A 57,238-nucleotide genomic window follows, 5' to 3' on the forward strand; every position below is an offset into this window, starting at 1 on the left:
CGGTCGCCCCGCGTAGCAATCGGGCACCCCGGGTACGCGGTACCCGATCGCGAGACGGGACAGCGCCGCGATCACGAAGATCCCCGCCACTCCTAGCCGACGGCACCGGCGTCGACGCGGCGCCCCTCGAGCGCCGGTGGTGGACCAGGACCGCACCGGGAGTGCCCGGTAACGCCCGAACCCCACCGCCGATCGGCACCGCGTATCCAGCCGGATCACGATGCCGCACCGCATGTCACCTCACTTGCGGGCCGCCGCACTGTGCTCACCATGGCCCGGCCGCCGCGTCGGAACCCCGAATCGACGGAAGGACCGCCTCGCGCAACAGAACTCATGACGCCGCACCGTGGGCCTCGACGGTCGCTTCATCGACCGCGGTGACCGCTTCCAGCGATACCCATTCCACTCGACTCGCGCTGGGACGCAGTTCGATTCGGCCGTGGCAGGGCGGACCCGCCTTGCCACGGATCGCGACCTCCAAGCGCACCGAGCGCAGGCGACCGCGACCCGCGCCGAGCCCGCCGTACCCGGCGACGCGGGTGTCCAGGCGCAGGGACGGATTGGGCCAGCGACCGTCGGTGACCACCAGGGTGGCGCCCTTACTGCGGGCGCGGGCGGCGATGACGCGGGTGCGAGACGCAGCGACAGCGGCGCCGCCGAGGCCGAGCACCACCAGATCGAGACCGTCGAGCAACACCGCGGCCACCTCTACTGGATCCGGACCGGGGTCGGCGACGACGGCGAGGCGTTGCAGTTGCGCGCCCATCTCGACCGCGGCGAGCAGCCCGAGCCGGGGCACCCCGACCACCGCGGCATGTCCGCCGCCCTCGGTCACCGCGGCCAGCAGCCCGGCCAATAGCGAACTCGCACCCGAGTAGGCCACCACCGAGCCCTTGACCAGGCCGCCATCGGGCAACAGCTCGGCAAGGGCGGGCGGTACGGCCATCGCTTCCCGGCGCAATTCGGCGGCGCGCGGTATCCGCTCGGCCGCCGCTTCCCCGCGCCCGGGTATCGCCGCCATCCGTCGGCGCAGCTCATCCAATGTCGGTTTATCCCTCGGCGGCATCCCATGCCGCCGTCTCCCCGCCCCTGAATCCTCATCCGAACCCATCACAACCACCTACTTCCACGATGGACCCGAGGCGAAGCACGCGGAGCGAACCCACACGATCAAGGTTCAGCACCGACTCAGCTATCGATCGCTATCGAATATACGTTCGATACCCGCCCAGTAGAAACCCGCCCCCGACTTCCGTCAAGCGCGCGCACCTACCTCGACCACTTCGCAACGATGCCGTTGTTTTTGAGTTGAACTCAACTTAATATCGAGGACATGAGCGAGCGAGAATGGTCCGGTCGCGGCGCGACGGCACGCAGGCGACTGCTGGAGGCGGCGCATGCGGAGTTGAGCGAAACCGGAGAGCTCGAGGTCGCGGCCGTCGCCCGCCGCGCCGGGGTCAGCGTCGGGCTGCCCTACCGATACTTCGGCTCGCGCAGCGGACTGCTCACCGCCGTCATCACCGATTTCTACGACCGCCTCGGCGAGACCGTCACCTATGCGGAGTTCGCCGGAAAGGATTGGCGCGAACGCGAACACGCGCGCGTCGTGGCCTGGGTGAACTTCCTCTACGACGATCCGCTCGCCCCCGTCGCGCTCGGGCGATTCGGTGACGCCGAAGCGGCGGGCGTGGAACGCCAGCGACTGCAGCAGGCGATCGAGGTCGGCATCCGAAATATGGCGCAGGGCCAGCGCCAGGGCATGGTGCCAGCGGATCGCGATCCGGAACTGCTCGTCGCGGCCGTCCTCGGCGGTGTGCACATGGCCGTCGCGGTGGCGCTCACCCGCAGCCCGCGGCCGGATCGCGCCGTCGTCGCCGACCAGGTGTGGGAATTCGTGGCCGGAGCAACCGGCTCGGGGAAGGAAGAACAATGAGCAACACCCAACCAGCGGTCGAACGGCTCGAGGACCTCGCAGGCGACCTGTCCCGAACCCACCCCACGGTGAGGGTGACGCGCGACGTCCCCGCCGCACAGGTGGACGCCGATCTCGCCGCCCTCGACCGCGACGGCTACGTCATCCTCGAGGGCCTGCTCGATGCGGCGCAATGCGCGGCCCTGCGGACCGAACTCCTCCCCCTGCTCGGCCCGAACGGGCGAAATGCGTTCGAGGGACACCAGACTCAGCGGCTCTACAGCGTGCTCGGCAAGACGCGCATGGTCGATCGGCTGGTCGACCATCCCCGCGTGCTCGCCCTTTTGGATCGGCTCCTGCTACCCGGCTACCTGCTGTCCCAGTTGCAGATCATCAATATCGCCCCCGGTGAGAATGCCCAACTCCTGCATCCCGACGACGGCTTCTACCCGGTGCCGCGACCGCGAAAGGCGTTGTCGGCGGCCACCATCTGGGCGATCGATGAATTCACCGCCGAGAACGGCGCGACGACGCTGATACCGGGCAGCCACCGTTGGCCGGAGGGGCGGACGCCGCAGACGGACGACGTGCGCGTACCCGGCGTCATGCCCGCCGGATCGTGCGTCTTCTTCCTCGGCACTCTGTGGCACGGCGGCGGCGCGAACCGTTCCGCGGGCTCGCGGTTGGCCGCCACCGCGCAGTACTGCGAGCCGTGGTTGCGCACCCAGGAGGCGTTCACCCTCTCGACCAGTCGCGATACCGTGCGCGCGGTATCGCCGGAAATCCGGCGCATGCTCGGCTACAGCATTTATCCGCCCTTCATCGGCATGGTGGACGGCATGCACCCGGATCGGCTATTGACGCACTAGGTGTCGGCCTCGAATCAGGCCAGCTAGCCCCATTTTCCGCTACCCTGCACCCGTGACCGAACGCGCTCGTCCCATTGTCGGCCCGGACTATCTGGTTGCTGGCCGCTACCGTCTGCAGTCGAAGCTGGGTGGCGGCGGCATGGGTGCGGTCTGGCTCGCACACGATCGCCTACTCAACCGGGATGTCGCGATCAAACAGGTGCTCTCCACCGCCGGGCTCCCCGAGGCGGAGGCCAATGAGATCCGCAACCGGATCATGCACGAGGGCCGGGTCGCGGCCAAGCTCTCGCATGAGCACGCCATCGCGGTCTACGACGTGGTGCTGGAGGCGGGCGAGCCCTGGCTGGTGATGGAGCATCTGCCATCACGCAGTGTCGCAAGGGCTTTGGCGCTGGTGGACACCCTGCCGCCGATCGAGGTGGCGCAGATCGGGGCGCAGGTCGCCGACGCGTTGGCGGCCGCGCACGCCGCTGGCATCGTGCACCGCGATATCAAACCGGGCAATATTCTCGTCGCCGACCGCGGACCCGGCGTCGGCATGGCCAAGCTCAGCGACTTCGGCATCTCACGCGGTGCGACCGACAACTCCGACGAACCCGACGGCGTGATCACCGGAACCCCCGCCTACCTTCCTCCCGAGGTAGCGCGCGGCGCGCAGCCGACCACCGCCAGCGATGTGTTCTCCCTCGGCGCGACGCTGTACACCGCGATCGAGGGGCAACCGCCGTTCGGCATGGACGATGACACCGATGCCGTGGTCCATCGCGCGGCCATGGCCCAGATCATCCCGCCCAGCCGCAGCGGCATGCTCACCAACGCCCTGCTGCACATGATGGAACCCGCCCCGCAGCGCAGGCCGACAATGGCCGAGGCGCGCGACGAAATCCTCACCGCCGCTTTCGGCCCCGGTACCGGTCCGTATATCCTCGGCGCCCCGGTGCGCACCGAGGACGGCACCATTCCGGCCTGGGCCGCCCGCAATTCGGCCTCGGGCCTGCGCAGCCCGCATTCGACCCCACTCCCCCGCCCACACCGCAATACCGCGGTCCCCACCGCGGCCGCACCCCAACGCGCCAAGCCGAAAGAGGCGAGCATGGCCCCACTGGCCATCGCCGTCGGCCTCCTGATCGGCTTGATCCTCATCATCGCCGTCATCATCGCGCTGATGTAACCCGCCGCCCCTTCCCACGACAATCACCATCACCGTCGGCACGAACCTGCTGCGCCGCAGCCCTTAGACGCCGCGCGGTTTCACGCCCCGCACCGCGGCTTCACGCCCCGCACCGCGGCTTCACGCCCCGCACCGCGGCTTCACGGCCCCGCACCGCAGCTTCACGGCCCCGCACCGCAGCTTCACGGCCCCGCACCGCAGCTTCACGGCCCCGCACCGCAGCTTCACGGCCCCGCACCGCGGCTTCACGGCCCCGCACCGCAGCTTCACGGCCCCGCACCGCAGCTTCACGGCCCCGCACCGCGGCTTCACGGGCGCGCAGAATCGGCCCGGCGCGCACAAATTGGCCCGGCGCGCACAAATTGGCCCGGCGCGCACGAATTGATCCGGCGCGCACGAATTGATCCGGCGCGCACGAATTGATCCGACGAAACGTGCGCGGCAGCTAGAACGCGCTGGAGGTTCAGTCGATGCGGCGGCGGTGGGCCCAGCGGGTGAGGGCGTTGCGGTTGGACTGCTGGGTTTTGCGCAGGACGTTGGAGGCGTGTGTCTCAACGGTTTTCACCGAGATGTAGAGGTTTTCGGCGATTTCGCGGTAGGTGTAGCCGCGGGCGAGCAGGCGCAGCACCTCCAGTTCGCGTGGGGTGAGCGAGTCCAGTTCGGGATCCAGAGGTGGCTCGGGCACCGGTGATTTGCCGGTGAACGAGTCCAGCACGAACCCGGCCAGCCGCGGGCTGAACACCGCATCGCCACCGGCGACCCGCCGAATGCCATCGGCCAGTTCGGATCCCGAGATCGTCTTGGTCACATAGCCGCGCGCACCCGCCCGGATCACCGCTATCACATCCTCGGCGGCGTCGGAGACGCTCAATGCCAAGCACACCGGACCGTCGTCGATACCGGATAACACCGCGACCCCGCCACCATCGGGCATGTGCACATCGAGCAAAACCACGTCTGGCCGCGCCGCGTTTATCCCGGCAACCGCCTCGGCCACGCCACCGGCCTCCCCAACCACCTCCATATCGGTCTCCCGGCTCAACTCCGCCCGCACACCGGACCGGAATACGGCGTGATCATCGACGAGAAAGACCCGCACGCTCACCTACTTCTCCTCATCCTCGGTGGCTCGACCACCCTGACGCACGCACCACCCGCAGGCCGCCCGCACTCCATCGGTACCACAACTCCCCTCACACCCGCCGCCCCCACATGCAAACCAAGATCAGGTGGAAACTGTGGCGGCATCGCCCGAGAAGCCCCCGCCACCATGTCCACCTGATCTTGATCACCAGCTGAGGCGCGCTGAGTGCGGCCTGGGGCCTCGCGGCGAGGCACTTCCCGAACCCCCGCCCCGCAGCCGAACGCCGTCAGCCCGGAGCGCACCCGATCATCGACCGTTGCGGACCTTCTGTCGTATCCCATCGACCTGTTCGTCGACAAGCACGTCATCGGCTCGGTCCTGGTCACCGGAATCGGTGCGCGGCATGATGATCCGCACTTCGGTGCCCCGGCCGGGCGTGGACGAGATCTCCACCGAGCCACCGCGCCGCTCGATCCTGGCACGGATGGATTTCGCCACACCCTGCCGATCCTGCGGCACCGCCGCGATATCGAATCCCGCACCGCGATCGCGCACGAAGACGCTCACCTGATGCGGTTCGGCCTCGGCGAATAGATCGATCTCCGGGACGCCCGCGTGTTTGGCGGCATTCACGAGAGCCTCCCGGCTCGCGCCGAGCAATGCAGTGAAATGCTCCTTCGGTAGACCGGATCCACTGTCGTCGATGTCCATCGTCACATCGCCGACGGTCACCGGGGTCACCTTCACCCCGTGCTGGTCCTCCACCTCGCCCGCGATCGTGCGCAGCGCGGCGGCCAGACTCGACTGCGCCGGACCGGAATCCTCGAAGAGCCAGCGGCGCAGTTCCCGCTCCTGACTGCGCGCCAGCCGGACCACCTCTTGCGGATCGTCGGCCTGACGCTGGATGAGCGCCAGCGTCTGCAATACCGAATCATGCAGGTGGGACGCGATTTCCTCGCGTTCCTCATTGCGAATGCGGGCCGAGCGCTCGGCATTCAACGCCCGCATCATGCGCAACCACAGCGGCACCGTCAACAGACCGGCGCCGATCAAGGTGACCGCGACCGCGAGCAGCGCGGAACCGAGCGAGCTCAGATCGATCCTGGCCAGCACCACCACACCGAGGCCGAGCACGATCATCGTGATACCGGCGACAATGCGCGACCAGGTCACCACCGAGGGGCGCGCGGGCAGCCCGAGCAGCGACCGCGGGCCGTCGGTGTCGTACTCGCGCCACACCAGTGCGGCACCGACCGCCACCACGACGATCGGCATGATCACCTGCGCCGCGGTCCCGCTGAACAACCACGACACCCCGACCGCGAGCCCGATCCCGAGCAGGGCCAGCCCGATCGCTTGTCGACGCTCCCGACCGGTCGGTTTCACCGCATCGTGGCCGCCCGGGGTGAAGATCCACAACATCCCGTAGGCGACGATCCCCGCTCCCGCCAGCGCGGATAGCAATACGAACGCCATCCGCACCTTGAACACGTCGAGCCCGAGGTGATCGGCGATACCACCGGCAACACCGCCGACGATCCGGCCACCCGAGCGCCGCACCATCTTGGGATACGGCGGCTCGGTATACAGCAGCGTCGGCGGGGGGCCGAAGCCGCGCCCGGGCCCCGGGGCAAACCCGGACGCGACGCCCGAACCCGGCCCAGCACCCCACGCGGCACTGCGGGGGTCGTCCCCTCGGGCAGCATCGAACGCGGGCATGGACGGGTACATGTCTTCGATACTGGCACGCCCCACCGACGCCCGACCATCAGGAATCACCCTGATCTATCGGTGACAGAGCCCCGCCCGTAGCAGTCGATCAGGCGGAGTAGTCGATAGCGGGGCCGAAGGTGCCGTCACCGTTGCCGTAGCGGAGGGTGATGTTCCCCGAGCCGGTGTTGCCGATGACCGCGTCGATCTTTCCGTCGCCGTTGAAGTCGGCGAGAATCGGCGTGGACAGGGGGACGAGTCCGCCGGAGGGGTATGTGTGCGGCGAACCGAAGGTGCCGTTGCCGGTCCCGAGCAGCACGCTGATGCTGGAGGTGCCGCCATTGGCAACCACCATGTCGAGCATGCCGTCGCCGTTGAGGTCGGCGAGGTCGAAGCACTGCGGGAGCAGACCGCCGGTTTGATATGCCGCGAGCGCGCCGAAGGTGCCGTCACCGTTGTTGGACAGCGTGGAGACGGTGCCCGCGACCAGGTTGGAGAAGAGGATGTCGGGCTTGCCGTCGGCATTGATGTCACGCGCCATGCCATACCAGGCGGTCAGGGCGCCCTCGCCGAACGTCGTCGGTGCGGCGAAGGTGCCATCACCACGGCCGCGGTAGATCTGGATGGTGCTGTTGACGTAGTTGCCGCGTAACAGGTCGAGGTTGCCATCCCCATCGAAGTCCGCGACATCGGCGGACCCGGAGCCGACGCCCAGGTTGCTGGAGACCGTCTCTGCCGAGAAGAAAGTGCCATCGCCCTTGCCCCGGAGCACCGACCATGACGGGGCCTGGTTGGAGGTGGCCAAGTCAGGGTTGCCGTCATGGTCGAAGTCGCCGACGACCACCGCCCCGGGGGCAAGGTCCGTCGCGTAGTTGACGGCCTTGGCGAAGGTGCCGTCGCCGTTGCCCATCAGTATGGAGACGTCGCTCGTGGTGAAGTTGGTTACGGCCATATCGAGTTTGCCGTCGTGGTCGAAGTCCGCGATGGCGACATAGTCCGCCTGACCGCCGGTGGCGTAGCGGACCGCGGGCTCGAAACCTCCGCCGGGCCTGCCCAGGAAAACCGATACTCCGAATCCGAGCACGAAATCGCTGAACACCACGTCGGTGTAGCCGTCGCCGTTGAGGTCGGCGATCGCGGGAACCGCTGGACCCGTCAGGTTGGGGAGCACATCAGCGGATGCTGGAGTGCTGATGAAGCCGGTACCCGCCAATGCCGCAGCGACACAAGCGCTGCCGACGAACCTGGTGCGTGACACTTGTTCTCCCAGTAGAGACCGATATCAGCAGAACGCTACGGCGTTCTCAGACGTGGTGATCTTGTGCAGGCCGCCGATTCCTGTCCGGTCCGGACAAGAAAGCCACGCTGAACTGCCGTTCTTATATCGCGCTCAGGCATCTTGCGACGCCATGAGCGAACAACCGGCGGATCCGCCGTCGACTCGGGCACCGCCGGACCGGATAACTGCCGCCGGGCATGTCTACCAGTGCTTTTCAGATCGAACACCGATCAATGGCTTAGGCAGCTCACAGCCCCGCGCCATACGTTTCTTCCGGGCCGGAAAACGTCCCACTCAATACCGCGGCCGGAGACGGCAGCACTCGCTCCGCAGGGGCGAGGTTTCGGGGAGGAACCATGAACATCAAGTCGGCACTGGTAACCGCCGCCACCATGGTGGCACTCGCCTCGGCGGGCGCACCGTTCGCCAGCGCACAGGGCATGGCGCCACATGAGAAGAACTACTCGGGCCCAGTGGGATTCGAAATCACCGTGGGGCATATGGACGAGCAATTCCGCCCGGTGCCTCCGCTCAATGGGATGCCGACCAACCGAGAAGTGTTCCTGGACGACACCTTCTACGCACAGGTCCCCGCGAACGCGAAGGGCACGCTTAAGGCGGGGTATCTCGTCGCCTGCGCGGTCGATCTCGATCTGAAGATCGGCATCCAGGCCGGGATCGGCTTCGACGCCGGGTTCAGCATCGGCGTCAGCGGCGGCGAAGATTCGGTATCGCCGAACTTCGACGCGAGCATCGGCCCGAAGATCTACGCCGGGGTCAGCCTCGACATGTCGATCGCGCCCGGCGAGATCAAGCCGATCGAAGTGGGTACGAAGGAACTGGCTCCCGGCGGCACCGGCTATCTGGTCAGCCACGACTACCACCTGCTCGTGAAGAATTGCGGCGGACCACTCACCATCCAGTCCTATGTGACCCTGACGGCGGTGTCGCCCGCGGTCACCGCCGCCGACGCGGTGACAGGAGACCGAATCTTCCTGTAACCCGACGAGGCTCGAGCGGCGATGCGGCAGCTCCCGACTCCCCTATCGCCCGCCCTGCGACTGAACAACAGACCGCTTGGTACAAAGAGATCAGAGATTTTCTCAGGGTTCCCCCCGATGCGCCGAAGTGCTGGTCAACCCCACCATGGGATTCATGACGAAAACGAGCTTCGGCGATCAGCTCCACCAGATGTGGCAGACGCGGCCCGTCCGGTTGCCGCGGCAAGGTCCGATCGCGGGCGTCGCGGCCGGGTTCGGGCAGCGATACAGCATCGATCCGGTGCTCATCCGGGTCGCGCTGGTGGTGTCGACGATCTTCGGCGGTGCGGGCATCGTGTTGTACCTGCTCGCCTGGCTGCTGCTGAGCGAGGCGGGTGATCAGTCGTCCGCGGCCGAGTCGCTGTTCGGCAAGGGGAACAGTTCGCAGTCGCAGACCAAGACCATCGTGTTGATCGTGGCGCTCGCCATCGCGGTCAGCACGATGGGACCGGTCGGCGTCGGACTGGCGGGCTCCGGTTTGATCAGCATGGCGCTGATGCTGGCGGGCTGGTGGATGCTGCATATGCGGACTCCGCAGCCGCCGCCCGGTACGAGTTCGCTCGGCGCCTTCGACGGCGGTCTCACCGCGACCGGCTATCCCGGAGCCGTATTCCCGCAGCGCACGGTGCCCGGCGACTTCTACGCGCCGGATGTCCCGCCGACCAGCATGTACACGCCGTACACGAAACTGCCGGACGCATACGTCCCGGACACCCCCGCACAGAGCAGCGCCGCAGCTGCCGACACCGTCCCGTCGAACGGCAGCGACGCCGACACCGAACTGATCGAAAAAGGCACCGCGCCGATCGGTGCAGGCGCTACGCCAGCCGACGCCGAGACCGTCCTGCTACACAAGGCCGATCCCGACACCGCGCTGCTCAGCAAGGGTGACCCCGAAACCAAAGCGCTCGACAACAGCACCGCACCGACCGGAACCGGAGCCCACCCCGCGGCAACGGGCGAACCATCCGACACGGACACGACATCTGCCGCGGACACCCCGACGACGGACGGCGGCCCCTCGACGCGAACCGAATCCGGCTCCGGCACGAGCACTCCCCATCGACCCTCCCGTAACCCGGCCTCCGCCCTCGCGCAGCCAACCACCGCCGCTATAACCCCACCCTCCTGGGATCCGCTCGGCGTCGCCCCGCTCGCCTGGGACCTCCCCGAACCCACTCCGGCCCAGACCATCGTCGCGCCCCCGCCGAAGCGCCCCCGCTCCCGGCTCACCCCGATCGTGCTCGGCCTGGCCATCCTGGCCGCGGCGGGTGCGGGCGCGATGGCCGCCTCGGGCAACGACTGGATGACACCCGGCCGGATCGGCGCGGTGGCGCTGGCGGTAATCGGCCTGGGACTGGTGGTCGGCGCCTTCACGCGCCGCGGCTATGGCCTGCTGGTGCTGACCGCTCCGCTCGCCGGATTCGTGGTGCTGGCCTCGATGATCGGCCCGATCGAATTCGACAGCGCCACCATCGGCGACCGCACCTGGACGCCTACCTCGATGACCGACCTGGCCCCGAAGTACGAGTTGACCGTGGGAACAGGCACTTTGGATCTGCGGTCGCTGAAGCTGACCGAGAACCGCGCCGTCGAGGTCGCGGTCCAGCTCGGCGATGCCGAGATCCTGCTGCCCGAGGGTATGGCGGTGCACACCGACTGCACCGTCAATCTGGGAGATGTCCACTGCCCCACCGGGATCACCGGCCCGCACGCCGACGGCACACCGGTGCTCGACCTGAAAGTCCATGTCCGGACCGGCAATGCGGAGGTGCATCGTGGCTGACCCAACCGATAACGACACCACCAAGCGCGGACCGTCCGTCTCGCTGCTGATCGTCGGTCTGCTCGCCCTCGGCGTCAGCATCTGGGCCTTCATCGGCCCGGCCACCACTGCCAGCGGCGTGGTCTCACTCGGCTGGGTCGTCGTGATCGCCGCCATCGTGGTGGGCATCCTGCTGGTCATCTCGCCACGTAAACCGCACTGATCGACAACAAATGAACCGACACATATGGCCCGCCTCCGCGACGGGCCATTTTCTTTCCGGCGCAGGAGAACGCCAATGCCCATGGAACATTTCGACATCGACGACCAACCAACCGATCACCTGGGAATTCCATTGGGGCGGTTCATGCCACTGACACCGAGCCGCAGTTACCTCGGCGGTGGGATGCTACTCGGGCAACTCATCCTCGGCGGCACAGCCGGCCGACCGGCACCGACCACACCGAACAGCGCCGGTGTTCCGCGGCACGGCGCCACCGACGCCACTACTCCAAATAGGCCGAGCAGCCGAGATGTTCGCTGATCCGGTCCAGCAAACGCTGCACACTCGCTCGCTGCTTGCCCTCGATACCCCGCGCGATCATCTGCACCATCCACCGCCCACTGGTGGCGACGTTGAACACCTGCTGGATCACCCGAGCCCCCTTCGGATGCGGCAATACCCGGCATTCGGCGCGAAACCAGCGCTGCCCCTCGACCACGAGCAGCGCCTGCGCCCGATCCACCTCGACGCGAATCCCATTGGCATCACCCGCGATCGCGGCCCGGAATTCGTTCGGGCCGCCGCGCAGCTCCATCCCGGGATCCGGTCCGTCGGCGAGGAAGAAGGCGTTGTCCGGACCGATCGGACCGGCGCTCACCGTGGTGAGCAGTGCGGCCACGACCCCACACGGCGCCTCGACCACCGCGTTGACGGTGCAGAGCGGCTTCTTCGCTGCCATCCGGACCCCCTGGGAACTGGTCTACCCGCGTACGGTACTCCCGAAAGCCGCTCGATCAGCCCCTATCGCGGAGTCACTCCCATTCGATGGTGCCCGGCGGCTTGCTCGTCACATCGAGGACCACCCGGTTGACCTCGGGCACCTCATTGGTGATGCGGGTGGAGATGCGCTCGAGCACGTCATAGGGCAGCCGAGTCCAGTCCGCGGTCATGGCGTCCTCGCTGGAGACCGGGCGCAGCACGATCGGGTGACCGTAGGTGCGGCCGTCGCCCTGGACGCCGACGCTGCGCACATCCGCGAGCAGCACCACCGGGCACTGCCAGATCTGGCGGTCCAGTCCGGCGGCGGTCAGCTCCTCGCGCGCGATGGCATCGGCCTGCCGCAGCGTGTCGAGGCGGTCCGCGGTGACCTCGCCGACGATGCGGATGGCCAGGCCCGGACCCGGGAACGGCTGGCGGGCAACGATTTCCTCGGGCAGCCCGAGTTCGCGGCCGACCGCGCGCACCTCATCCTTGAACAGCAGCCGCAGCGGCTCGACGAGTTCGAACTCCAGATCGTCGGGCAGACCGCCGACATTGTGGTGGCTCTTGATATTCGCGGTGCCCGCGCCGCCGCCGGACTCGACAACATCCGGGTACAAGGTGCCCTGCACGAGGAACTCGACCGCGGGGCCGGAATCCGATACCGCGCCGTCGGCGGCGACGACCTCGGAGACCGCGTCCTCGAACGAGCGGATGAACTCCCGCCCGATGATCTTTCGCTTCTCCTCCGGATCGGTGACACCCTTCAGCTCACCGAGGAACTTGTCCACCGCGTCGACGGTCACCAGCTTGGCGCCGGTCGCGGCGACGAAATCCTGCTGCACCTGCTCGCGCTCTCCCGCGCGCAACAGGCCGTGGTCGACGAACACACAGGTCAGCCGGTCACCGATGGCACGCTGCACCAGCGCGGCGGCGACCGCACTGTCCACGCCACCCGACAGCCCGCAGATCGCATGACCGTCGCCGATCTGCTCGCGCACCGAGGCGATCAGCGAATCGGCGATATTGGCCGGGGTCCAGGTGGCCGGGATACCGGCGAGTTCGTGCAGGAAACGGCTGAGCACCTGCTGACCGTGCGGCGAGTGCAGCACCTCCGGGTGGTACTGCACGCCGGCCAGCTTGCGGGCCCGATCCTCGAACGCGGCGACCGGGGCGCCCGCGCTGGTGCCGGTGACCTCGAAACCCTCGGGCGCGTCGGTGACGGCGTCGCCGTGGCTCATCCACACCGGCTGTTTGGTGGGCAGGCCGCCGTGCAGCAGACCGCCGTCGATATTGAGGTCGGTGCGGCCGTATTCGCGGGTGCCGGTGTGCGCGACGGTGCCGCCGAGCGCCTGCGCCATGGCCTGGAAGCCGTAGCAGATGCCGAAGACCGGAATGCCGAGATCGAATAGGCGAGCGTCCAACTGCGGCGCGCCCTCGGCGTACACGCTGGACGGTCCGCCGGACAGAATCACCGCGAGCGGCTGCTTCTCGGCGATCTCATCCACCGTGGTGGTATGCGGGATCACCTCCGAGAACACACTCGATTCACGGACCCGCCGGGCGATCAGCTGTGCGTACTGTGCGCCGAAGTCGACGACGAGGACCGGTCTCTGAGTTTCTGCCACCCACCTAGTTTAGTGAGGGGCTGAAATCGTCCCGCGCGCCCCCGCACCGCTGGTTATTCTCATGCCGTGCCCTTCGCCCGCGCGATAGACGCCGACATCCACTACGAAGACTGTGGCGGCGACGGTCCGGTGGTCTTACTCGCACACGAATTCTTCATGGACCGGACAATGTTCGCATCCCAGAAGGCCGCGCTCGCACCGGAATTCCGGATCGTGTCCTGGGATGCGCGCGGACATGGCCGCACCAGGGACTCGGGACTGCCGTTCACCTATTGGACCGCCGCGCGCGACGCACTCACCGTGCTCGACCATCTCGGCGCCGAACGCGCCGTGGTCGGCGGCACCGCACAAGGGGGGTTCACCGCACTGCGCACCGCGCTCATCGCACCCGAGCGGGTTTCCGCGCTGATCTTGATCAGCACCGAGGCACACGGTCCGACACCCGAACAATCCACCGCGACCCAGAAGTTCCTGGACGCGTGGTACGACGACGGCTCCCGACAGGATGCCGTCGAACAACTCGCGCACTGGCTGATCGGCGATGACGAGTGGTACCGGTCGATCTGGACCAAGCGCTGGCTGGCCCGCGACCGCCGCGGCATCGAGGTGGCCGCGGGCTGCCTGCTCGGCCGCGACTCGGTGCTGGACCGCTTATCCGAAATCACCTGTCCCACCTTGGTGATTCACGCCACCGACAGCGGCATTGCCCGCGAGCGCGCCGAACAACTGGCCGCCGGTCTCACCGGATCGACCTACGTCGAGATCCCAGGCGCCCGCCTAGCCGTCACCATGACCCACCCCGCCGCCGTCAACCACGCCATCCAGCAATTCCTCCGCACCCCCACCCGCGTCCGCTGAGATCCCGGGCGGCGAGGGGAGTCAAAGGTGGTCGGACTCGACTCGAAGAGCAACCTGTCGGATTTGGTCAGGCGCGGACGCTCAGGCCCACGCGCTGGAATTCCTTGAGGTCGGAGTAACCGGCCTTGGCCATTGAGCGGCGTAGGCCGCCGACGAGGTTCAGGGAGCCGAAGGGGTCGTCGGAGGGGCCGTACAGGACCCGCTCCAGGCTCGGGCGCACGGTTTCGCCGGTGTCACCGGACAGCTCGCCGCCCAGATCCCACGGATCCTCCACGTGCAGCAGCGAACCGCGCGGCACCGACGGATGCGCGGCCGAGGACGGCCAGTACCAGCCGCGCCCCGGCGCTTCGGCGGCCAGGGCCAGCGGCACGCCGAGCATGGCCGCGTCGGCGCCGCAGGCGATGGCCTTGGCCAGCTGACCAGAGGTCGCGATGTCACCGTCGGCGATCACGTGCACATAGCGCCCACCGGTCTCGTCCAGGTAATCGCGGCGCGCGGCGGCGGCGTCGGCGATCGCGGTCGCCATCGGGACGCCGATGCCCAGCACCTCGCCGGTGGTGGTCGCACCCGGGTAGGAGCCGTAGCCGACGATGACGCCCGCGGCGCCGGTGCGCATCAGGTGCAGCGCGGTCTTGTGATCGCTGACGCCACCGGCGACCACAGGCACGTCGAGTTCGGCGATGAAGGTCTTGAGGTTCAACGGCTCACCGTCGCCGACGTGTTCGGCGGAGATAATGGTGCCGTGCACCACCAGCAGGTCGATACCGGCCTGTAGCAGCGCGGGGGTCAGCGCGCGGGCATTCTGCGGGCTGACCCGCACCGCCACCGTGACACCGGCGGCCCGCACCTGCGCGACCGCGGCGGCCAGCAGATCCGGCTGCATCGGCGCGGCGTGCAGTTCCTGCAGCAGCCCGACGGCACGCTCATAGCCCCCCTTGGCGACCAGCTCGAGCAGCTGATCGATCTTCGCGGCGACATCGCCGTGCCGCGCCCACAGCCCCTCGCCGTTGATGACGCCGAGTCCGCCGAGCCTGCCGAGTTCGATCGCGAACTCCGGCGAGACCAGCGCGTCGGTGGGGTGCGCCAGGAACGGGATCTCGAACCGGTAGGCGTCCATCTGCCACGCCAGCGATACCTGCTTCGACGAACGGGTCCGCCGCGACGGGACGATATCGACATCGTCCAGTTCATAGGTACGCCGGGCGGTCCGGCCCATGCCGATCTCGACCATGTCGCGCACGCGTGTTCTCCTTGCTGTGTTGTATTGCCGCGCTTGGGCACGGCAGTTCGCGGGCAGCTGGCCAGGAGCCACCGCGCACGGCTCACGGGCTCGTGTCGTTCACTTCCTCCGGGCGCTTCCATACGCCCTCGGGTCGGTCCGGACACAGCCGAACCCGCGGCCCGGGCCCATGGCGCAACCACGACCCGAGTGCCCGCGAACAGGGTCAATCATGCACGGACCGTACTGTCCAGTACACAAACGTCAAGCAGGCTAGCCGCGACCAGTGTAGTTCGGCGCCTCGACGGTCATCGTGATGTCGTGCGGGTGGCTCTCCTTGAGACCCGCCGCCGTGATCTGCACGAACTGCGCCTGCTGCAGATCCGCGATGGACTGCGACCCGGTGTAGCCCATGGCCGCGCGCAGCCCGCCGACGAGCTGGTGGATCACCTGGTTGACCGGTCCGCGGAACGGCACCCGACCCTCGATGCCCTCGGGCACCAGCTTGTCCTCGGCGAGCACGTCGTCCTGGAAGTAGCGGTCCTTGGAGTAGGACTTGGCCTGACCGCGTCCCTGCATCGCGCCCAGCGAGCCCATGCCGCGGTAGCTCTTGAACTGCTTGCCGCCCACCAGGATCAGCTCACCGGGCGATTCGGCGGTACCGGCCAGCAGCGAGCCGAGCATCACGGTGGACGCGCCCGCCGCGATGGCCTTGGCGATATCACCGGAGAACTGGATGCCACCGTCGGCGATCACCGGAACACCGTGCGGCTTGCACGCGGCGACGGCCTCGAGGATCGCGGTGATCTGCGGCGCGCCGACACCGGCGACCACGCGGGTGGTGCAGATGGAGCCGGGGCCGACACCGACCTTCACCGCATCCGCGCCGGCCTCGACCAGGGCGAGCGCACCGGCCCGGGTGGCCACATTGCCGCCGACGATCTGGATGCGATCGCCGACCTCGGCCTTGACCTTGGTCACCATCTGCAGCACACCGGCCTGGTGGCCGTGCGCGGTATCGACGACCAGCACATCGACCCCGGCGTCGGACAAACTCATGGCGCGCGACCAGGAGTCCTCGCCGACGCCGATCGCGGCGCCGACGAGCAGGCGGCCGTCGCGGTCCTTGGTGGCGTTCGGGTACTGATCGGTCTTGACGAAGTCCTTGACGGTGATGAGTCCGCGCAGGCGGCCGTTGCCGTCGACGATCGGCAGCTTCTCGATCTTGTGGCGGCGCAGCAGACCGAGCGCGGCCTCGGCGGTGACACCCTCCTGCGCGGTGATCAGCGGCGCCTTGGTCATCACATCGGCGACCCGGCGGTTCTGATCCACCTCGAAGCGCATATCGCGGTTGGTGATAATGCCCACAAGCGCGCCGGTCTCGTCCACCACCGGCAGGCCGGAAATGCGGAAGCGCGCACACATTGCGTCGACCTCGGCCAGGGTGTCGGTGGGGCGACAGGTCACCGGATCGGTGACCATGCCTGCCTCGGACCGCTTGACCGTCTCGACCTGCGCGGCCTGATCGGCGGCGGCGAGGTTTCGGTGCAGGACGCCCATGCCGCCGGCGCGGGCCATGGAGATGGCCATGCGCGCCTCGGTCACGGTGTCCATCGCGGAACTGCAGAGCGGGGTGCGCAGCCGGATCTCGCGGGTCAGCTGGCTGGAGGTCTCGACCGAGCTGGGGATGAGATCCGAAGCGGCCGGTAGCAGCAGCACATCGTCGAACGTAAGGCCGAGCATGGCGATCTTGTTCGGATCGTCACCACCCGTAGGAGGGCGGACCGCGATTCGTTCGCCCGATACGGGATTACTCATTCGGATCGACCCCTCCTGGACGTCGAAAGCAACGAACGCCGGGATGACCGGCGTCGTGGACTGATGGAATGGACGGTGGCGGCTCCGCCAGCGATGTCGGATACTGGTCGGCGCCTGCACCCATGGTATCTGTCCCGCAAACACACCGATGAACTGAGCCCACCGCCGAAACTGGCGCGCCACATAGCTGGCGAAGAGCACCCTGTTCTGCGTACCGTGGGGGTGTGCGTGACCATCTACCACCTGGCTTGCCGCCGGATCCGTTCGCCGGAGACCCCTCCGACCCGTCCGCCGCACTCGACGCAATCGAGCCCGGCGAGCCGCTGGATCCCCACGAGCGCCTTGCGGTCGAGGAGGATCTCGCCGACCTCGCGGTGTATGAGGCACTACTAGCACACCGCGGCATTCGAGGACTCGTGGTCAGCTGCGAGGACTGCAGACAAGACCACTACCACGACTGGGACATGCTGCGCGCCAACCTGCTTCAGCTGCTGGTCGACGGCACGGTGCGCCCGCACGAGCCCGCCTACGACCCGATGCCGGAGGCGTACGTCACCTGGGATTACTGCCGGGGATACGCCGACGCCTCGATGAACGAGGCCTTTCACGGCGACGGGTTCGACGGGTTCGACAGCTGATATCGCGCGCCGCGTATCAGGCGCGCTGACGCGCGGGCGCGATGTGAAATAGCTGACAGACAAGAAGCCGACCGCCGGTCGGCGATCGGTTCACGCACGGTAATTCGGATGTCGACGCACGCGCACGCTGGGGCGTCCGGATATCCGCACACCCCAGCGCTGCTGCGGGGTTTTCAGCGCTTTCTAGAGCCAAAACGCTTGTGTAGTACCAACTCCCGGCTACGTGGCCGGTCCCGAGCCGGGAAACCCGGGCAAAGACGGCAAACCAGTGGGAACCACGAAGGTCGGCGGCTGCTGATGGGTCGGCGGCTGCGCGGGTGTGCCCTTGTCCACGGACGGCTCGACCACCGTGGGCGGGGTCGCCACGGTGGTCGGCGCTGGCGGGCTCGTGTGCACCTGAGTCGGCTGCGCCGGCGGCGCTTCGGTGGTCGTCACCTGCGGCGGTGTCGTCGGCACGGTCGGCTTGCCCGGCGTGGTCGGCTCCGTCGACGGCGCTGTCGTATCGACCGGCGGCACCCCTGAGGTCGACCCGGCATCGGTGGACGGCTTGGTGGACGGCTTGGTCGTGCCCTCGGTCACCTGGTTCTGCGTCGACGTGCTCGGCGCGAGCGACTTCGCGATCTCCGGTGCCCGCTTGCTCAACTCCGCGAGCAATGCGTCGAACTCACTGATCCGCTTGTCCCGCTTGACCGGATCGTCGATCAGCTCCGCATTCGCCTTGGCGCCCTCCAGCTTTGCCCTGGCCTGCTCCGTATTGCCTTGGTCGAGCATCACTTTCGCGCTCGCCAGATCGCTGTCGGCACGCTGCACCACGGTCGACTGCGCCTGTTCGCTGAACACGACCTCCTTGACCCGCCACAGCGGATCACCCGGCGCGGCGCCATAAGAGAAGGCCGACAGACCGCCGATGACCAGAGCCAGCGCGGCCGCTGTCCCGAGGATCGGGCGAACAAGCCGTAGTCGCCCACTGGACTGCGCGCCGATACGAACCTGCCGGGCACCGATCTCCTGGTTGACCGCGGCAACGATCTCATCGAGGTCCGGTCCACCCGGCAGCGGTGGCGAAATCAGCTCCGCTCGCCAGTCCGCCAGCAGCATCGCGAGCTGATACTCCTCCGCGCTGTCGGTCTGCACCGGCCCGTTGCTAGCGATGGCGTCAATAAGCGCATCGTCTCGGCGCACCGCCGCGATGTCCACCGGCCCGGTGTCACCGCCCCCGGCGTAGGGACCGCTGTTCCGCGATCCACGTCGCGCCTTCCAGTCGCCCCGACCGCGCTCGCCATCCCTAGCCATACATTTCACCTGCCCTCGCCACTTGTGACTTCAGTTTCGCGAGCGCCCGGTGTTGGGCGACGCGTATCGCACCCGCCGTACTGCCCACGGCGACTGCGGTCTCTTCTGCTGACAAACCCATGACCAAACGCAGGATCAGAATCTCGCGATGCTTCTCCGGAAGCGTCGCGAGCAGGCTATTCATCTGCCTGCTCGTTTCGGATTCCAGTGCTCGCTGTTCCGGGCCTTGGTCGGTGGATATGACATCTGGTACTTCGGCCATTGCCTCCGCCTTGTTACGGGCGGCATTGCGATGAGCGTCGGCGACCTTGTGCGAAGCGATTCCGTATACGAAGGCCATGAAGGGCCTGCCCTGGTCCTGATACCGGGGCAAGGCTGTCATCACAGCCAGACATACCTCCTGCGCAACGTCGTCCGCGGAGAGCTGTCCACGCTCCGCGGCGCCGATCCGCGCGCGGCAATAGCGCACCACCAACGGGCGGACCAGTTCGAGTACCTGGGCTAAAGCGGATCTGTCGCCCTGCGCTGCGGCAGCGACGGCGAGGTCCAACTCTTCGCCCGTGTTCGTCATCGTCAGAGATTTTCCTGGCGTTACAAGTGGCACCGTCGGTGAAGACCAGTGCTTCCACCGAAGGGGCGGAACGGATCTAACAATAGCGATACAAGCGGTGGATCCGGGCAACACGGTCGCGTCTTGATCATGCCCGGGACTCACTCATGGGACGAAAGCGCCCGCCACGACGGGCGATGGTCGCGGCGCACCACTGCGCGTCGGCTTCGGCCTCGCTCGCGCGTCCCCCGGTCGTCACCCCGGCGCGCAACATCGAACTGGCCCAACGCAATGGCAGTAATCCGTGCTCGCGGCACTGTTCGGCGACCTCGTCGGCGAGCACACTCGCGCGCTCGCCGTCACCGGATGCCGCGGCGGTCGCGGCGACCAGCAGCCGGGACTTCACGCGGTGTCGGACCGAGGGCCCGTCCTCGGCCAGCGCGAGGGCCGTCGCGGCGTGCGGCGCCGCGGTGTCGGCGGCTCCGGAGGCGAGTGCGGTCTCCGCGCAGACCCAATGCCAGCGGATCAGCGGTCGCCAGCCCGCCGCCGCCCCCGCTCGGGTCAGCTCGTCGTGACTGCGCCGCAGCAGCCGGGTGGCCAGCGCCAGACGGCCCGTGCCGAGCGCGTCGGCCGCGAGTCCGGTCAGCGCATCGCATACCGCGTCGGTGCGATCCGGTCCGGGCGCGTCCCGATCTCCGGCTCCGGTCGGCAGGATCAACGCGGCCGCGCGACCGTCGAATGCCGCGGCGCGGGCATGCCAGCCGAGCTGACGCAGCAGCGAACCCTCGGTACTCGCGGCCAGCGACAGCAACACCGGATCGGTGGTGCTGGCGCGTAGCGAGCGCAACTCCTCGCGCGCCGCGGCGTAGCGCCCCTGGCCACCGAGGATCACCGCTCGATACCAGGTATCGAGCGGGTGCGCGGCACCCGGCAACTCGGTAGCGGCATGTCCGGGGCAGGCGCCGAACGCCGCCTCGGCAAGCATGGCGGACTCGATATATATAGGGGAAGCTGGCGCGAACACGGCCGAACTCTATCCCGAGCGACGCGAGTGATCGCGCGGCAGGAAACCGTGCGCGAGGTACATCCGGCTACCATTCAGCATTTCTGGGCCCGGCACCGTGTTTCCATCAAGTAAAAGTGTCCTGGCAATCCCGTAGCGCGTGCGATCGGAATTCACATGCGTTTCGCGCAATTAACCTCAGCGCCCCGTTTCTGCCATCTCCCATCGACCGGTCGCCGCAGCCGCCGATCTACGCTGTGACAGACCACACGCCAGGATGGACCACCTACCGATGGTGATGCAACTACCGAACCCGTTCCCACCTGCGGGAATGCGGAATACTGACGCCATACGAAGGCACGCCGGCCTCTGGCCAACCGATCAGTATCACCGGACAGGCGTTAAAAGTAAACAGCTCGGAGGTTAAATTTCGCAGCTTAAGATTTAGAAAACGGCTGCATCGAACTATTGACGGAATTTCGCGGCTGGACCTAACGTAGCTCATCGCCACGGTCGGCGCCGCGCGAAATTGCAGCGACCGTAATAGGCGAGCCGAGGGCACGCCGCCGACCCAGCGCCGTGGCCACAACTGTTGCAGAACAACTGCTCGACAACGCTGACGAGCTCGCACCACGAGGAGTTCACCATGCCCATGCCTACCCACCTCCCCGGACCGAACGCCGACGTCTGGGATTGGCAGATGCGAGGATCCTGCCGAGGCCAGGACTCCGCGGTGTTTTTCCACCCGGACGGTGAACGCGGCCGCGCCCGCACCGCGCGCGAGATGCGCGCCAAGGAGATCTGCCGGGCCTGCCCGGTGCTCATGCAGTGCCGCAGCCACGCGCTCAAAGTCAGCGAACCCTATGGCATCTGGGGCGGTATGTCCGAGACCGAGCGCGAGATGCACGCCCGGCGCAACCGTCGTCGCATGGCCGTATAAAACGAACTTCTTCCCATCCAAGTGGTGCGGCGCGCCGAATGCCTAGCAAACACCCGGCGATGGCCACAAGCCGAAGTCGGTTGCACATACGGCGTTTCGCGATAAGCGTCGGCGTGTCATGGCGTGTCCCTCTCCACAAACGCCTGGCGTGTCGAGATTTACCGGAGAGTTGCTAGTCGGCGCGCGGTCTGCCGGTACCCCACCGCACGGGGTCCCATAGCGGCCCGCTACGGTAGTGACCGATGACACAGAATGGAGCGTTGTGACAACGCGGCCGCCGGCCGCAGAGGGCGACTCGTTCCGAAGAGAAGCCATCCCATCCGGCACTCGGGTGGAATCTGCGGTTACGGCACGCGCCGCCGAAAGTATCGAGCTCGCCGCACTTCTAGAGCGTTGCGGCCGGTCCGACCAGGAGGCATTCGCTGAGCTGTACGACCGAACGTGCGCGCGCGTCTTCGGTCTGGTGCTACGCGTACTGCACGACCCCGGATACGCGGAGGAGACCACACAGGAGGTCTACCTCCAGATCTGGCGGACCGCAGCAAGTTTCGACGCGGCCAAAGGATCCGCGGTCACGTGGTTGATGACCCTCGCTCACCGGCGAGCCGTCGACCGGGTCCGCGCCGAACAGGCCCATACCATGCGCGAAGTCGCTTACGGGATAAGGGTTCTCGGCAACGAATTCGATGAGGTCACCGAAGAAGTGGAGCGACGACTCGAACAACAGGCCGTCCTGGAAGGTCTGGGGACATTGACCGAGACCCAACGAGAGGCCATTTCGCTCGCCTACTACGGCGGGCGAACCTATGCCGAGGTCGCCACTCATCTCGGCGTAGGGTTACCGACCGTTAAGTCCCGTATACGGGACGGATTGACACGACTGAAGAAAAGTTTGGGGGTGACGTGAGATGAACGAAGCCCGGATCGATCTCGCGCACGCCGTCGCGCTCGGATCGATCGACGACGAAGACCACGATGCGTTACAGGAAGTGCTCGACGGTGAGGACCCCGCGCTACGCGCGGAATTCATGGCCGAAGTACAGGAGACGAAGGAAGTCCTCGCCGCCATCGCGGTGGCGACCGCGGTCGAGCCGCCCGCCGCCCTGCGCGGCCGGGTGCTCGCAGCCATCACCGCCGAGCAACCGCCGGTCGCCTCCTGAGAAATCCGTCACTCCGGACTTTCGCCGGTTGTCGGCACACGATCGGGCTGGCGGTCAGATATCTGCCCGACGAAATCAGTCGCTGCGGTTGATATTTTTCGACTCATTAGCTGACATTCTGTTCATATTGTTCACACGAGAAGGCCCCCGGGACGCGCGGTCCCAGGGGCCTTTTGCCGTGCGGCCTGCACTCAGTGCGCGTGGCCGTGGTGGCTGTGGTCGTGCTCCTCTTCGGCGGGCTTGTCGACCACGGCGCTTTCGGTGGTGAGGATCATCCTGGCCACCGACGCCGCGTTGACGACGGCGGAGCGGGTCACCTTCACCGGGTCCACCACGCCGTCGGTGAGCAGATCACCGTAGGTGAGGGTGGCGGCGTTGAAGCCCTCCTTACCGTCGGCGACCTTGCTGACCACCACGGCGCCGTCCACGCCGGCATTGGTGGCGATCCAGTACAGCGGCGCCTGCAGCGCGGTGCGCACCACCTCGACGCCGACGGCCTCGTCACCGGACAGCGAGTCACGCAGTTCGACGAGCTTGGCGGCGGCCTGCACCAGGGCGGTGCCGCCACCGGGCACGATGCCCTCGTCGACGGCGGCCTTGGCCGCGCTCACCGCGTCCTCGACCCGGTACTTGCGCTCCTTGAGCGCGGTCTCGGTGGCCGCGCCGACCTTGATCACCGCGACGCCACCGGCCAGCTTGGCCAGGCGCTCCTCGAGCTTCTCCCGATCCCAATCGGAATCGGTCGCCTCGATCTCCCGGCGCAGCTGCGCGCCACGGGCCGCGATGTCCTCGGCGGTGCCCGCACCGTCGATGATCGTGGTGTCGTCCTTGGTGACGACGATGCGGCGCGCCTTGCCGAGCACCTCGATGCCCGCCTCGCGCAACGTGATGCCCAGATCCGGGTTGACCACGGTGCCCGCGGTGACGACGGCCAGATCGTCCAGGAACGCCTTGCGACGGTCACCGAAGAACGGGGCCTTCACCGCGACAGCCTTGAGGGTCTTGCGGATCGAGTTGACCACCAGGGTGGACAGCGCCTCGCCCTCGACGTCCTCGGCGATGATCAGCACCGGCTTGCCGGATTCGGCGATCTTCTCCAGCAGCGGGAGCAGATCCGGCAGCGAGCTGATCTTCTCCCGGTTCAGCAGGATGTAGGCGTCCTCGAGAACCGCCTGCTGGCTGTCGGCATCGGTGACGAAGTAGGGCGAGAGGTAGCCCTTGTCGAACTGCACCCCCTCGGTGACGACGAGTTCGGTCTGCAGCGTCGAGGACTCCTCGACGGTGACGACGCCGTCCTTGCCGACGGTGGTCAGCGCCTTGCCGACCATCTCGCCGATCTCCTGGTCGCGCGAGGAGACGGTGGCCACCTGCGCGATGGCCTGCTCGCCGGAGACCGGGGTGGCCAGCGCGAGCAGCGCCTCGGAGACCGCGTCGGCGGCCTTGGCGATGCCCGAACCGACCGCGATCGGATTCGCGCCCGCGGCAACGTTCTTCAGGCCCGCGCGCACCAGCGCCTGGGCCAGCACGGTGGCGGTGGTGGTGCCGTCGCCCGCGACGTCGTTGGTCTTGGTGGCGACGCTCTTGACCAGCTGTGCGCCGAGGTTCTCGAAGGGGTCCTCGAGGTCGATATCGCGCGCGATGGTGACACCGTCGTTGGTCACGGTGGGGCCACCGAAGGCCTTCGCGAGCACGACGTGGCGACCACGCGGCCCGAGGGTGACCTTCACCGCGTCGGCGAGCTTGTCGACGCCGCGTTCGAGAGCGCGACGAGCCTTCTCGTCGAACTCGATCTGCTTTGCCATGTGTTTGTCAGCTCCTGTGTGTTCTGTGCCGAACGCACTCCGCCCCGGGTCGCGAAAGACACCGGGGCGGAACGCATGTGCCTATCGGCTACTTGGTGACGACGGCCAGCACGTCGCGCGCCGACAGGATGAGGTACTCCTCACCCTGGTACTTGATCTCGGTGCCGCCGTACTTGCTGTAGATGACGGTGTCACCCTCCTTGACGTCGACCGGGATGCGGTCACCCTTGTCGGTGACTCGACCCTCGCCGACGGCGATGACGGTGCCCTCCTGCGGCTTCTCCTTCGCCGTGTCGGGGATGACCAGGCCGGAGGCCGTCGTCGTCTCGGCCTCGTTGGCCTGGACGAGGATCTTGTCCTCGAGCGGCTTGATGTTCACGCTCGCCACGTTGAGCCCTCCACTTTCAGGGGATTTACGGTCGTCCGGAACTGTTGTCCCGGACCATCGGTATCGGTGTTGTTTCGAGCGGCCCGCAATCACCAGTGGCCACCCGGACTCGACCCTGCGCATCAGCCCCGTCGTCGCGGGTGCCGGGACCCCTGCTCAGTAGTCGAACTGGCACACGCACATCACACAGTGCCGACTAGCACTCTATACATGAGAGTGCCAGCGCTCAAGGTTGGACTGTGCCAAAACCATTGGCAGGGGGATATCGGCGTCACAGACCACGCCACGCCCAGACCGCTGAGGGCTTCCCAAGAGTTCGGCAAATCTGTAACGTTCGGATAACGGATTGTGACAGTATTGACGACGGTCGTGCTCCGCTCGCCGTGTTCGTCATGAACAGGCGTCGTGGGGGGAGCACCAAGCGTCACGAAATACCCAGCGGCACAGAGCAATACCCCGTTTCGCCAGAGCAAGATCAGCGTCAGCACGAGTTGAGGCCAGCGTCAGCCACCAGTCCGAACCAGCGTCACAGTACAAGCGTTTCTCAGTAGAAGCTTCACCAGAGGGCAAGACCACACGTGATCCATGGCCGTCCCAGCGACCCATCCGGACAACGGGTCGGCCGGGTCCCGCGTCCGAATCGATCGCCATCCATGCGAGCGCTTCGGCTGTCCATTCGAGATGGTCGGCAACACCATGACCATCCGCTCGAAGGGAGGTGACATGCGAACATCCCTCGGCATCTCGGCCGGTAACGAGGTCGTGTGCTCGGCGTTGGTCGCCACCGCGTCCAATGGCGCGCAGAGTTTCGACTATCGAGTGGTCTCCGCGGACGCGGCCCACTCCGATCTCGGCGATCTCGTCGCGTCCTCGATCGAGCTGATGACCACCCAGCTACCGACCACGCAGCTCTCCTACGACGTGGCCTTCCCCGCGCATCCGGTCGGTGCGCGCTTCGCCGGCGCGAAGCCGATCGGCGTCGACTCCGCCGGGCGCCCGCCCACCAGCGTCGCCGTCGCCTATCGCAGCAAAGAGCAGGCGCAGGTGATCCGCTCCGCGACCGGCAAACAGCGCGATCTGCGACTCGTTCCGGAAGGCGCCGCGGCACTGACCTACCTACGCCACACCGGACTCGTGGACCGCTACGAGACCGTCGCCATCGTCGATCTCGGCGCGACCGGACTCAGCGTCACCGTCGCCGACCAGGCCGACTCCACCATCCTGCGCACCGAACGCTCCGGCGCGATCAGCGGCAACGCCATCGACGAGCTGATCTATCACCACCTCCTCGATCTGCACTACGCCAGGCGCGGCACCCGGCCGAACCGGGGCATGCTGACCAACCGCGGTCGCGCCGCGAAGGAGCACCTATCGATCGCGCCGGCCGTGACGATCGACCATGTCGCCGGGCAACCGCTGAAGCTGACGAGGGCCGACTTCGAGGAACTGATCTCGGAGCTGCTGCGCGAGACCGCCGCGTTCGTCGCCGCGGTATTCGCGCGCTCGCCCAAATTCCCGCAGGCCGTGATCGTGATCGGCGGCGGCGCGAATATCCCCGCGGTTTTGTCCACCCTCGCCCATGAGCTGGACGTGATCGTGCACACCGTCGACGATCCGGAGGCGGTGATCGCCAAAGGCGCCGCGCTGGTGGCGGATTCGGCGCAGCCGTCGGTATTCCCGGTTCCCGCGCTCGGCGGCACGGACGCGCCGGTCGGCACCTTCACCAAGGTGGTCGGCACGCTGGCGGGTGCGATAGTAGTGGTCGGGCTGGTCATCGGCTACGGGGTGAAGACCTTCGCGCCGACCGCGGACGACGAGATCTCCCCCGCGGGCACCACGAGTAGCGCGCAAGTACCGACGCCGCCGGTTACGCCGCCGACCGGCGCGGGCACCTCGACCACGGGACCGAGCCGGGAGAGCGCGATCAGGCCCTCCGGCGGCATCCCTTCGCTCACGCCGGATCGAAGCCAGCCGCAGACCCAGTCCCCACCCGGAACGACCACCAGCGTCAACGCGCCGACGCTGCGTCCGGATCCGAACCTGCCGCCGATACCGTTCCCGGAGTTGCTCGGCCCGTTATTCGGTAATCCGAATTCGCCAGGTGCGGGATCGTCGGGGCAGGAGCGCGGACCAGCGCAAGGGTCGTCGGTGGCACCCACTCCGACGCCGCCGGAGCAAACGCAGACACCCGCACAATCGCGAATTCCGCTACCGCCGAGGGCGAATTCGGGGTCTTCTAATCAGTCGGGGGCTGCGCACGGGGTTGGGCCGAACGACTGACCGGCGTGCGCTTCGTGGTGCGGCGGGAGGGGTGGGGTGGAGGGGTGTCAGGGCCTGAGGGCATCAGGGGGCCGGAGGCGGATGGGGATGTCAGGGGCGAAGCGCGTCCACCAGGGTGGCCGGAGGGGCGGATGGGGACGTCAGGGGCCAAGCGACGCCGGGCCTGAGAGCACCAGGGTGGCCGGAGGCGGAGACGACGTCATCGCCTGAGAGCACCAAGCTCACCGAGTCCCGGACAGGGATGCGCCAGCAAGCCACCAGCCAGGTCCACGACTGGACAGACGATCACGTGGAAACTGTGGCGGTAAAACGCGAGAAGCCCCCGCCACCAGTGCCACCTGATCTTGATCGCCCCCTCGGGAACGCAACCACAGCCAGTCGACTGAGCTGGAAGCCGCGGGCCTGCCAACCCGGCTGCGGGAGGTAAGTCGGGTACGGCACACGACGCGCCCAGCACTGCACCGGCAAAACCACGGAACACCAAACCATCCGGGTCCAGCAACCCCTGGAAGTCGGTGCAGAACAACAGGACCTACCGCAGCCCACCCAACCCGAACGTCACCACTCACCCCCTCAATTGGACACGTGATCACGTGGAATCTATGGCGGCATCGCCCGAGAACCCACCGCCACCAGTGCCACCTGATCTTGGTCGCCCTTACGCGACTCGGCTGACGGAGACGGGGAGGCCGGGGTCGGTGGCTACGGTTAAGGGGGAAGGGGGGGTGCCGGCGGCGATTACGTGGGCGCCTAGGGCGGCGATCATTACGCCGTTGTCGGTGCATAAGCGGGGCTTGGGGACGCGTAGGCGCAATCCGGCTTCCGCGCAACGTTCTTCGGCCATGGAGCGGATTCGGGAATTGGCGGTGGCGCCGCCGCCGAGGACGAGAGTGTCGACGCCGACATCCTGGGCGGCGCGGATCGCCTTCATGGTGAGTACATCGGCGACCGATTCCTGGAAGGATGCGGCGATATCCGGAATCGGCAGTTCCGCTGCGGTGAAGCCATTTCGCTGGGCCGCCTCGACGTAGCGGGCAACGGAAGTCTTCAGGCCGGAGAAGGAGAAGTCGTATCTGGGATCGCGTGGTCCGGTCATGCCGCGCGGGAAGGCGATCGCCTTCGGATCGCCGTGTACAGCAGCGGCATCCAGAGCGGGGCCGCCGGGGAAGCCGAGGCCGAGCAGCCGAGCCACCTTGTCGAAGGCCTCGCCCGCGGCATCGTCGACGGTGCTACCCAGTTCGACGATCGGCTCGGCCAGATCGGTGACGTGCAGCAGATGCGTATGCCCGCCGGAGACCAGCAGCGCGACGCACGGCGGCATCGGACCGTGCTCGAGGGTGTCCACGGCAACATGTCCGCCGAGATGGTTCAGGGCGTAGAACGGCACATCCCACGCTGCCGCATAGGCTTTCGCGGCCGCGACGCCGACCAGCAGGGCACCGGCCAGTCCGGGTCCGATGGTGACCGCGAGTGCGTCGGGCTTGCTGATGCCCGCGGTCGCGAGCGCCCGACGCATCGCGGGCACGATGGCCTCGAGGTGTGCGCGCGAGGCGATCTCCGGGACCACACCGCCGAAGCGGGCGTGCTGTTCGACGCTGGAGGCGACCTCGTCGGCGAGCAGTTCGCAGCTCCCGTCGGCGTGGCGGCGAACGATGCCGACTCCGGTTTCGTCGCAGGAACTTTCGATACCCATGACGATCACGACAGCACCTCGTTCGGTTGCGCCGTTTCGCTCGGCTGCGGGCCCCAGACTTGGTTCGCGGCGGTCAACTCCGGCCTGCGCATGGTGTAGGCGTCGGCGCCGCTGGGATGGTAGTAGTTCTTGCGCAAGCCGATGATGTGGAAGCCGTGTTTGGCGTACATCGCGATGGCGGGGGCGTTGTCGGTGCGCACCTCGAGGAAGACCGGCCCGCCGCGCTTGCCCGCCTCGGCGAGCAGCGCCTCCAGCAGCAGGGTGCCGATGCCGCAGCGATGGGAGCCGGGATCGACACCGATGGTGTGCACCTCGGCCTCCGGGTGTTCGGCATCACCGAGCAGCGCGATGCCCGCGTAACCGACCATGCTCCCGGCGTCGTCGCGGGCGACGATGTAGCGGTTGTGCGGCCCGGCGAGTTCGGAGCGGAAGGAAACCGCCTGCCACGGATCGTCCTCCGGGAACAACAGCTGTTCGAGTTCGACACAGCGTTCGATATCCCCGCCGTCCATGGGCTCGATGCGAATCACGGATCTGCTGGGTTCCATGACCGTCACGCCCCCGTCCGATCGAGGGTGCGGTAACTCCGTTCGACCGCGTCCGGCCTGCGCAGGTACAGCGGGACCAATGGTTCCGGCGCGGTGCGCGCCAATAGTTCGACCGCCGCGACGCGCACCAGGCCGGCGGGCGACGGGGTCTCGGCCGGGAGCACGGGCAGGTCGAACAGGTCGACGTGCGAGGCGGATCCGGCGATCATGCTGGCGTGCACGGGATCCAGGTCACCGGGCTTGCTCACGTCCGGGCCCTCGATGCGATTTCCGTCACGGTAGCGCGCCCAGTACACCTCGCGGCGGCGCGCGTCGGTGACCACCAGGAGCTCACTGTCGGGCGTGATGTCCGGCAGTGCCGTTGGTTCGCGCACCGCGTCGGCGGCGATCGCGTCGAGGCTGCACACCCCGTAGACCGGTACGCCGAGCGCGTCACCGAAGGCGGCGGCGGTCGCCATGCCGACCCGGAGTCCGGTGAACGGACCGGGCCCGATGCCGACCACGACGGCCTCGATATCGGCCCTGGAACGACCTGCCTCCGAGAGACATTCGAGGATTTGCGGGGTGAGCACCTCGGCATGGGCGCGGGCGTCGACCCGGACGCGTGCGGCGACGGTGCGCACTCGCGCCGGAGCACCGGTGCCGGGTGCGGCCTGCTCCAGTTCCACCAATCCCGCTGTAACGGCGGGTGTCGCGGTGTCGACGGCTAGTACAAGCATGATTGACCCAACGATACCGGGTGGTACCTGCCCGCGGTGCGGAGCTACTGGGTAGCTACGCCACCGCGACCATCGGCTACCTGTGCGGACTATCCGACCCATTCCCAGATCGCGGTGCGGACATCGGAATTCGGTTCGCGCGAGAGCAACACGTACAGGTGCCGCTCTGCGAGGTGTTCCACGACACCCTTGCCCCACTCCACCACCACGACCGCCTGATGCAGATCGGTGTCGAGATCCAGCGCGTCCAACTCGTCCAGATCGCCGCCGAGTCGGTAGGCGTCGACGTGCACCAGCGGAACCGGCGCGGCGCCGACGCGCTGCCCGGCGCGGTGCTGGCGGGCGATGATGAATGTCGGTGAGCTGACCCGGCCCTGCACACCGAGGCCCTCGGCGATGCCGCGCGTGAGCGCGGTCTTGCCCGCGCCGAGCGGTCCGTCGAGCACCACCAGATCACCCGCGCCGAGTCCGGCGGCGAGTTCGCGACCGAAGGCTTCGGTATCGGCGACCGTGGGCAGGATTCGCTGCTGCCGTTCAACCACCGGCGACCTCCGAAATCGATGGGGTGTGCTCGATGACACCGGCGCGCACCAGTAGCCGGTCGAGTGCGGCGTTGACGATATCCGGGAATTGCAGGTGCGCCATATGCGCGGCGTCATCGAGGCAGATAAGTTCGCTATTCGGCAATTCGCGGGCCAGCGCGCGTGAATTGCGCAACGGGATGACGACATCGTGCGCGCCGCCGAGCACCAGCACCGGCAGGTGCGCCAGCGTGGGCAGCGCCGCCGATTCGTCGTGCAGTTCGATGGCCTTCAGGAATTTCACGATCGTCTCGACGGGTGTGCGGTCGATCATCAGCGTGCTGAATCGGGACAGGGTCGGGCTCACATGTCCGTGATACGAGCTGACGTGCAGTATCGGCGTGATCACATGCCGGACGGTGCTGCGTCCGGCCTGCACCAGGGCGGGCGCGGTGTGCACGGCCAGACGGAAGCCGTCGACCGCGGGATTGCGCAGCAGCTGTGTGATGCCCGCCGCGGTGACCTCGGCCGCCGCGGTCGAGAGCAGACCGATACCGATCACCCGCGCCGCGAACAACTGCGGGAACTGCGCGGCCGCGGCCAGCACCGCCATGCCGCCGAGCGAATGACCGACCAAGGCCACCGGACCGGTCGGCGCGGTCGCCTCGATGACGGCCGCCAGATCGCGGCCGAGTTGGGCGACGGTACAGCTGTCGGTGGTCGGTGTGCCGGAGCGACCGTGGCCGCGCAGATCGAAGAAGACCAGGCGAACCCTTGCGCCCCAATGCTTTTCCAGATCGCGGCGCTGGAAGTGGAAGGACTCCATGGTGTTGCAGAAGCCGTGCACGAAGATCACGGTGGCCGGGGCGTCGGGCGGACCGCATTCCCGGGTGGCCAGCCGCACACCGTCTTCGGTGAACACGGCGCCGGCACGGTCCTCATCGAGCAGGGCGAAGTTCTCGTCGCGGTATTCGTCGACGCGGGCGGGCCAGAGCACCCGGGCGCCGATGCGCCGCAGGGCGTGTGCACCCGCCAATGCGCCGACCACTCCGGCGGTGGCGAGTCCGCCGCCGACGACAGTGGTGCGTTTTGTCATCTGGTGCCCCCTATGTGGCGCCGAGCCACGCGGCCGTGTGGGGCGCACACGACCTCGTAGTGGATGGTGCCGAGCAGATCCGCCCAGTCCTGGGCCCGCGGTCGGTCCGCGCCGAACAGGATCGCGGTGTCGCCCTCGGTGACGCCAGCGGCGTTATCGCCCAGGTCGACGACGAATTGGTCCATGCAGACACGACCGACGTTGGGGCGCAACGCACCACCGAGCCACACCGAGAAGCGGTTGCTCAACGGACGGAATACACCGTCGGCGTATCCGGCCGGGATGAGGGCCACGGTGGTGTCGTGCGGTGCGATCCATTGGTGCCCGTAGGAAACGCCCTCGCCGGCGGCGACCGGTTTCACCAGCGCCACGCGGGCTTGGAAGGTCATCGCGGGGCGCAGGCCGAAGTCGCCGAGTTCGGGTATCGGGGACAAGCCGTACATCGCGATACCCGGGCGGACCATATCGAAGGCGAGATCCGGGCGGGTGACGGTTGCGGCCGAATTGGCGAGGTGGACCAGTTCCGGTTCGAGGCCGTGTTCCTTGGCGGCGGCGATGGCTTCGACGAAGCGGTCGCGTTGCACGTCGATGAAGGGGTGTTCCGGCTCGTCGGCGTGTGCGAGGTGGGAGAAGATCGCGCGTAACCGCACCGCCTGCTCGTCCACCAGGGCGCGCAGTGCCGCGAGTATCGCCTGGTACTCGAGCGGCGGGGTGCCGTTGCGATTGAGGCCGGTATCGACCTTGAGCGAGACGACGGCGGTCCGGCCGGTGTGGCGCGCGGCCGCCTCGATTGCCCGCAAATGCGCCAGGGACGAGACACCGATCTCGATATCGTGCTCGATCGCGGCACCGAAGTCGGCATCGGAATTATTCAGCCAGCACAGTATCGGCGCGGTGATGCCCGCCTCGCGCAACCGCACCGCCTCGGCGACCGTGGTGACACCGAGTTCGGCGGCCCCGGCCGCCAGCGCGGCCCGGCTCACCTCGACGGCGCCGTGGTTGTAGCCGTCGGCCTTGACCACCGCCATCACCGCCGCATCCCCCGCGTACGCACGCAGGATGCGCACGTTGTGGGCGATGGCATCCAGATCGACAACAGTCTCCACTTGCGCCTCCACGCTTATTGATCCTGCCATTCGCCGATGCGCTCGCGCGAGCGTGTCGGTTTACGCAGGCTGCGACGCCGACGAACACCTGCCTGGCCGCGAGGATCGCCGTGCGGTCGAGCAGTGGGGTTGCCGAGGCCAGCGGGCCCGACTCGGTTGCCGTCGCGGGACGAGATGGGCGGTCCAGGAATCGGTGCCGGGGAGCGCAGTCACCTCAGTCCGAGAGCTCGCAGGATGCGGATGGCGGGGCGGAGGTGGTCGAGGAGGGGGCTTGCCGAGGTCGGGGCGGCGTAGCGGTGGTCTTCGTGGGCGGCGAGGTTGGCGGCCAGGGAGTGGGCGCGGGCGGCGGCGGCCGCGGACCACGCTGGGTCGAGCCCTGCGGCGAGCAGAGCGCCGATGATGCCGGAGAGCACGTCGCCCGCGCCCGCGGTGGCGGCCCAGGACCCACCCGCTTCGTTGACGAGAACCGGGCGGCCCGGGGTGGCGACGAGAGTGGCGCGGCCTTTCAGCAGGACGGTGAGTTGCCAGGCTTCGGCGAGGTCACGGACGGCGGATACGCGGTCCTGGCCGACCTCTTCTCCGGTCAGGCGGGCGAATTCGCCTGCGTGCGGGGTCAATACGGTGGGGGCCGTGCGGCCGCGGACGAGGTCGGGATCGGCGGCGAGCAGCGTGAGGCCGTCGGCGTCGACGACGACGGGGAGGTCGGTGGCCAGGATTTCGACGAGTCGTTTGTGCGCGTCGGTGTCGGTGCCCGCGCCGGGGCCGAATACCCAGGACTGGACTCGGCCGGTGGACGAGATGGTCGGGGCGGCAATGACTTCGGGGAAGTGGTCGAGGACCTCGTCCGCGCCGGTTCCGGCATAGCGGACCATGCCGGCGGTGGCCGCGACGGCGGCGCCGGTGCACAGCACCGCTGCTCCGGGATAGGTGGCACTGCCCGCGCAGATACCGGTGACGCCCTGGGTGTATTTATCGTCAGTGGGTCCCGGTATCGGCCACCGCGCACCGATCTCCGCTGGTTCCAGGGCCGCGAGATTCGGTTCCGGAAGTCGTAAACCGATGGGCACCAGCTCGATTCGGCCGCAATAGGGCGCGGCAAGGGCATGCACCGGCTTATACGCGCCGAATGCGACGGTGACGTCGGCGCGAACGGCGGGGCCGGTGACCGCGCCGGTATTCGGATCCACGCCGCTGGGCAGGTCGGCGGCGATAATCGGAACATTCAGGGCGGCAACGAGTTCCGCGGCTTTCGGGCGCAGTGGACCGTGGCCGGAGATCCCGACGATACCGTCGATCACCAGATCAGGTGTGCCCGAGCCCATTTCGTCCAGGATTGGTACACCGAAACCGAATTCGGCCGCCCCGCTCACTTGGGCGAAGCTCACCTGCGCCGAACTCGAATCGACAGGGCTCACGTCGGCCGAGTTCGACCCAGCCGGACCGTATCCAACGGCGCTGGCCCCGGTAGCCCTCGATTCATCCAACACAGTTCGAATCCGGCCGCCCGCTTTGCGCAGTGCGGCAAGCCCTTTCGTGTGGGCGCGTTCCGGATTCAGCAGCACCGCGGTTACCGCGACGCCGCGGCGACGCAGCATCGATCCCGCCCACAGCACGTCACCACCGTTGTCGCCCGAGCCGACGAGCAGCAGCACCGACCGGCCCGCGATGCCGCCGGTGCGCGCTCGCAACTCACCCGCCGCCACCGTGGCCAAGCCGTAGGCCGCCCGGTGCATGGGCATGCCCTCGGGGACGCGGGTGAACAGCTCGGCCTCGGCCGCGCGCACCTCGTCGGCGGTGAAATAGCTCCGCTGGCTGGACATGAACGCTCGCCTCCACTGCGTCGATCGGACACTGCCGCGCGGTCCCGCACGGTCAGCAGACTACGCTTGGCCGTCATGCCGATGGTGCGCCGCGCGATATCCACCCAGGTCGCAGCCGGGTTCGTCCTGGCGACGACCCTGTTGCTGTCGAGCTGCGGCTCCGGTGAAACGAAGTCACCCGCCCCATCCAGCACCGCGAAGGCGGGCAGCCAGACCACCAGCACCAAGTCCGGCGACACGAAATCCGCGGCCGTCACGATCGACGTCGCGGATATGAAGTTCTCCCCCGCCGACGTCACCGTCAAGGTCGGCGACACCGTGACCTGGAAATTCAAGGACAGCGTCCCGCACACCGTGCAGGGCATCGGCGACAAGGCCATGGGCATCAACAGCCCGATCTTCGACAAGGGCGAATGGAGCTACACCTTCTTCGCCCCCGGCACCTACCGCTACCTGTGCTCGCTGCATCCCCAGATGCGCGGCACCGTCACGGTCGAGTAGCCCTAAGCCCGCGGTATTCGGGCGCTGTTGGTGTTCATCGCCTCCACTGCCGCGACCAACGGAGCCAATTCGGGATCGGCGGCGGCTTGGCCAAGGGCGCTCGACAGGGCCGCGTCGTGAGTGGGGCGCGCTTCGGACAGTAGTTCCAGGCCGGCGGGCGTGACGTCGGTGTAGATGCCGCGGCGATCGTCCGGGCAGAGGTAACGCTGCAGGAGGCCGCGGTCTTCGAGGCGGGTGACCAGTCGGGTCGTCGCGCTCTGGCTCAGCACCACGGCTTCGGCGACCTGATTCATGCGCAGATGACCGCCGGGTCCGTCCTGCTGGCGGCTGAGGACGACGAGCAGGGAGTACTCGCGCACGCTCAGTTCATGGCCGGATTGCAGGGCGCGTTCGATATGCGCCTCGATCCGATCGTGCAGCAGCGACAGTGCGTACCAACCATCGGCCAGGCCGGTCAGGGCGGCATCCGCGGTCATGGCGTTCCTTTGCGTCGGGACTCGTCCAATCCAGGATAGATGATCATCGCAATAGCCAGCGCTTGCAATTATCACGCGCCTGCAATTATTGTTGGCGCTCGTAAAGCTCAGGCACAACATCACGTGGAGGCTCGCGTCCATGCCGCTCGCACTACTCGCCCTGACGCTCGGGGCTTTCGGAATCGGCACCACAGAATTCGTCGTCGTCGGACTGCTCCCCGACATCGCCGACACCTACACGGTGTCGATCCCCACCGCGGGCCTGCTGGTCACCGGGTATGCGCTCGGCGTGCTGGTCGGCGCGCCGATCATGACCGGACTGGGTACCCGGGTATCGCGCAAGCGCATGCTGCTGGTCAGCCTGCTGCTCTTGATCGGGGGCAACGTATTGTCCGCGCTCGCACCGACGTTCGGCGTCATGGTGACCGGGCGCATCGTCGCCTCGCTGGCCCACGGCGCCTTCTTCGGCATCGGCTCGGTGGTCGCCGGAAGCCTGGTGAGCCCGGACCGCAAGGCCGGTGCGATCGCCATGATGTTCACCGGACTCACCGTCGCGACCATTGTCGGCGTGCCGCTGGGCACCCTGCTCGGACAGCAGTTCGGTTGGCGGCTCACCTTCCTGCTCGTCGCACTCGTCGGCCTTGCGGGGCTGGTCGGCGTCGCCGCACTGGTCCCCGAGCAGCCCGCACCGCACGACGCCCGCCTGCGCCATGAACTCGCCGTACTCGCCAACCCGCAGGTGCTGCTCGCCATGGCCATGACGGTGCTCGGCTTCGGCGGCGTCTTCGCGGCGATCACCTACCTCGCGCCGATGATGACCGAGGTCACCGGCTATGCGGAGAGTTCGGTCACATGGCTGCTCGTGCTCTTCGGCATCGGCTTCTTCCTCGGCAATCTGATCGGCGGCAAGTTCGCCGACCGGCACCTCATGCCGATGCTCTACCTGACGCTAGGCGGCCTCGCCCTGGTGCTCGCGCTGTTCACGCTCACCGCACACAACAAGGTCGCGGCCGCGATCACCGTCGTCCTGATCGGCGCCCTCGGCTTCGCGACCGTCCCACCGCTGCAGAAGCGCGTCCTCGACCAAGCGGGCAGCGCGCCGACCCTGGCCTCGGCCCTCAATATCGGTGCGTTCAACCTCGGCAACGCGATCTCCGCGTGGCTCGGCGGCATGGTGATCGCCGCGGGCTACGGCTACACCGCACCCAATTGGGTCGGCGTCGCGCTGGTGCTGACGGCTCTCGGCCTGGCCGCACTGTCCGGCAATCTCGAACGTCGCGGCACCCAAATGCCGAGCGAGACAACCGAACCCCCGGTAGCGGCAGGACAGTTCTGAACTGCCCGCCCCCGGCCGGTACGAATCCGGTGATCTACCTGCCGGTACCGAGCGCTATTCGACCGTGACGGACTTGGCCAGGTTGCGCGGCTTGTCGATGTCGTAGCCGCGGGCCTGCGCCACCTCGGCGGCGAAGATCTGCAACGGGACGGTGGACAGTAGCGGCTGGAACAGCGTTGGCGCCGAAGGGATTTCGATGAGGTCGTCGGCGAACGGGCGCACCGTGTCATCGCCCTCCTCGGCGATCACGATGGTCCGGGCGCCACGGGCCTGGATCTCGCGGATATTGCTGAGCAACTTCGAGTGCAGCACCGCGCGGCCCTTGGGCGATGGCATGACCACGATGACCGGCAGGCCCTGCTCGATCAGCGCGATCGGACCGTGCTTGAGCTCACCCGCCGCGAAACCCTCGGCGTGCATGTACGCCAGCTCCTTGAGCTTGAGCGCACCCTCCAACGCCACCGGATAGCCGACGTGGCGACCCAGGAACAGCACGGTCGGCACCTGCGCCAGTTCCCTGGCGATCGCACGCACCTGCGGCGCGGTCTCCAGCACCTGCTGGACCAGCTGCGGCATCGCCTCGAGTTCGGCGAACTCGCGCGCCACCTCGTCCGGATATTTGGTGCCGCGCGCCTGTGCCAGGGCCAGTCCGACCAGGTAGTTCGCCGCCACCTGGGCCAGGAACGCCTTGGTGGACGCGACGCCGATCTCCGGTCCGGTCCTGGTGTAGAGCACCGCATCGGACTCGCGCGGAATCTGCGCGCCATTGGTGTTGCAGATGGCGAGCACACGCGCCTTCTGCTCCTTCGCGTGCCGCACGGCCTCGAGGGTGTCGGCGGTCTCCCCCGATTGCGAGATCGCCACCACCAGCGTCGAACGGTCCAAAACCGGGTCGCGGTAACGGAATTCGCTGGCCAGCTCCACCTCGACGGGCAGCCGGGTCCAGTGCTCGATCGCGTACTTGGCCAGCAGACCCGCGTGATAGGAGCTGCCGCAGGCGACGACGAACACCTTGTCGAAGTCGCGCAGTTCCTGATCGGCGAGGCGCTGCTCGTCCAGCACGATCCGGCCACCGGCCTCGTCGTGGGTGAAGTGCCCGATCAGCGTGTCGGCGACACCGGCGGGCTGCTCCTCGATCTCCTTCAGCATGAAGAAGTCGTGGCCGCCCTTCTCGGCGGCGGCCAGATCCCAGTCGATGGTGAACGGACGGGTGCGCGCCAGCGCGTCGTTGCCCGCGAAGTCGGTGACCGTGTAGGTGTCGGCGGTGATCACCACGGCCTGGTCCTGGCCCAGTTCGACGGCCTCGCGGGTGTGCTCGATGAATGCGGTGACATCCGAGGCGATGAACATCTCGCCCTTGCCGACACCGATAACCAGCGGCGTCGAGCGGCGCGCGGCGACGATGACGTCGGGATGGTCGGCATGGGTGAAGACCAGCGTGAAAGCGCCCTCCAGCCGACGCAGCACGGCCAGCGCGCTCGCCGCGAAATCACCCGCGGTCGGGCCGTCGGCATACGCGCGCGCCACCAAGTGCACGGCGACCTCGGTGTCGGTATCGCTGCGCAGCTCGATCCCCGCGTCCTCGAGTTCCCGGCGCAGCGGGGCGAAGTTCTCGATGATGCCGTTGTGCACCACGGCCACCTTGCCGGTGGTGTCGCGGTGCGGATGCGCGTTGCGGTCGGTCGGCGCGCCGTGGGTGGCCCAGCGGGTGTGTCCCATACCCGTGGTGCCCGCGAAGTCACCGGTCCCGTTTTCGGCGAGTTCGGCCTCGAGATTGGCCAGTTTGCCCGCCTTGCGTTCCACCGCCAACACGCCCGCGCCATCCAGGATCGCGACGCCCGCCGAGTCGTATCCTCGATATTCCATGCGGCGCAAAGCGTCAACGACAACGCCGAGGGCGTCCCGGTACCCGACGTACCCCACGATTCCGCACATGGCTCACCAGAGTACTTATCGGATAACGTTCACGTCGTGTCGGCGTCTGTGAAATCACTCCTGAGCACCCTGACCAGCCGGGGGCCCCACCGTGTACTGCGCGGCAATCTCGCCATCGCCGGTCAACCCGGCGTGGTGTTCACCCCTGAATCCGGACTGAACCTGCCCGCCGTCGCGTTCGGCCATGGCTGGCTGACCGGCACCGCCAACTATCGCGCCACCCTCGAACACCTGGCGTCCTGGGGTTTTGTGGCCGCGGCCCCAGATACCGAGCGCGGGCCGATTCCGTCACATCTCGGGCTGGCCACCGATCTGCTCACCACCCTGGATATCTGCACCGGCGTCCGGTTGGGCGACGGCACGATCAGCGTGCACCCCGACCGCCTCGCCCTGGCCGGACACGGGATGGGCGCGGGTGCGGCGGTCATCGCCGCCGGACAACGTCGCGTCGCCGCGGTTGCCGCCCTCTACCCGGCGCCGACCGCCCCGACCGCCGAAACCATCGCGCCCGATATCGACACGCCCGCGTTGGTGTTGGCGGGGGCTACCGATATCGAATCAGTCAGCTCGAATGCGATCCCGTTGGCCGCCGCTTGGGGCGGGCGGGTGGTGTTGCGGGAGGTCGACGGGGCATCGCACAACGGCATTGTCGAAGGGCGTCGCGCTCTCGCCGCGCTGGGCGCGGGGAAGCATGAAGCCAAGACCGCGCGGACCACGCGGGCCATCCTGACCGGCTATCTGCTGCACAAACTGTTGCGCGACAAGACATATGCGGCGTTCTCCGATCCGGAAGCGGTTATCCCGCACACCACCGTCGTCGATCCGGAAGCCCCGCGCGAGCAGGAGAAGCCGAAGCTGTCGGTCGCTCAGATCGCCCAGCTCTTACGCAAGTGATCAGGGCCGAAGGCCGTCCAGCGCGAGTTCGATGAAACGTCGCCAGTCGCCGAACCCGTCGCGGCTGATCGTGGCGACCGCGCCGACGATCATGTAGAGGTCGGCGACGGTGGCGTCCGCGCGAATGCTGCCATCGGCCCGGCCCCTGGCCAGCAGTTCCGCACCGAGTTCGGCCAGATCATCGCGGACCGCACCGCGCGGTTCGGTGTCGCCGAGTACCGACTCGATGGTGCCGGACAGTGCGCGCCCCTGCTCGTGCACCTCGGCGACATGACCGAGGAAGCCGGCCAGCGCCTGCCTGGTATCCGGATTCGGGAGGCAGGTGCGGCGGACGTACTCGAGAATTCCGGCGAAGCGCTGCTCAGCCGCCGCCTCGATCAAGGCGCGGCGGGTCGGGAAGTGGCGGTAGACGGTGCCGACCCCGACCCCGGCGGCGCGCGCCACATCGGCCATCTGCACCTCGTCACCGTGTTCGGTGAACAGCGCCGTTGCGGTGGCGAGAACCTGCTCGCGGTTGCGGGCGGCGTCGGTGCGGCGCTTGCGGGTGTGCGGGTCGGTCATCGATCTCCCATGTTGGCTGGCCGATCGTAGGTTAGGCCGGGATCGGTGCGCGGGTGCGTTCGACAACGATCGCGACCGCCGAGATAACGAGCATTACCAAGGCGATGAACAGCTGTGGATCCAGGCCGATGACCTTGGTCGCGTCGGCCGCGTGCTCCGGATCCTGCGCGGCGGTGCCCGGGAAGAGCAGCGCGCCGAACATGGCCAGCCAAGTGACCGATCCGAGTGCGGCGGCCAGGAAGAACTGAGCGCGGAGGTTTCCCGTGCGCTGCCACAGGACGACCAAGCCGATCGCGCCGATCAATGCGCCCATGCCGATGTATTGGGCGTCATGGAATTTGGCGTGTGGGGGCCAGGCGGGGTTGTGCAGGTGGAGGTCGGCGATGTTGGGGATGACGAGGTCGGCGAGGAGGGGGCCGATGAGGGTGTTGAGGAGGACGGCGCAGATGAGGATGCGCGGGAGGGTCCAGTGGGTTCGGGTGGTCATAGTCGGCCTATCGGTCATGGTTTACGAACCGGAATCCGATTCCGTTTAACGGTAGGGCGGTGGCGGGCGAACTGTCAACGGGCTGTGGGCATTCCGCGATCGATCGGCTAGTTCGTTGTGTCGAGTCGTGGCTGTCTGTCGAACCGTCGACGAGCTGTGGGAACTCGTTTGTGGGCGCTTGCACGGTGGTTAACCGCTCGGTACGGTCGATCCAGCTGAACAGGGGGCGGGGAGCTGGTCCGGCCCCGATCGAATCACCGACGCAGTCGGCGACCGAGAGGGATCATCTTGATCAACAGGGGGAATGCCTTGCGCGGCACCGGGCTTGGGCGGAAAGGGGCGATCCGTTGACCGGCAACGAGTCCACCCAGATCCCCCCGCACGGGGAGAACGTATTCCGTTGGGAACGTACAGAAATCGAAGACGCTTTCACGCCATTGAATCCCAAGGTCGCGCATGACTCGGCCATGAGCTACTCGAATGTGGCCACGCAATGGGACCAGGGACTGGAGACCTTCGCCCGTTCCGTCCAAGGCTCGATCGCCGAGGCATGGGAAGGCTCGGCCGCCGACAAGGCCAAGGACGCGATCAACCGCTACGTCACCGACGCCCACAAACTAACCCCGCTGATCACGCAGATGTCCAACGACATGCAGTCCGCCGCCGAGGGCGTCCGCGCGGTCGCCAACGGGATCCCGGAAGCCAACCACCACTCCTGGACCGCGAACGTCTGGCCACCCCGCGCCCACGAAGAGGAAGGCACCAAGAGCGAGGCGACCGCTGGCGCCCGCAACGCCATGCTCACCAACTACGTGAACAAATTCGCCGAGTTCGACGGCCGAGTTCCCGTGCTGCCCACCGCACTCGACCCGACCAACCCACTGGACATCTCCGGCCCGACCAAATCCGGCGGGAACGGACCGGGATCGTCCGGCCCCGGCGGAACCTCCGGCGGCACAACGGGCGGCACCTCGAGCGGCGGCGAGACCAAGGACGGACCCAAATCCGAGGACAAGTCACCCGAGGAGACCGCGTCCACGGACACCGATCCGACCAACAGCACCTCCGGCTCGACCAACCCGAGCAGCACGACCTCGACCACCCCGACCACGACCACGACCACGACAACCACACCGAGCACCGCAACGACTCCGAGCTCGACACCGATCAGCACGGGCTCGTCGGGCTCCCCGGGCAGTTCCTCCACCTCCACAACGCCGAGCCCTGGCCGCACTGTCTCCGGCACCCCCGCCACAACCGGATCTACCACGCCCACCGCGGCCGCTACCGCCGCCACGTCCAGCCGTGGCACATCGGGCATGAGCGGCATGGGCGCGGGTGCGGGCCGGGGCAAGTCCGATGAGGACAGCACCCACCAGATACCGGACTACCTGATCAACGCCGCCAATACCGAAGAACTGCTCGGCGAAATCGCGCGGACCGTCGAGGGTGGTGTGATCGGCGAAAACCCCGAAGCCCCTCCGCCCGCCCGCAACTGAGCGCGGATATCGGCTCGGGCTGTGCGCCATTCGGTATCGACGCAGCCACCGGACCGCGGCCTCGTCGGCCTACTTGCAACCGCTGGGACTCGATCGGTCCGCCGGCGGACTCCTCCGCCGCATCGCCGACAAACCTACTGGCATGCGTATTACAGCCGGACACAGCGCGTCCGGCGCACACCGCACAATCGATTGGAATCTCTAGATGGCTGAATGGACTTGGGAGCCCGACGATTTCGCCGCGCTGTGGTTCAGCGCCGCGAACGACCGCTTCCCCAATCCACTCCGCTTCACCAGCCGCTTCGCCTATCGCGATGACTTCGAGGCCCACCGGGTCACCATGCGCGAGCGCTACTCCCGCGACGAACTCGAAGAGATCCAACTCGCCCTGCACACCCTGTCCGCCTCGACAATGCGCATCCAAATCTTCGGCGGCACAACCCAACACAAAAATCCCAACGGCGGCGTCCGCGTCTACCGCGTGGTCGGCGCGCGCACCGACCATCGCGCAATGTCACTGGCCCAAGCCACCTTCGGCGACACCAATGGCCCCATCCGCTGCCGCCTGTTTCCCGCGGACCACCTCCCCGCCCAACTCACCAGCTCCCTCCCACCCTGCACCCCCGGCACCCAGCCACCCGCCACCTTCCACCCCGACGATATCTACGGCCGCCCCAACGGCCACCTGGAAAGCGTCACCCGCAACTCCCCCCGCGAGCGCTACCAGCGCCTCCTGAACCGCCCCGCCGACGGCGGCGGCTCCGCCCTCCTCCATACCGGCCCCGTCAACAAACTCACCACCCCCCTCAGCACCGTCCAATGGCACGACATAACCAACGACGGCCGCTACACCGAACTCCGCTCCCAACACATAACCGTCCGCCCCACCACCCCCAACGACCTGAGCACCCACTTCACCACGTGGATCGACCAGGTATCCCAACGCCTCCGCGAAGCCGAAGAAGACCGCTGGTAGACCCATGCGCTACGGAGCGATCCGCGCTATCCGTCCGCGCGCATGCTCCGGCGAACGCTTGCCTTCCCCCTCGACCGGGCTTGGCATTTCGGCAGTGCCGCGGCGGCCTGCAGTCCCTCAGATCAGCCAGCTCTTACGGCGGTAGTACTCGGATTCCTCGTCGCCCTCGTCGTCGATCGGTGTGACAACATCGTGCGCTTTGCGAGCGGCAATCGAGCGCGCGATCGCCTCCCGCTGCTCGCGAGCCTGCGCCTCCAGGCGCTCCCGCTCCGCGCGCGCCTCGGCCTCCAGCCGCTCCTTCTCCTCCGCGTCGAAACGCTCCTGTTCCTCGTATTCCGCTCGAGTCTGCTCGACCGCGGCGAGCACCTCGGCTCCGTCGTGCTCACTGAGGCTCTGCCTCATATCCTCGTATTCCTGCTGAAGCCGCTGGACCCCACGCAGGTGTTCTTCCACGATGCAATCGATTTCGTAGGCGTAGTCCACGGTGTCATCACTTCCGATTGATTACCGAGATACTCACAGCGGCCCTGCCTCGGCGAGTTTGGCGCCGCTGTCGGCAGGCTCGCCGGGTTGGGGGACGTTCGGCAGCTGTTGCGGATAATGCTCGCCATCCTCCTCGCGTCTACCCGATGACGGGGTCCCGGGAACGGTCCCTGACTGTCCTGCTGGAGTCCCTTCAGACGCGGAGGTATCGCCCTTCGACTTCTCAGGCGTCGATTCCGGAGCGGGCTTGTCGCCCGATGTGGACTTGTCGTCCTCCCCCTTGGGCTCGTCGGTCGAAACCGTCAGATTCCCCTTGTCATCCAGCTTCACGCCGTACTCGTGCGTCTTGCCGTCCCCGTCGGTCATCACGAATTTCGGCTGACCATCGGCGCCGATCTCCAACTTCAGGTGCTTGCCGGCCAGGTCGAACTCGGCTTTGAACTTGTCGGCCTTTGTGCTGTCCGGTTTGCCGTCGCCGTCTTTGTCCTCGGTCTGGTCCGGATCGAGAACCTTCTCGATCTCTTTCACCGCGTTTTCGAACCCGTCCTTGATCGAGGTGCCCAACGATGTAAGTCCTTGTCCGACGGATTCACCCAGCGATGTCAATTGCGAAGCTGCCGAGGTCAGGGATGCCAGCCCGGACAGGAGACTGCTCGCTGTTGTGGTACTCGTCGAGGTCGTCGTGCTGGGTGTGCTGCCAGGACTGTTGCTCGACGAAGGTCCAGGGCTACTCGATGAAGGTCCAGGGCTGCTCGACGATGGTCCAGGGCTGCTCGACGAAGGTCCTGGACTGCTCGACGAAGGTCCGGGGTTCGACGGACCGGGCCCAGGATCGTTCTTCGTCGTATCCGCCGGCATCGGGTACGCCCCGGTGTCCAGCGTATTCAGCGCCTTCTCTAGGTCGCCGTACAGTCGGCGAATACTGTCCTCGGTGGTCTTGCACAACTCCTCGAATTTGGTCACGGTTCCTTCGACATGCGGAACAAAGATCTCTCGCAGCCATTTCTTGGCATTTTTGCCTTGATCGCTTCCGGGATAATTGATACCCAATTCGATCTGGATATCAATTTCTTTCCTGCCGCGGCCGTTTCCGTCCGGAATATCCGGCTGCGTCCTGTTCCAGTATTTGTCGACAGTTTCCGCCTTCGCCTTGACAATGCTCCGCAGTCCAGCGGTTGCCGACTTCAAGGTCAACGATATTCCGATGGCATGATCATGATCCGCCTCGGCCCTTTTGACTTGGGCATCCAGCATGTTCAAGGCCGCATCACCGGCCTGACCTTGCCACACCGAGGCAAGTGCGGACCGCTGCGTGCGCTGCACATTCAGCTCGTCATTCAGCGAAATGACAATTTTTTCGAAGGTAGTGGAAATACTGTCGAGCTGCGCGAGGTCCATATCACGCTCGGAGTCGTACTTCGCGCACAACTTCGTGTACTCGTTATCGCCACACAATTCTTTATTGCCGTATCCGAAATTTGCAAATACTTTCGCATACCTCGGCAGGTAGTGTTCGAAATACTGCAATCCGGGAGCGCCCGCGTCCAGCATCTCCTTGACAGTCGCATTCGCCGGGGCGGTGTACGCGGACGACCCATTATCGGCCATCAGATCGCTCCCCGCATGACAAATGCATCTATCCGCCTGGCAATTTCACAAAGTTCCAGCATCACAGATTTACCCCCGCCGCGGTAATTTTCTTGACATTCGCATCATCGACGGTCGCGTAGGTATTCGCACTCGTGCTGGCCTGGGTCCCCATTTTGTCCACCGCCGTCTGCCAGTTCTTCAGCCAGGTTCCGATCCGCCCCAATGCGTCCCCGACCTTCTTCCCCTCGGCCGCATAGTCTCGGCCCGCTTGACCAGAACCGAACTTCCAGCCCTGAACGTCGGCAGTCTTACCGCCGACGTTCGCCGCCGAAGTCTTCAGGTTGTTACCGAGCTTCTGCAGCGCGGTTGGATCTACCGTTACCTGTCCAGTCGCCACGAGAACCCTCCATCCCTACTACTACCCCGCGCTCGTCCCCACCCTGGCCGCAATCCAATGCCACAACCGGGTGCTGTACCTATATGGACGCGGCCGGCCCGCGTTCGGTTCCATCGGATCCGTCGCCCAGGTCGTAGTCGTATCAGCAGAAATCTACTGGGTCAGCGGCTAGTGCCCGATCTTCCCCTGATCGGTCCGCACCCACTCCGAGGACCCGTCGGGATGCCGGTGAAACTCCCATGCGGAGTAATCACCGTCCTTCTCCACCACGGTCACCTGGTCGGCGATGCCGTCGTGGTCCCAGTCGGTCCATACCTGCATGGCCTCGGGGCCGGTGGTGGTGACGGTGTCGAGGGTGCCGTCACCGTCGATGTCCTGGGTCGGGTGGTGTAGTTCGACTTCGCCCAAACCGTCCAGGGAGGAGGATGCGTCGATGCCGGGTAGATCCATGCCCGGGAATTCACCTGAGGTGATCAAGACTCCTCCTGGTCGGGACTCGCGTGGTGACACGGCGGTCGATCGGTGGGTACCGGTCCATAGTGTCATCCGCGAGTCCCGGGCGCAGCCGCCCGCCCTATTTGTTGGGGACAATCACTTTTTCGGAATGATCAGCCACAGCACGAGATAGACGATGAACTGCGGGCCCGGGAGCAGGCAGGACAGGACGAAGAGCAGGCGGACGACGTTGGCGTTCCAGCCGAAGTATTCGGCGATGCCACCGCAGACACCGGCGATCCACTTGTCGTTGTCGGAGCGGGTCAGGCGGCGGGTGGGCGCGGGGGCGGTCATGGTGTTCCCTCTCTGGTGATGAGCTGTACAACATCAACTCTGCCGACGAAAATCGCCGCGCGCATCGGCCACATGCCCCATCCCGACCCTGATTTCCACAGGGCCCGGGCTCAGGGTGCAACCCTGAACACGGCAGACTCTGGCAGGTGAGCACCACTCTGCATGCGCGCGGCCTGTCCGCGGGCCACGGCGAACGCACCCTGTTCGACGACCTCGATTTCACCCTCGCACCGGGTGATGTCATCGGTTTGGTCGGGATGAATGGCGCGGGTAAGTCGACGTTGCTGCGCATGCTCGCGGACCGGCGCACCGCGACGGGCAGCATCACGCTGAGCCCGCCGGACGCCACCGTCGGCTATCTCGCGCAGGAACCCGAGCGCGTCGCGGGTGAGACGGTGTTCGAATTCCTCGGCCGCCGAACGGGTGTCACCGCGGCACAGCAGGCGATGGACGCTGCCGCGGAGAGTTTGGCAGACGGTGGCGAGGACGAATACTCGCCCGCATTGGAGCGCTGGCTGGCACTCGGCGGCGCGGATCTCGACCAGCGCGCACAGGAAGTCGCCGCCGATCTCGGCCTCACGGAGAGCCTGCCGAATGGTCTGGACACTCCGATGACCGGGCTCTCCGGTGGTCAGGCGGCCCGGGCCGGACTCGCGTCGGTGCTGTTGTCCCGCTTCGACATTCTGCTGCTCGACGAGCCGACCAATGATCTGGATCTCGACGGCCTCGCCCGCCTGGAACAGTTCGTGACGGGTGTGCGGGTGCCGCTGATGGTGATCAGTCACGACCGAGAGTTCCTGGCACGCACCGTAAATCGAATTGTCGAACTCGATCTGGCGCAACAGCAGGTCGGGATCTATGACGGCAGTTACGACTCGTATCTGATGGAGCGTGAGATCGCCCGCCAGCACGCCCGCGAGGCCTACGAGGAGTACGCCGACACCAAGGCCGGGCTAGAGGCCCGCGCCCAAATGCAGCGCAACTGGCTCGAACACGGGGTTCGCAATGCTCGACGAAAGGCGCGCGACCCCAAGAAGGTCGATTCCGATAAGGCAGGCCGCAAGATGCGCGCGGAATCCACCGAGAAGCAGGCCGCGAAGGCCCGCCAGACCCAGCGCCGCATCGAACGCCTGGACGTGATCGAGGAGCCGCGCAAGGAGTGGGAGCTGCGCATGTCCATCGCCGCGGCACCGCGCAGCGGCTCGGTGGTCGCCACCTTGTCCAATGCCGCTGTCACCCGAGGAGAATTCACCCTCGGCCCGATCACCACCCAGGTCGACTGGGCCGACCGCATCGTGCTGACCGGCGCCAATGGTTCGGGTAAATCCACACTCCTCGCACTATTGCTCGGAAAGATCCAGCCGGACAACGGAACCGCCACCCTCGGCTCCGGCGTCGAAATCGGCGAGGTCGACCAGGCGCGCGGCTTGTTCCGCGGAAGTGCCGCCCTCGCAGCCACTTTCAGCAACGAAATGCCCGACTGGCCCGACGCCGAAGTCCGCACCCTGCTGGCCAAATTCGGCCTGCGCGGCCCACATGTCCTACGTCCCTGCGAAACCCTCTCCCCCGGCGAACGCACCCGCGCCGCCCTCGCGCTCCTCCAAGCCCGCGGCGTCAACCTACTGGTCCTCGACGAGCCGACCAACCACCTCGACCTACCCGCCATCGAACAACTCGAGCAAGCCATCGAATCCTTCGAAGGCACAATGCTTCTGGTGACCCACGACCGCCGCATGCTCGACTCGATCACCGCCACCAGGCGCTGGCACATCGATAACGGCCGACTCACCGAAAGCTAGGGATTTCCTTCAACGAATTGGCGCCGTAGCGAGCATGGCACTGTGGTGTACTTTCGGGCCACGGCAGGTCGAATCATCCATCGGGCCCGTCGCGAGAGGGCATGGCCTCGATACGGCGTGATCGCCTCCTGGATCCATCACCTCGACTCGATCCGCCACTCGTATCGGGGTTGGATAGCTCGGTATTGACGCAGCGCAGGCGGGCGGAGAGGGGAGATCTAGGTCGGGGGTCGGCCAGCGCGATCAGATCGGCGGCTCGGGCGTAGCCGCGGCGTCTGTGGTGACGTTGGACTTCGACCGTGAGTGCTGCGCGCGAAATACCCAGGCGCAGTGCGGATTCCAGGGTCGCCAATGCTTCGGATCGATGGGCGGTGCGGGCTACGTCGATCGCGGTTCGGGTGGGGTTGGTGGTCACGATGCCGTGGGTCAGTTCGAGTTCGGCCTTGTCGACGTGGTCGCGATGGACGATGAGGCGGCAGGAGCGCGAATCCTGCACGCCCAGTACATGGGTGGGATGGCCGGGCGGTATCGCGAAGCCGTGTAGTTCGGCGGCGGTGTGGTAGGCGGCGATCAGGGTGGGCACCCCCATGGACAGTCGTGCCGCCTCGACGCGGAGCCGGGCGGAGGACGGGGTACTGGCCTCGCGGTAGACGCCGCGGAAGACCTGCACCCACTCACCCCGGTCGAGTAAGGCACGCATCTCCGTGCGGGTGTACTCGCACAGCACCTGCCATGAGGTGAACACCCCGAATTGCTTGTCCCGTACTTCTTCCAGGCCTGGTCTCATGCGCCAACTATCGGCGAAACCGAACCTCGCCCTCGGAGCCCGACCAGGGCGAACAGAAAGTCTGTGGATAACCGGTTCCCTGTGGACAACTCGCCGTCCCACAGCGAACCTTCGAAGCTCGGTAGGCCACCCGAGGCAGCGCGGCACAGATGCGTGCGTGCGGCTGCCATCCCGAGTGCGCAGCTGCTGTGCGCGACGGGGCGAGTGGCTGATCGCGCGACTACACCGCGGCGACGCGCTTGGCCAAGTCGTCGGCCAGTTGCTGGGCCTGTACCAGGTCGGTGGCCTCGACCATGACCCGAACCAGTTGCTCGGTTCCGCTGGGGCGCAACAGGATTCGACCGGAGTCGCCGAGGACGCGTTCGGCTTCCAGTACCGCGTCACGGATTTCGGGGGCGGCGGCGACCAATGCTTTGTCGGTCACCGGGACGTTCACCAGGACCTGGGGCACGGTCTGCAGTACCGATGCCAAATCGCCCAGCGTGCGGCGGGTTCGGGCCATGCGGGCCATCAGTTTCAGGCCGGTGAGGATGCCGTCGCCGGTGGTGCCGTAGTCGGGGAAGACCACGTGGCCGGATTGTTCGCCGCCGAGGTTGTAACCGCCGCGGCGCAGTTCCTCGAGGACGTAGCGGTCGCCGACGGCGGTGGTACGCAAGGTGATTCCGGCTTCGCGCATCGCGATGTGCAGGCCCAGGTTGCTCATGACCGTGGCGACCAGGGTGTTATGGGCGAGCGAGCCGGTTTCGTGCATGTCCAGTGCGAGGATGGCCAGGATCGCGTCGCCGTCGACGATCGCGCCGTCGGCGTCGACGGCCAGGGTGCGGTCGGCGTCGCCGTCGTGGGCGATGCCCAGGTCCGCACCGTGTTCACGGACCGCGCGCTGGATCTGGTCCAGATGTGTCGATCCGCAACCATCGTTGATATTCAGACCATCCGGCTCGGCATTGATCGCGATCACCGTGGCGCCGGCCTCGCGGTAGGCGGCGGGTCCGACCTCGGCGGCCGCGCCGTGCGCGCAGTCGACCACGACGGTCAACCCGGACAGATCCTGCCCGGTCGCCTCGACCAGATGCTCGACGTACCGTTCGTGCGTTCCGGCCACGCTGTACTGATCCGGAATGACCAGTCCGTGGTCCCGGGCGCCCGACGCGTTCACCACCCGGCCGATGGCGGCGCCGACCGGCCGCTGCGGTGTGCCCTGGGCGATCAGCGCCTCGATCCGATCCTCGATCGCGTCATCGAGCTTGTGCCCGCCCGCCGCGAAGATCTTGATCCCGTTGTCCGGCATGGGATTGTGCGACGCCGAGATCATGACGCCGAGGCAGGCGTCGTACAGACCGGTCAGATATGCCACGGCGGGCGTCGGAAGCACCCCCACCGAAAGCACATTCACGCCCGCGGCGGTCAGGCCCGCGGTCACCGCGGCCTCGAGCATTTCGCCGCTGGCGCGTGGATCGCGACCGACCACGGCGAGCGCGCGCTTCTTGCCGCGGCTCAGGATCTGCGCCGCCGCTCCGGAAACCTGTAGTGCCAGTTCCGGACTCAGTGATCCGTTGGCAAGCCCCCGGACTCCGTCGGTGCCGAACAAACGTCCCATACCCTCGCCCATTCATCGGTGGATCCGCGGCGTGCCCGAAGGCGACAGCCCGTGCGGCCGGACAGTGCTCCGCGAATACCTCGAGTTAATACAGCACGAGAGCAGGCGCCCAGCGGTGCTGGAAGCCTGCTCTCGCACAGGTGCCCCGCCGACCGTACCGTCTCCGACACCTCCAGGGTGACGGAAGACGGCGGCCGACGCAGCCAAAATCAGCGCTTCGAGTACTGAGGCGCCTTGCGGGCCTTCTTGAGGCCGTACTTCTTGCGCTCGGTGGCACGCGGGTCACGGGTGAGGAATCCGGCCCGCTTCAGGGCGGGACGGTCATCCGGGGTGACCTCGATGAGCGCACGGGCGATGGCCAGGCGCAGCGCACCGGCCTGGCCCGAGGGGCCGCCGCCGACGAGACGCGCGTGGATGTCGAAGGACTCGGTCCGCTCGACGGTCACCAGCGGGGACTTGACCAGCTGCTGGTGCACCTTGTTCGGGAAGTAGTCCTCGATGGTGCGGCCGTTCAGCACGAAGTTGCCGGTACCCGGCAGCAGGCGCACGCGAACGACGGCCTCCTTGCGTCGACCGACGGTCTGCACCGGGCGGTCGATCACGATCGGGGCGAAGGTGGCGGGCTCGGACTCGTAGCCGTACTCCTCGTCGACGACCTCGACGTTGGCGTCCTCGACGACCGCGTCGTCAGAGTAGTCCTCGTTGAATTCCTCGGGAGCGGTCACTGGGCCACCTGCTTGATCTCGAACGGAATGGGCTGCTGGGCGGCGTGCGGATGCGTCGGGCCCGCGTAGACCTTCAGCTTGCCCGCGATGGCGTTGCCGAGCTTGTTCTTCGGGATCATGCCCTTGACGGCCTTCTCCACGAGACGATCGGGACGCGACTCCAACACCTGACCGACAGTGCGCGACTTGAGGCCGCCCGGGTGTCCGCTGTGGTGGTGGATCAGCTTGTCCGACTTCTTGTTACCGGAGATGGCAACCTTGTCGGCGTTGATGATGATGACGAAGTCGCCGCCATCGAAGTTCGGCGCGTAGGTCGGCTTGGTCTTGCCGCGCAGCAGATTCGCTGCCTGGACGGCGAGACGGCCGAGCACTACGTCAGTGGCGTCGATGACGTACCACTTACGGGTCACGTCACCCGCCTTGGGGCTGTACGTAGGCACAGTGGTTCCCTGTCTGTAGTCGGTGTTGCCAGCCACGGCGTGTGGTCGAGCGAGTTCCCGGCGGCCGGTGGAGACCCGGGGCTCGACGTGCGTTCACACGCCAACGGGCAACGATACCAGCGATGCCCCAGCGGTATGAAACCGGTCAGATCTCGATCGGCGGACCGTGGTCGATGGCGCCGGGCGGGCCGGGCACCACATAGCGGGGGACGTCGACGCTCAGCTGCGCGCACTCCGCTCCGGCGGCGTCGTATCCGGAGTCTTGCGGTTCCGACACCAGGCCCTGGTCGTATCCGCGCGCGGCGGCGATGCCTTCACGCTGTTCATTGGTGACGTATGGGGTCAACGGACAGGAGACCGGCGTCGCACCCGCGACCGAGGCGGCCAGTTCGACCCGGTCGCCACCGGACGGCACGGCCATCGCGGCCAATGCGGCGGCACCGGCGACTGCCTGTGCGCCGAACAACTTGCCCCACCGCTTGCCCTTGCGCGGCTTGTCCTCGTCGTCGTCCGATTCCCGTGGACGCTCATGCCACTCGGAACCTTGTCCCTGCGGAGGTTGGTAGGGACCGCGCGGCCCGAGCGGCGGCACGGGCCCTTGCGGCGGGGGTCCCTGAGGTGCGGGCCCCTGGGAACGCCCCATCACGGTGGTCCGCTGGTCATCGGGATACTGCCCGGGCGGGCGGGTGAATCGACTCCCCAACTCGGCGAGGTTCGGCGGCAGAGCTTCCCGGCTGACGCGAGTGGTCGGCTCCTCACCCGTCGGCTCGGAGGGCTGCACGGTCGGATAGCCGGGCCCGTACTGAACCACCGGCCCATGCGATTGCGCGGCTTCGGGATGCCCCTGCCCTTGCTCCGAACGAACGGGCGGCTGCTCCGGTCGACCCGGCACCTGCTCAGGTCGCCCCTGCAACGCCTCCGCCTGCCGCTGCGCCGACAACGCCTGCGCCTGCGCGGCCTCCACCTGCCGCTGCGCCGAAAGCGCCTGCTGCTGCGCCGATTCGGCCTGCTGCTGCACCGACTCCACCTGCCGCTCCCGCGACACCGGCGACGGCGCGGGCTCGGCATGCCGACCCGCCGACTCGGGCTCCCCGTTCTCGTTATCGGTCACCAGCAGATGGGAGGCGCCGAGCACCAGCGCGTGCATCGGGTGATCGGCCACGTGCAACCGGTGTCCGAGATGGTTCTGGAAGGCCAGCCGCAATGCGTCGTTGAAGCAGACATTGCCCGAAAGCAGCACCGTCGAGGTGTCCGCGCCGATCGAGCGGGCCGCGGCCATCACCTCGATCACCACATTGTCGGCCGACCGCGCATCGCGCATGGCCTCGGCGGTCACCGGCACGTCGACGGATTCGGTCGGCTGCTCATCGTCCCCGTGCACCGCGACCACGAGCACGGTCCGCCCGTCGGAGTACACCCCGGTCGCGCCGATGCCGCGCGGATTGCGCTCATCCGGCGAGCGCACCAGCCCCAGCGCGCGCACGTAGCCGGACAGCGCGACGCTCTCCGGCAGCGGCTCCACCGTGACGTCCAGCCGTTCCACCAACTCGACGTATACATCGACCTTCGCGTCGGGCCAGCCGTCCGGGAAGGGCAGGGCCACCAGATCCGGCTTACCGCGCAGATATTTGCCGATGGCCGCGAGCGGGTTGTACATGCGGGCCCGGAACACCAGTTCGGCGGGCCACGTCGCACCGGCCACCACGATCTGCGGATGTCCGAGGATGTCGCGCACATCGGCGATCGCCATCCCCAGGTCCGGCCGCTGCCGTTCCACACCGGCGGTATGCAGCCGGCCCGATGAATCCGCCAGCAGATATGCGGGCGGCGTATATGTTCCTTCTACCTGTACCGGGCGGATCGGTGTCCCACCGCCGCCTGCGGCAACGGACACCACATCCCATCCGAGATGTACTGCCCCAACTCGCACCGTCACAGGCATAAGTGTGCCTGCTGTGCGACGGACATGCTCACCGCATCCGGATAGACCCCCGATGAGTAGCGGCTCACGCGGTGGACTTTCGCAGCCGCAGGCGGCGCCAGGTGATGAACGCGAGCACCGCGGTAATCGCGACGAGCAGGGCGACATCGAGATACCAGATACCCGGCTCGTGTTTCCACAGCGCATCGGGTTGCGCGTTGGCGAACAGTGTCCGAATATCTACCGTCGACGCACCGGCCGCATATCCCCAGCGCGACGGGAACAGCCACGAGATCTGCTCGAGCACGACCCGATTGGTCACCGGGATCAGACCGCCCGCCATCACCAGCTGGACCATGATCATCACCACGAGCATCGGCATCACCTGCTCGTTCGACTTCGCCAGGCTCGAAAGCAGCAGGCCGAAGACCACACAGCAGACCGCGGTCAAGGCGATATCGAGATACAGCTCGGCCGGTCCGTTCGGGATCACCGAACCTTCGAGCGGCGGCTTCTTGCCGACCAGCGTGATCCCCACCAGCACCGCTGCCTGCAGGAACGCGGTAATGCTGAACACGGCGATCTTGGCAAGCAGATAGGCCGACGGCAGCAACCCGACCGCGCGCTCGCGATAGAAGATGGTGCGCTCGCCGACCAGATCGCGCACGGTGAGCGTGGAACCCATGAAGCAGGCGCCCAGAATCAACACCACCAGCAGCTGCTGTGTCTCGCCGCCGCCGGAGGGGACGAAGAGTGTCTCGTTGCCGCTCTGCACCTGCTCCAGCGGACCCGATTGGAAACCATTACTGCCCGGCACCACCAGTGACAACGCACCGAGGATGAACGGCAGGATCACCAGGAACGCGAGGTAGCCGCGATCCGCGAAGATCAACCGCACCTGCCGCCGCGCCAAGGTGGAGAACTGTTTGCCGCGCCCGGACTGCGGTGGACTGCCCGCCGATCCCGGCCGCGGCGGCGCGGGCGGTGGCGGCGGTGGCGCGAACGCCTGCCTGGACCGATACGCGGCGAACGCCTGATCCGGGTTGGCGGCCACTCGACCGAAGATCTCGGCCCAGTCGCTGGTGCCCATGGCCGCGCCGACGCTGGCCGGATGTCCGCAGAAGGCCGTCTTGCCGCCAGGGGCGAGCAGCAGCACCTGATCGCACATGTCAAGGCAAGCCACCGAATGGGTTACGACAATGACGGTGCGCCCGGCATCGGCCAGTTCGCGCAGCATCACCATCACCTGACGGTCCAGCGCCGGATCCAGACCCGAGGTCGGCTCGTCCAGGATCAGCAGCGACGGACCGGTGAGCAGTTCCAGTGCCACCGACGCGCGCTTGCGCTGACCGCCGGAGAGCCGGTCGACCCTGGTGTCGGCGTGTTCGGTGAGCGAAAGTTCTTTCAGCACACCGTCGATCACCTTCTGCCGGTCGGCCTTCGAGTTGTCCGGCGGCAGCCGCAGTTCGGCGGCATAGCCGAGGGCCTGGCGCACGGTCAGCTGACGGTGCAGCACATCGTCCTGCGGCACCATGCCGATGCGGGAGCGCAGCGCCTCGTATTCGGCGTGCAGGTTGCGGCCCTCGAAGGTGACCACACCGCCGGAGGGGTGGGTGGTGCCCGCGATCAATTTCGACAGCGTCGACTTGCCCGCGCCCGACGGACCGATGAGCGCGGTGAGCGTGCCCCGCCCCGCCTGCATATTGACATCGACGAGCAGCTGCTTATTGCCCTCGACGGTGAAGCCGACGCCGTGCACGTGCAGGCCCTGTTCGGCGACCGGCTTCTGCCGATGCACCAAAGTGCCCTGCTGGACGACGAAGTCGATATTGCCGATGGTGATGATGTCGCGCTCGCGCAGCACCGTGCGCTGCTCGCGATGACCGTTGACGAAGGTGCCGTTGGCCGAGCCCAGGTCCTCGATGGTCAGGCCCTCGGAGGCCGCGACCAGGCGGGCGTGCTTGCGCGAGGCCAGCGGATCGTTGACGACGATCTGGTTGTCGGAGGTGCGACCGATACCGAGTCCGCCGGGCGGCAGGCGGTCGGCCCTGGCGACCGGGGCGGTGGACGGACGCGAGCGGACCGGCGGCAGCATCGAGGTATCGGCCTTGAAGGTCATATTGACGTTCGGCTGCTGCGGCTGGGCGGGCGGTGGTTGCTGGGGTTGCGGCTGCGAAGGCGGCTGTGGGTGTTCCGGCCGTTGCTGTTGCGGACGCTGCTGGGACGGTGGTGGTGTCTGCGGTGTCCGTCGCGGATGCTGATACCCCGGCGGCACCGACGACTGCTGCTGCGACGCGGGCGGCTGCGCAATCGGAGCGCGCGGCCGCGACGACTGCGCCGCGGGCAGCAGATGCAGTAGCGGACCACTGATCGCATCACCGAGACGCACCTGCGTCGGCCGGGTGATCGGCACCGGCTGACTCAATCGTCGAGCATCCACGAAAACGCCGTTGGTGCTGCCATTGTCGGTGAGTACCCAGCTGTTCCCCTGCCAGGCGAGCGTCGCGTGCACTCGCGAGACCAGCGGGCTGTCCACGAACAGCGTCACTTCCGGTGCGCGGCCCATCGTGACCTGTTGATTCGAATCGAAGACCCGTTCGGTTCCATCATGGCGCACGGTGATGGTCTGCGCCCCCGGTGAAGACATGCAGCGGATACTATTCCATCACCCGGACTTCGGCGGTGCCCCCGATGCGCCTATTGCCCCGATCCGGCGACCGTTATGAACGCGCTACCGGCCGACTAGGGGGAGCCTTGCCGAAACTCCGAGCGACCGCAGTCATTGCCGCAGCGCTATGCGTAATCGTAATGTTGGCGGGCTGTACTCGTGCGGTGAGCGGTCGAGCGGTTTCGGTGTACGACGATCCGTTCAAGGTCGCCGGACTGCCCACCACGAGCGGTCCGAGCGGACCGCGCCCCGGCGTCCCCGATACCTCGCTCACCGCGATCAACGGCGACAGCGGTGAGGTGGACGCCTTGGCGCTCAATGCGATCGAGGATATTCAGACCTATTGGCGCGCCGAATACAGCAAGGACTTCGACGGCGAGTTCAAACCGGTCGACAAGCTGATCTCCTGGAGCGCGAAGGCGCCGCGCAGTCAGGCGCTCGAATTCTGCAAGGAATCCACCTATCACCTGGTGAACGCCGCCTAC

Annotated in this window: 54 protein-coding genes and 1 pseudogene (1 of these 55 only partly in view); 20 read left to right on the forward strand and 35 right to left on the reverse strand. The window is 67.1% G+C overall.

What is annotated here, in order from left to right:
• Positions 1-331 precede the first annotated feature (331 nt).
• Positions 332-1,066, reverse strand: a complete 735-nt coding sequence (locus ACHQ4I_RS38615; RefSeq protein WP_420776874.1) for a hypothetical protein — start codon at positions 1,064-1,066, stop codon at positions 332-334.
• 267 nt (positions 1,067-1,333) lie between these two features.
• Between ACHQ4I_RS38615 and ACHQ4I_RS38620 the strand changes: the two genes are divergently transcribed.
• The 4 genes and pseudogenes from ACHQ4I_RS38620 to ACHQ4I_RS38635 form a co-directional block, all read left to right on the forward strand.
• Entirely contained in the window at positions 1,334-1,933 is a 600-nt protein-coding gene (locus ACHQ4I_RS38620; protein WP_420776875.1) for a TetR/AcrR family transcriptional regulator, read from the forward strand.
• Positions 1,930-2,781 (forward strand): phytanoyl-CoA dioxygenase family protein, encoded by an 852-nt coding sequence (locus ACHQ4I_RS38625; RefSeq protein ID WP_420776876.1) that lies wholly within the window; start codon positions 1,930-1,932, stop codon positions 2,779-2,781. The genes ACHQ4I_RS38620 and ACHQ4I_RS38625 overlap by 4 nt, the downstream gene beginning before the upstream one ends.
• Positions 2,782-2,833: 52 nt before the next feature.
• Positions 2,834-3,952: a serine/threonine-protein kinase gene (locus ACHQ4I_RS38630; protein ID WP_420776877.1), complete on the forward strand. Its 1,119-nt coding sequence runs from the start codon at positions 2,834-2,836 to the stop codon at positions 3,950-3,952.
• A gap of 79 nt (positions 3,953-4,031) precedes the next feature.
• Positions 4,032-4,337, forward strand: a pseudogene (locus ACHQ4I_RS38635) (hypothetical protein); the annotation flags it as partial.
• Between the two features lie 78 nt (positions 4,338-4,415).
• On the opposite strand, the gene ACHQ4I_RS38640 reads toward ACHQ4I_RS38635, so the two are convergent.
• The 3 genes from ACHQ4I_RS38640 to ACHQ4I_RS38650 form a co-directional block, all read right to left on the reverse strand.
• The gene (locus tag ACHQ4I_RS38640; RefSeq protein ID WP_354951859.1) at positions 4,416-5,051 is read right to left on the reverse strand and encodes a response regulator transcription factor; all 636 of its coding nucleotides are present in this window, start codon (positions 5,049-5,051) and stop codon (positions 4,416-4,418) included.
• 291 nt (positions 5,052-5,342) lie between these two features.
• Positions 5,343-6,599: an ATP-binding protein gene (locus tag ACHQ4I_RS38645; RefSeq protein WP_420777082.1), complete on the reverse strand. Its 1,257-nt coding sequence runs from the start codon at positions 6,597-6,599 to the stop codon at positions 5,343-5,345.
• Between the two features lie 256 nt (positions 6,600-6,855).
• Positions 6,856-8,004, reverse strand: a complete 1,149-nt coding sequence (locus tag ACHQ4I_RS38650; protein ID WP_420776878.1) for an FG-GAP repeat domain-containing protein — start codon at positions 8,002-8,004, stop codon at positions 6,856-6,858.
• Positions 8,005-8,381: 377 nt separating this feature from the next.
• On the opposite strand from ACHQ4I_RS38650, the gene ACHQ4I_RS38655 reads away from it, so the two are divergent.
• The 3 genes from ACHQ4I_RS38655 to ACHQ4I_RS38665 all read left to right on the forward strand — a co-directional run bounded on the left by ACHQ4I_RS38655 (position 8,382) and on the right by ACHQ4I_RS38665 (position 11,053).
• Complete coding sequence (locus tag ACHQ4I_RS38655) at positions 8,382-9,026, forward strand: MspA family porin (protein ID WP_420776879.1); 645 nt, start codon at positions 8,382-8,384, stop codon at positions 9,024-9,026.
• Positions 9,027-9,171: 145 nt separating this feature from the next.
• Positions 9,172-10,851, forward strand: coding sequence for a PspC domain-containing protein (locus ACHQ4I_RS38660; RefSeq protein ID WP_476445421.1), 1,680 nt, complete (start codon positions 9,172-9,174; stop codon positions 10,849-10,851).
• Positions 10,844-11,053 carry a hypothetical protein gene (locus ACHQ4I_RS38665; protein WP_420776881.1) on the forward strand — a complete coding sequence of 70 codons (210 nt, stop codon included), beginning with the start codon at positions 10,844-10,846 and terminating at the stop codon, positions 11,051-11,053. The genes ACHQ4I_RS38660 and ACHQ4I_RS38665 overlap by 8 nt, the downstream gene beginning before the upstream one ends.
• 283 nt (positions 11,054-11,336) lie before the next feature.
• On the opposite strand, the gene ACHQ4I_RS38670 is transcribed toward ACHQ4I_RS38665, so the two are convergent.
• Entirely contained in the window at positions 11,337-11,792 is a 456-nt protein-coding gene (locus ACHQ4I_RS38670) for a hypothetical protein (protein WP_420776882.1), read from the reverse strand.
• Between the two features lie 73 nt (positions 11,793-11,865).
• On the reverse strand, positions 11,866-13,440 hold the full coding sequence (guaA, locus tag ACHQ4I_RS38675; RefSeq protein ID WP_420776883.1) for a glutamine-hydrolyzing GMP synthase: 1,575 nt from the start codon (positions 13,438-13,440) through the stop codon (positions 11,866-11,868).
• Between the two features lie 66 nt (positions 13,441-13,506).
• Here guaA and ACHQ4I_RS38680 point away from each other — a divergent pair, with 66 nt between their 5' ends.
• Complete coding sequence (locus ACHQ4I_RS38680; protein ID WP_420776884.1) at positions 13,507-14,298, forward strand: alpha/beta fold hydrolase; 792 nt, start codon at positions 13,507-13,509, stop codon at positions 14,296-14,298.
• A 67-nt stretch (positions 14,299-14,365) separates the two neighbouring features.
• Here ACHQ4I_RS38680 and ACHQ4I_RS38685 read toward each other — a convergent pair whose 3' ends face one another.
• The gene (locus tag ACHQ4I_RS38685) at positions 14,366-15,538 is read right to left on the reverse strand and encodes a GuaB3 family IMP dehydrogenase-related protein (RefSeq protein ID WP_420776885.1); all 1,173 of its coding nucleotides are present in this window, start codon (positions 15,536-15,538) and stop codon (positions 14,366-14,368) included.
• Between the two features lie 252 nt (positions 15,539-15,790).
• The gene (guaB, locus tag ACHQ4I_RS38690) at positions 15,791-17,335 is read right to left on the reverse strand and encodes an IMP dehydrogenase (protein ID WP_420776886.1); all 1,545 of its coding nucleotides are present in this window, start codon (positions 17,333-17,335) and stop codon (positions 15,791-15,793) included.
• A 224-nt stretch (positions 17,336-17,559) separates the two neighbouring features.
• Here guaB and ACHQ4I_RS38695 point away from each other — a divergent pair, with 224 nt between their 5' ends.
• Positions 17,560-17,973, forward strand: coding sequence for a DUF5319 domain-containing protein (locus ACHQ4I_RS38695; RefSeq protein WP_040686729.1), 414 nt, complete (start codon positions 17,560-17,562; stop codon positions 17,971-17,973).
• A 219-nt stretch (positions 17,974-18,192) separates the two neighbouring features.
• On the opposite strand, the gene ACHQ4I_RS38700 is transcribed toward ACHQ4I_RS38695, so the two are convergent.
• The 3 genes from ACHQ4I_RS38700 to ACHQ4I_RS38710 all read right to left on the reverse strand — a co-directional run bounded on the left by ACHQ4I_RS38700 (position 18,193) and on the right by ACHQ4I_RS38710 (position 20,840).
• Complete coding sequence (locus ACHQ4I_RS38700; protein WP_420776887.1) at positions 18,193-19,266, reverse strand: anti-sigma-D factor RsdA; 1,074 nt, start codon at positions 19,264-19,266, stop codon at positions 18,193-18,195.
• Positions 19,259-19,837: a sigma-70 family RNA polymerase sigma factor gene (locus tag ACHQ4I_RS38705; protein ID WP_040686727.1), complete on the reverse strand. Its 579-nt coding sequence runs from the start codon at positions 19,835-19,837 to the stop codon at positions 19,259-19,261. The genes ACHQ4I_RS38700 and ACHQ4I_RS38705 overlap by 8 nt, the downstream gene beginning before the upstream one ends.
• A 127-nt stretch (positions 19,838-19,964) precedes the next feature.
• The gene (locus tag ACHQ4I_RS38710) at positions 19,965-20,840 is read right to left on the reverse strand and encodes a hypothetical protein (RefSeq protein ID WP_420776888.1); all 876 of its coding nucleotides are present in this window, start codon (positions 20,838-20,840) and stop codon (positions 19,965-19,967) included.
• A 625-nt stretch (positions 20,841-21,465) separates the two neighbouring features.
• Between ACHQ4I_RS38710 and ACHQ4I_RS38715 the strand changes: the two genes are divergently transcribed.
• The 3 genes from ACHQ4I_RS38715 (at position 21,466) to ACHQ4I_RS38725 (ending at position 22,919) form a co-directional block, all read left to right on the forward strand.
• Positions 21,466-21,759 carry a WhiB family transcriptional regulator gene (locus tag ACHQ4I_RS38715; RefSeq protein WP_014981828.1) on the forward strand — a complete coding sequence of 98 codons (294 nt, stop codon included), beginning with the start codon at positions 21,466-21,468 and terminating at the stop codon, positions 21,757-21,759.
• A gap of 331 nt (positions 21,760-22,090) precedes the next feature.
• Complete coding sequence (locus ACHQ4I_RS38720) at positions 22,091-22,666, forward strand: sigma-70 family RNA polymerase sigma factor (RefSeq protein WP_420777083.1); 576 nt, start codon at positions 22,091-22,093, stop codon at positions 22,664-22,666.
• Position 22,667: 1 nt separating this feature from the next.
• A complete protein-coding gene (locus tag ACHQ4I_RS38725; RefSeq protein WP_420776889.1) occupies positions 22,668-22,919 on the forward strand; it encodes an RskA family anti-sigma factor in 252 nt (83 codons plus the stop codon).
• Positions 22,920-23,110: 191 nt separating this feature from the next.
• Here the strand turns inward: ACHQ4I_RS38725 and groL are convergent, their stop codons facing one another.
• Together groL and groES are read right to left on the reverse strand one after the other, a co-directional pair.
• Positions 23,111-24,721, reverse strand: coding sequence for a chaperonin GroEL (gene groL, locus ACHQ4I_RS38730; protein ID WP_420776890.1), 1,611 nt, complete (start codon positions 24,719-24,721; stop codon positions 23,111-23,113).
• An 88-nt stretch (positions 24,722-24,809) separates the two neighbouring features.
• Entirely contained in the window at positions 24,810-25,109 is a 300-nt protein-coding gene (gene groES / locus ACHQ4I_RS38735) for a co-chaperone GroES (RefSeq protein ID WP_014981824.1), read from the reverse strand.
• 723 nt (positions 25,110-25,832) lie between these two features.
• Here groES and ACHQ4I_RS38740 point away from each other — a divergent pair.
• Complete coding sequence (locus ACHQ4I_RS38740; RefSeq protein ID WP_420776891.1) at positions 25,833-27,389, forward strand: DUF7159 family protein; 1,557 nt, start codon at positions 25,833-25,835, stop codon at positions 27,387-27,389.
• Positions 27,390-28,047: 658 nt separating this feature from the next.
• Here the strand turns inward: ACHQ4I_RS38740 and tsaD are convergent.
• The 7 genes from tsaD to ACHQ4I_RS38775 all read right to left on the reverse strand — a co-directional run bounded on the left by tsaD (position 28,048) and on the right by ACHQ4I_RS38775 (position 34,892).
• Positions 28,048-29,091, reverse strand: a complete 1,044-nt coding sequence (tsaD, locus tag ACHQ4I_RS38745) for a tRNA (adenosine(37)-N6)-threonylcarbamoyltransferase complex transferase subunit TsaD (RefSeq protein ID WP_420776892.1) — start codon at positions 29,089-29,091, stop codon at positions 28,048-28,050.
• Positions 29,088-29,630 carry a ribosomal protein S18-alanine N-acetyltransferase gene (gene rimI / locus ACHQ4I_RS38750; protein WP_420777084.1) on the reverse strand — a complete coding sequence of 181 codons (543 nt, stop codon included), beginning with the start codon at positions 29,628-29,630 and terminating at the stop codon, positions 29,088-29,090. The genes tsaD and rimI overlap by 4 nt, the downstream gene beginning before the upstream one ends.
• 5 nt (positions 29,631-29,635) lie before the next feature.
• Positions 29,636-30,349 (reverse strand): tRNA (adenosine(37)-N6)-threonylcarbamoyltransferase complex dimerization subunit type 1 TsaB, encoded by a 714-nt coding sequence (gene tsaB, locus ACHQ4I_RS38755; RefSeq protein ID WP_420776893.1) that lies wholly within the window; start codon positions 30,347-30,349, stop codon positions 29,636-29,638.
• An 89-nt stretch (positions 30,350-30,438) separates the two neighbouring features.
• A complete protein-coding gene (tsaE, locus tag ACHQ4I_RS38760) occupies positions 30,439-30,891 on the reverse strand; it encodes a tRNA (adenosine(37)-N6)-threonylcarbamoyltransferase complex ATPase subunit type 1 TsaE (RefSeq protein ID WP_420776894.1) in 453 nt (150 codons plus the stop codon).
• Positions 30,884-31,966 carry an alpha/beta fold hydrolase gene (locus ACHQ4I_RS38765; protein WP_420776895.1) on the reverse strand — a complete coding sequence of 361 codons (1,083 nt, stop codon included), beginning with the start codon at positions 31,964-31,966 and terminating at the stop codon, positions 30,884-30,886. Before ACHQ4I_RS38765 ends, tsaE begins: the two co-directional genes overlap by 8 nt.
• On the reverse strand, positions 31,963-33,102 hold the full coding sequence (alr, locus tag ACHQ4I_RS38770) for an alanine racemase (protein ID WP_420776896.1): 1,140 nt from the start codon (positions 33,100-33,102) through the stop codon (positions 31,963-31,965). Before alr ends, ACHQ4I_RS38765 begins: the two co-directional genes overlap by 4 nt.
• A gap of 179 nt (positions 33,103-33,281) precedes the next feature.
• Positions 33,282-34,892, reverse strand: a complete 1,611-nt coding sequence (locus ACHQ4I_RS38775; RefSeq protein WP_420776897.1) for an NAD(P)H-hydrate dehydratase — start codon at positions 34,890-34,892, stop codon at positions 33,282-33,284.
• 75 nt (positions 34,893-34,967) lie between these two features.
• Here ACHQ4I_RS38775 and ACHQ4I_RS38780 point away from each other — a divergent pair, with 75 nt between their 5' ends.
• Positions 34,968-35,393, forward strand: a complete 426-nt coding sequence (locus ACHQ4I_RS38780) for a cupredoxin domain-containing protein (protein WP_420776898.1) — start codon at positions 34,968-34,970, stop codon at positions 35,391-35,393.
• Between the two features lie 2 nt (positions 35,394-35,395).
• Here ACHQ4I_RS38780 and ACHQ4I_RS38785 read toward each other — a convergent pair whose 3' ends face one another.
• On the reverse strand, positions 35,396-35,869 hold the full coding sequence (locus ACHQ4I_RS38785) for a MarR family winged helix-turn-helix transcriptional regulator (RefSeq protein ID WP_420776899.1): 474 nt from the start codon (positions 35,867-35,869) through the stop codon (positions 35,396-35,398).
• Between the two features lie 139 nt (positions 35,870-36,008).
• Here ACHQ4I_RS38785 and ACHQ4I_RS38790 point away from each other — a divergent pair, with 139 nt between their 5' ends.
• Positions 36,009-37,205, forward strand: a complete 1,197-nt coding sequence (locus ACHQ4I_RS38790) for an MFS transporter (protein ID WP_420776900.1) — start codon at positions 36,009-36,011, stop codon at positions 37,203-37,205.
• 54 nt (positions 37,206-37,259) lie between these two features.
• Here ACHQ4I_RS38790 and glmS read toward each other — a convergent pair whose 3' ends face one another.
• Positions 37,260-39,140, reverse strand: coding sequence for a glutamine--fructose-6-phosphate transaminase (isomerizing) (gene glmS, locus ACHQ4I_RS38795; RefSeq protein WP_420776901.1), 1,881 nt, complete (start codon positions 39,138-39,140; stop codon positions 37,260-37,262).
• Positions 39,141-39,176: 36 nt separating this feature from the next.
• On the opposite strand from glmS, the gene ACHQ4I_RS38800 reads away from it, so the two are divergent.
• The gene (locus ACHQ4I_RS38800) at positions 39,177-40,034 is read left to right on the forward strand and encodes a dienelactone hydrolase family protein (RefSeq protein WP_420776902.1); all 858 of its coding nucleotides are present in this window, start codon (positions 39,177-39,179) and stop codon (positions 40,032-40,034) included.
• On the opposite strand, the gene ACHQ4I_RS38805 is transcribed toward ACHQ4I_RS38800, so the two are convergent.
• Together ACHQ4I_RS38805 and ACHQ4I_RS38810 are read right to left on the reverse strand one after the other, a co-directional pair.
• Positions 40,035-40,595: a TetR/AcrR family transcriptional regulator gene (locus tag ACHQ4I_RS38805; protein WP_420776903.1), complete on the reverse strand. Its 561-nt coding sequence runs from the start codon at positions 40,593-40,595 to the stop codon at positions 40,035-40,037.
• Positions 40,596-40,626: 31 nt separating this feature from the next.
• Positions 40,627-41,082 carry a DUF6640 family protein gene (locus ACHQ4I_RS38810; RefSeq protein ID WP_420776904.1) on the reverse strand — a complete coding sequence of 152 codons (456 nt, stop codon included), beginning with the start codon at positions 41,080-41,082 and terminating at the stop codon, positions 40,627-40,629.
• A 347-nt stretch (positions 41,083-41,429) separates the two neighbouring features.
• Here ACHQ4I_RS38810 and ACHQ4I_RS38815 point away from each other — a divergent pair, with 347 nt between their 5' ends.
• Entirely contained in the window at positions 41,430-42,581 is a 1,152-nt protein-coding gene (locus tag ACHQ4I_RS38815) for a WXG100 family type VII secretion target (protein ID WP_420776905.1), read from the forward strand.
• Positions 42,582-42,786: 205 nt separating this feature from the next.
• Positions 42,787-43,557: an ESX secretion-associated protein EspG gene (locus ACHQ4I_RS38820; protein ID WP_420776906.1), complete on the forward strand. Its 771-nt coding sequence runs from the start codon at positions 42,787-42,789 to the stop codon at positions 43,555-43,557.
• Positions 43,558-43,674: 117 nt separating this feature from the next.
• On the opposite strand, the gene ACHQ4I_RS38825 is transcribed toward ACHQ4I_RS38820, so the two are convergent.
• The 5 genes from ACHQ4I_RS38825 to ACHQ4I_RS38845 all read right to left on the reverse strand — a co-directional run bounded on the left by ACHQ4I_RS38825 (position 43,675) and on the right by ACHQ4I_RS38845 (position 46,816).
• Positions 43,675-43,959: a hypothetical protein gene (locus ACHQ4I_RS38825; protein WP_420776907.1), complete on the reverse strand. Its 285-nt coding sequence runs from the start codon at positions 43,957-43,959 to the stop codon at positions 43,675-43,677.
• Between the two features lie 114 nt (positions 43,960-44,073).
• The gene (locus tag ACHQ4I_RS38830; RefSeq protein WP_420776908.1) at positions 44,074-45,591 is read right to left on the reverse strand and encodes a hypothetical protein; all 1,518 of its coding nucleotides are present in this window, start codon (positions 45,589-45,591) and stop codon (positions 44,074-44,076) included.
• A 118-nt stretch (positions 45,592-45,709) separates the two neighbouring features.
• Positions 45,710-46,027 carry a hypothetical protein gene (locus tag ACHQ4I_RS38835; RefSeq protein ID WP_420776909.1) on the reverse strand — a complete coding sequence of 106 codons (318 nt, stop codon included), beginning with the start codon at positions 46,025-46,027 and terminating at the stop codon, positions 45,710-45,712.
• A gap of 168 nt (positions 46,028-46,195) precedes the next feature.
• Positions 46,196-46,504: a DUF6802 family protein gene (locus ACHQ4I_RS38840; protein WP_420776910.1), complete on the reverse strand. Its 309-nt coding sequence runs from the start codon at positions 46,502-46,504 to the stop codon at positions 46,196-46,198.
• Positions 46,505-46,618: 114 nt separating this feature from the next.
• Positions 46,619-46,816 carry a PspC domain-containing protein gene (locus tag ACHQ4I_RS38845; protein WP_420776911.1) on the reverse strand — a complete coding sequence of 66 codons (198 nt, stop codon included), beginning with the start codon at positions 46,814-46,816 and terminating at the stop codon, positions 46,619-46,621.
• Positions 46,817-46,962: 146 nt separating this feature from the next.
• On the opposite strand from ACHQ4I_RS38845, the gene ACHQ4I_RS38850 reads away from it, so the two are divergent.
• Positions 46,963-48,615, forward strand: a complete 1,653-nt coding sequence (locus tag ACHQ4I_RS38850; protein ID WP_420776912.1) for an ABC-F family ATP-binding cassette domain-containing protein — start codon at positions 46,963-46,965, stop codon at positions 48,613-48,615.
• 73 nt (positions 48,616-48,688) lie between these two features.
• Here ACHQ4I_RS38850 and ACHQ4I_RS38855 read toward each other — a convergent pair whose 3' ends face one another.
• From ACHQ4I_RS38855 to ACHQ4I_RS38880, 6 genes are all read right to left on the reverse strand, one after another.
• A complete protein-coding gene (locus ACHQ4I_RS38855; RefSeq protein ID WP_420776913.1) occupies positions 48,689-49,402 on the reverse strand; it encodes a hypothetical protein in 714 nt (237 codons plus the stop codon).
• Between the two features lie 220 nt (positions 49,403-49,622).
• Complete coding sequence (gene glmM, locus ACHQ4I_RS38860; RefSeq protein WP_420776914.1) at positions 49,623-50,999, reverse strand: phosphoglucosamine mutase; 1,377 nt, start codon at positions 50,997-50,999, stop codon at positions 49,623-49,625.
• 209 nt (positions 51,000-51,208) lie between these two features.
• The gene (gene rpsI / locus ACHQ4I_RS38865) at positions 51,209-51,724 is read right to left on the reverse strand and encodes a 30S ribosomal protein S9 (RefSeq protein WP_420776915.1); all 516 of its coding nucleotides are present in this window, start codon (positions 51,722-51,724) and stop codon (positions 51,209-51,211) included.
• Complete coding sequence (rplM, locus tag ACHQ4I_RS38870; protein ID WP_354951732.1) at positions 51,721-52,164, reverse strand: 50S ribosomal protein L13; 444 nt, start codon at positions 52,162-52,164, stop codon at positions 51,721-51,723. Before rplM ends, rpsI begins: the two co-directional genes overlap by 4 nt.
• Positions 52,165-52,309: 145 nt before the next feature.
• A complete protein-coding gene (locus ACHQ4I_RS38875) occupies positions 52,310-54,100 on the reverse strand; it encodes a hypothetical protein (RefSeq protein WP_420776916.1) in 1,791 nt (596 codons plus the stop codon).
• Between the two features lie 70 nt (positions 54,101-54,170).
• Positions 54,171-56,732, reverse strand: a complete 2,562-nt coding sequence (locus ACHQ4I_RS38880) for an FHA domain-containing protein (protein ID WP_420776917.1) — start codon at positions 56,730-56,732, stop codon at positions 54,171-54,173.
• Between the two features lie 161 nt (positions 56,733-56,893).
• On the opposite strand from ACHQ4I_RS38880, the gene ACHQ4I_RS38885 reads away from it, so the two are divergent.
• On the forward strand, positions 56,894-57,238 hold the 5' end (the start) of the coding sequence (locus ACHQ4I_RS38885; protein ID WP_420776918.1) for a neutral zinc metallopeptidase. Its footprint extends 1,047 nt past the window's final position; only the first 345 of its 1,392 coding nucleotides appear in the window; it begins with the start codon at positions 56,894-56,896; the stop codon falls past the right edge of the window.

Origin of the sequence: Nocardia nepalensis, from assembly GCF_048910785.1 — a bacterium.
Taxonomy (GTDB): Bacteria; Actinomycetota; Actinomycetes; order Mycobacteriales; family Mycobacteriaceae; genus Nocardia; species Nocardia nepalensis.

Excerpts from the sequence above, each read along its gene's own strand:
- ACHQ4I_RS38615 (WP_420776874.1), bottom strand. The coding sequence starts at position 1,066 with ATGCCGCCGAGGGATAAACCGACATTGGATGAGCTGCGCCGACGGATG.
- ACHQ4I_RS38620 (WP_420776875.1), top strand. The coding sequence starts at position 1,334 with ATGAGCGAGCGAGAATGGTCCGGTCGCGGCGCGACGGCACGCAGGCGA.
- ACHQ4I_RS38625 (WP_420776876.1), top strand. The coding sequence starts at position 1,930 with ATGAGCAACACCCAACCAGCGGTCGAACGGCTCGAGGACCTCGCAGGC.
- ACHQ4I_RS38645 (WP_420777082.1), bottom strand. The coding sequence starts at position 6,599 with ATGGTGCGGCGCTCGGGTGGCCGGATCGTCGGCGGTGTTGCCGGTGGT.
- ACHQ4I_RS38655 (WP_420776879.1), top strand. The coding sequence starts at position 8,382 with ATGAACATCAAGTCGGCACTGGTAACCGCCGCCACCATGGTGGCACTC.
- ACHQ4I_RS38660 (WP_476445421.1), top strand. The coding sequence starts at position 9,172 with ATGGGATTCATGACGAAAACGAGCTTCGGCGATCAGCTCCACCAGATG.
- ACHQ4I_RS38670 (WP_420776882.1), bottom strand. The coding sequence starts at position 11,792 with ATGGCAGCGAAGAAGCCGCTCTGCACCGTCAACGCGGTGGTCGAGGCG.
- guaB (WP_420776886.1), bottom strand. The coding sequence starts at position 17,335 with ATGAGTAATCCCGTATCGGGCGAACGAATCGCGGTCCGCCCTCCTACG.
- ACHQ4I_RS38700 (WP_420776887.1), bottom strand. The coding sequence starts at position 19,266 with ATGGCTAGGGATGGCGAGCGCGGTCGGGGCGACTGGAAGGCGCGACGT.
- ACHQ4I_RS38705 (WP_040686727.1), bottom strand. The coding sequence starts at position 19,837 with ATGACGAACACGGGCGAAGAGTTGGACCTCGCCGTCGCTGCCGCAGCG.
- ACHQ4I_RS38715 (WP_014981828.1), top strand. The coding sequence starts at position 21,466 with ATGCCCATGCCTACCCACCTCCCCGGACCGAACGCCGACGTCTGGGAT.
- ACHQ4I_RS38725 (WP_420776889.1), top strand. The coding sequence starts at position 22,668 with ATGAACGAAGCCCGGATCGATCTCGCGCACGCCGTCGCGCTCGGATCG.
- groL (WP_420776890.1), bottom strand. The coding sequence starts at position 24,721 with ATGGCAAAGCAGATCGAGTTCGACGAGAAGGCTCGTCGCGCTCTCGAA.
- ACHQ4I_RS38740 (WP_420776891.1), top strand. The coding sequence starts at position 25,833 with ATGCGAACATCCCTCGGCATCTCGGCCGGTAACGAGGTCGTGTGCTCG.
- rimI (WP_420777084.1), bottom strand. The coding sequence starts at position 29,630 with ATGGAACCCAGCAGATCCGTGATTCGCATCGAGCCCATGGACGGCGGG.
- tsaB (WP_420776893.1), bottom strand. The coding sequence starts at position 30,349 with ATGCTTGTACTAGCCGTCGACACCGCGACACCCGCCGTTACAGCGGGA.
- ACHQ4I_RS38765 (WP_420776895.1), bottom strand. The coding sequence starts at position 31,966 with ATGACAAAACGCACCACTGTCGTCGGCGGCGGACTCGCCACCGCCGGA.
- alr (WP_420776896.1), bottom strand. The coding sequence starts at position 33,102 with ATGGCAGGATCAATAAGCGTGGAGGCGCAAGTGGAGACTGTTGTCGAT.
- ACHQ4I_RS38775 (WP_420776897.1), bottom strand. The coding sequence starts at position 34,892 with ATGTCCAGCCAGCGGAGCTATTTCACCGCCGACGAGGTGCGCGCGGCC.
- ACHQ4I_RS38780 (WP_420776898.1), top strand. The coding sequence starts at position 34,968 with ATGCCGATGGTGCGCCGCGCGATATCCACCCAGGTCGCAGCCGGGTTC.
- ACHQ4I_RS38785 (WP_420776899.1), bottom strand. The coding sequence starts at position 35,869 with ATGACCGCGGATGCCGCCCTGACCGGCCTGGCCGATGGTTGGTACGCA.
- ACHQ4I_RS38790 (WP_420776900.1), top strand. The coding sequence starts at position 36,009 with ATGCCGCTCGCACTACTCGCCCTGACGCTCGGGGCTTTCGGAATCGGC.
- glmS (WP_420776901.1), bottom strand. The coding sequence starts at position 39,140 with ATGTGCGGAATCGTGGGGTACGTCGGGTACCGGGACGCCCTCGGCGTT.
- ACHQ4I_RS38805 (WP_420776903.1), bottom strand. The coding sequence starts at position 40,595 with ATGACCGACCCGCACACCCGCAAGCGCCGCACCGACGCCGCCCGCAAC.
- ACHQ4I_RS38810 (WP_420776904.1), bottom strand. The coding sequence starts at position 41,082 with ATGACCACCCGAACCCACTGGACCCTCCCGCGCATCCTCATCTGCGCC.
- ACHQ4I_RS38820 (WP_420776906.1), top strand. The coding sequence starts at position 42,787 with ATGGCTGAATGGACTTGGGAGCCCGACGATTTCGCCGCGCTGTGGTTC.
- ACHQ4I_RS38825 (WP_420776907.1), bottom strand. The coding sequence starts at position 43,959 with ATGAGGCAGAGCCTCAGTGAGCACGACGGAGCCGAGGTGCTCGCCGCG.
- ACHQ4I_RS38830 (WP_420776908.1), bottom strand. The coding sequence starts at position 45,591 with ATGCTGGACGCGGGCGCTCCCGGATTGCAGTATTTCGAACACTACCTG.
- ACHQ4I_RS38845 (WP_420776911.1), bottom strand. The coding sequence starts at position 46,816 with ATGACCGCCCCCGCGCCCACCCGCCGCCTGACCCGCTCCGACAACGAC.
- ACHQ4I_RS38855 (WP_420776913.1), bottom strand. The coding sequence starts at position 49,402 with ATGAGACCAGGCCTGGAAGAAGTACGGGACAAGCAATTCGGGGTGTTC.
- glmM (WP_420776914.1), bottom strand. The coding sequence starts at position 50,999 with ATGGGACGTTTGTTCGGCACCGACGGAGTCCGGGGGCTTGCCAACGGA.
- ACHQ4I_RS38880 (WP_420776917.1), bottom strand. The coding sequence starts at position 56,732 with ATGTCTTCACCGGGGGCGCAGACCATCACCGTGCGCCATGATGGAACC.